The sequence below is a fragment of the Bacillus sp. NH11B genome, assembly GCF_001884205.1.
Taxonomy (GTDB): Bacteria; Bacillota; Bacilli; order Bacillales; family Bacillaceae_G; genus Bacillus_A; species Bacillus_A proteolyticus.
The window spans coordinates 56,532-112,422 of record NZ_MAOG01000142.1 but is presented as its reverse complement, the minus strand read 5'-3'; the positions used below and the strand labels follow the sequence as shown (position 1 = coordinate 112,422).

General features: G+C 34.1%; 68 protein-coding genes and 4 pseudogenes (2 of these 72 only partly in view). 51 read left to right on the top strand and 21 right to left on the bottom strand.

The features are described from left to right. Nucleotides 1–582, bottom strand: partial view of a DUF1836 domain-containing protein gene (locus BAU27_RS28480; RefSeq protein WP_071772772.1) — the 5' portion only. 183 nt of this gene lie to the left of the window's left edge; 582 of the gene's 765 nt are visible here — the first part of the coding sequence; the start codon lies at nt 580–582; its stop codon lies off the left edge, out of view. A gap of 257 nt (nt 583–839) precedes the next feature. Here BAU27_RS28480 and BAU27_RS28475 point away from each other — a divergent pair, with 257 nt between their 5' ends. The 4 genes from BAU27_RS28475 (at nt 840) to BAU27_RS33105 (ending at nt 2,991) form a co-directional block, all read left to right on the top strand. Beyond that, entirely contained in the window at nt 840–1,289 is a 450-nt protein-coding gene (locus BAU27_RS28475; RefSeq protein WP_071772771.1) for a hypothetical protein, read from the top strand. Next, on the top strand, nt 1,277–1,585 hold the full coding sequence (locus BAU27_RS28470) for a YxcD family protein (RefSeq protein ID WP_071772770.1): 309 nt from the start codon (nt 1,277–1,279) through the stop codon (nt 1,583–1,585). The genes BAU27_RS28475 and BAU27_RS28470 overlap by 13 nt, the downstream gene beginning before the upstream one ends. A 380-nt stretch (nt 1,586–1,965) precedes the next feature. Beyond that, entirely contained in the window at nt 1,966–2,478 is a 513-nt protein-coding gene (locus BAU27_RS28465) for a DUF6609 family protein (protein ID WP_071772837.1), read from the top strand. Between the two features lie 39 nt (nt 2,479–2,517). Next, on the top strand, nt 2,518–2,991 hold the full coding sequence (locus tag BAU27_RS33105) for a hypothetical protein (protein ID WP_071772769.1): 474 nt from the start codon (nt 2,518–2,520) through the stop codon (nt 2,989–2,991). An 87-nt stretch (nt 2,992–3,078) separates the two neighbouring features. Here BAU27_RS33105 and BAU27_RS28455 read toward each other — a convergent pair whose 3' ends face one another. The 4 genes from BAU27_RS28455 to BAU27_RS28440 all read right to left on the bottom strand — a co-directional run bounded on the left by BAU27_RS28455 (nt 3,079) and on the right by BAU27_RS28440 (nt 6,816). Continuing rightward, nucleotides 3,079–4,329, bottom strand: a complete 1,251-nt coding sequence (locus tag BAU27_RS28455; protein WP_071772768.1) for an NAD(P)/FAD-dependent oxidoreductase — start codon at nt 4,327–4,329, stop codon at nt 3,079–3,081. After that, nucleotides 4,326–4,658 (bottom strand): (2Fe-2S)-binding protein, encoded by a 333-nt coding sequence (locus tag BAU27_RS28450; RefSeq protein ID WP_071772767.1) that lies wholly within the window; start codon nt 4,656–4,658, stop codon nt 4,326–4,328. The genes BAU27_RS28455 and BAU27_RS28450 overlap by 4 nt, the downstream gene beginning before the upstream one ends. Next, nucleotides 4,655–4,927, bottom strand: a complete 273-nt coding sequence (locus BAU27_RS28445; protein ID WP_071746196.1) for a (2Fe-2S)-binding protein — start codon at nt 4,925–4,927, stop codon at nt 4,655–4,657. Before BAU27_RS28445 ends, BAU27_RS28450 begins: the two co-directional genes overlap by 4 nt. Before the next feature lie 227 nt (nt 4,928–5,154). Continuing rightward, nucleotides 5,155–6,816, bottom strand: a complete 1,662-nt coding sequence (locus BAU27_RS28440) for a sigma-54 interaction domain-containing protein (RefSeq protein ID WP_071772766.1) — start codon at nt 6,814–6,816, stop codon at nt 5,155–5,157. Between the two features lie 181 nt (nt 6,817–6,997). On the opposite strand from BAU27_RS28440, the gene BAU27_RS28435 reads away from it, so the two are divergent. From BAU27_RS28435 to BAU27_RS28410, 6 genes are all read left to right on the top strand, one after another. Continuing rightward, the gene (locus BAU27_RS28435; protein WP_071772765.1) at nt 6,998–8,173 is read left to right on the top strand and encodes an NAD(P)/FAD-dependent oxidoreductase; all 1,176 of its coding nucleotides are present in this window, start codon (nt 6,998–7,000) and stop codon (nt 8,171–8,173) included. Next, nucleotides 8,170–9,207, top strand: coding sequence for a proline racemase family protein (locus tag BAU27_RS28430; RefSeq protein ID WP_071772764.1), 1,038 nt, complete (start codon nt 8,170–8,172; stop codon nt 9,205–9,207). The genes BAU27_RS28435 and BAU27_RS28430 overlap by 4 nt, the downstream gene beginning before the upstream one ends. Then, nucleotides 9,204–10,145 carry a proline racemase family protein gene (locus BAU27_RS28425; RefSeq protein WP_071772763.1) on the top strand — a complete coding sequence of 314 codons (942 nt, stop codon included), beginning with the start codon at nt 9,204–9,206 and terminating at the stop codon, nt 10,143–10,145. The genes BAU27_RS28430 and BAU27_RS28425 overlap by 4 nt, the downstream gene beginning before the upstream one ends. 22 nt (nt 10,146–10,167) lie before the next feature. Next, nucleotides 10,168–11,064, top strand: coding sequence for a 4-hydroxy-tetrahydrodipicolinate synthase (dapA, locus tag BAU27_RS28420; protein WP_071772762.1), 897 nt, complete (start codon nt 10,168–10,170; stop codon nt 11,062–11,064). 18 nt (nt 11,065–11,082) lie between these two features. Continuing rightward, a complete protein-coding gene (locus BAU27_RS28415) occupies nt 11,083–12,567 on the top strand; it encodes an aldehyde dehydrogenase family protein (protein WP_071772761.1) in 1,485 nt (494 codons plus the stop codon). 157 nt (nt 12,568–12,724) lie between these two features. Then, the gene (locus BAU27_RS28410) at nt 12,725–14,215 is read left to right on the top strand and encodes an alanine/glycine:cation symporter family protein (protein WP_071772760.1); all 1,491 of its coding nucleotides are present in this window, start codon (nt 12,725–12,727) and stop codon (nt 14,213–14,215) included. Between the two features lie 273 nt (nt 14,216–14,488). On the opposite strand, the gene BAU27_RS28405 is transcribed toward BAU27_RS28410, so the two are convergent. Both BAU27_RS28405 and BAU27_RS28400 read right to left on the bottom strand, forming a co-directional pair. Next, nucleotides 14,489–14,785, bottom strand: coding sequence for a ribosome small subunit-dependent GTPase A (locus BAU27_RS28405; RefSeq protein WP_175546576.1), 297 nt, complete (start codon nt 14,783–14,785; stop codon nt 14,489–14,491). Between the two features lie 45 nt (nt 14,786–14,830). Then, entirely contained in the window at nt 14,831–15,472 is a 642-nt protein-coding gene (locus tag BAU27_RS28400; protein WP_071772759.1) for an HD domain-containing protein, read from the bottom strand. A 105-nt stretch (nt 15,473–15,577) separates the two neighbouring features. Between BAU27_RS28400 and BAU27_RS28395 the strand changes: the two genes are divergently transcribed. The 4 genes from BAU27_RS28395 (at nt 15,578) to BAU27_RS28380 (ending at nt 19,701) form a co-directional block, all read left to right on the top strand. Then, a complete protein-coding gene (locus BAU27_RS28395) occupies nt 15,578–16,081 on the top strand; it encodes a GNAT family N-acetyltransferase (RefSeq protein WP_071772758.1) in 504 nt (167 codons plus the stop codon). A 207-nt stretch (nt 16,082–16,288) separates the two neighbouring features. Continuing rightward, entirely contained in the window at nt 16,289–16,804 is a 516-nt protein-coding gene (locus BAU27_RS28390; protein WP_071772757.1) for a DinB family protein, read from the top strand. A 218-nt stretch (nt 16,805–17,022) separates the two neighbouring features. Continuing rightward, nucleotides 17,023–17,952 (top strand): manganese-dependent inorganic pyrophosphatase, encoded by a 930-nt coding sequence (gene ppaC, locus BAU27_RS28385; RefSeq protein ID WP_071772756.1) that lies wholly within the window; start codon nt 17,023–17,025, stop codon nt 17,950–17,952. A gap of 102 nt (nt 17,953–18,054) precedes the next feature. Further along, nucleotides 18,055–19,701: a M3 family oligoendopeptidase gene (locus tag BAU27_RS28380; protein ID WP_071772755.1), complete on the top strand. Its 1,647-nt coding sequence runs from the start codon at nt 18,055–18,057 to the stop codon at nt 19,699–19,701. Nucleotides 19,702–19,736: 35 nt separating this feature from the next. Here the strand turns inward: BAU27_RS28380 and BAU27_RS28375 are convergent, their stop codons facing one another. After that, nucleotides 19,737–19,919: a DUF4017 family protein gene (locus BAU27_RS28375; protein WP_071746185.1), complete on the bottom strand. Its 183-nt coding sequence runs from the start codon at nt 19,917–19,919 to the stop codon at nt 19,737–19,739. Nucleotides 19,920–20,239: 320 nt separating this feature from the next. Here BAU27_RS28375 and BAU27_RS28370 point away from each other — a divergent pair, with 320 nt between their 5' ends. Both BAU27_RS28370 and BAU27_RS33100 read left to right on the top strand, forming a co-directional pair. Continuing rightward, nucleotides 20,240–20,689 carry a DUF6884 domain-containing protein gene (locus BAU27_RS28370; protein WP_071746184.1) on the top strand — a complete coding sequence of 150 codons (450 nt, stop codon included), beginning with the start codon at nt 20,240–20,242 and terminating at the stop codon, nt 20,687–20,689. A 128-nt stretch (nt 20,690–20,817) separates the two neighbouring features. Continuing rightward, on the top strand, nt 20,818–21,003 hold the full coding sequence (locus BAU27_RS33100) for a hypothetical protein (RefSeq protein WP_071746183.1): 186 nt from the start codon (nt 20,818–20,820) through the stop codon (nt 21,001–21,003). 53 nt (nt 21,004–21,056) lie between these two features. Here the strand turns inward: BAU27_RS33100 and BAU27_RS28360 are convergent, their stop codons facing one another. The 4 genes from BAU27_RS28360 to BAU27_RS32570 form a co-directional block, all read right to left on the bottom strand. Further along, a complete protein-coding gene (locus BAU27_RS28360; protein ID WP_071746182.1) occupies nt 21,057–21,509 on the bottom strand; it encodes a hypothetical protein in 453 nt (150 codons plus the stop codon). Nucleotides 21,510–21,646: 137 nt separating this feature from the next. Beyond that, on the bottom strand, nt 21,647–22,003 hold the full coding sequence (locus tag BAU27_RS28355; RefSeq protein ID WP_071772754.1) for a cytoplasmic protein: 357 nt from the start codon (nt 22,001–22,003) through the stop codon (nt 21,647–21,649). 129 nt (nt 22,004–22,132) lie between these two features. Next, a complete protein-coding gene (locus BAU27_RS28350; protein WP_071772753.1) occupies nt 22,133–22,756 on the bottom strand; it encodes an acetylglutamate kinase in 624 nt (207 codons plus the stop codon). 687 nt (nt 22,757–23,443) lie between these two features. Beyond that, nucleotides 23,444–23,605, bottom strand: a complete 162-nt coding sequence (locus BAU27_RS32570) for a hypothetical protein (protein ID WP_083596212.1) — start codon at nt 23,603–23,605, stop codon at nt 23,444–23,446. A 233-nt stretch (nt 23,606–23,838) separates the two neighbouring features. Between BAU27_RS32570 and recQ the strand changes: the two genes are divergently transcribed. From recQ to BAU27_RS28335, 3 genes are all read left to right on the top strand, one after another. Then, nucleotides 23,839–25,956 carry a DNA helicase RecQ gene (gene recQ, locus BAU27_RS28345; RefSeq protein ID WP_071772752.1) on the top strand — a complete coding sequence of 706 codons (2,118 nt, stop codon included), beginning with the start codon at nt 23,839–23,841 and terminating at the stop codon, nt 25,954–25,956. Between the two features lie 25 nt (nt 25,957–25,981). Continuing rightward, nucleotides 25,982–26,374, top strand: coding sequence for a gamma-glutamylcyclotransferase family protein (locus BAU27_RS28340; protein WP_071772751.1), 393 nt, complete (start codon nt 25,982–25,984; stop codon nt 26,372–26,374). 219 nt (nt 26,375–26,593) lie between these two features. Next, nucleotides 26,594–27,331, top strand: a complete 738-nt coding sequence (locus BAU27_RS28335) for a class I SAM-dependent methyltransferase (RefSeq protein ID WP_071772750.1) — start codon at nt 26,594–26,596, stop codon at nt 27,329–27,331. A 73-nt stretch (nt 27,332–27,404) separates the two neighbouring features. Here the strand turns inward: BAU27_RS28335 and BAU27_RS33095 are convergent. Then, nucleotides 27,405–27,648 (bottom strand): annotated as a pseudogene (locus BAU27_RS33095) (IS4 family transposase); the annotation flags it as partial. A gap of 280 nt (nt 27,649–27,928) precedes the next feature. Between BAU27_RS33095 and BAU27_RS28330 the strand changes: the two are divergent. The 18 genes and pseudogenes from BAU27_RS28330 to BAU27_RS28245 all read left to right on the top strand — a co-directional run bounded on the left by BAU27_RS28330 (nt 27,929) and on the right by BAU27_RS28245 (nt 41,003). After that, complete coding sequence (locus tag BAU27_RS28330; RefSeq protein WP_071746176.1) at nt 27,929–28,216, top strand: hypothetical protein; 288 nt, start codon at nt 27,929–27,931, stop codon at nt 28,214–28,216. An 82-nt stretch (nt 28,217–28,298) separates the two neighbouring features. Next, a complete protein-coding gene (locus BAU27_RS28325; RefSeq protein ID WP_071772749.1) occupies nt 28,299–29,285 on the top strand; it encodes an LLM class flavin-dependent oxidoreductase in 987 nt (328 codons plus the stop codon). A 228-nt stretch (nt 29,286–29,513) separates the two neighbouring features. Beyond that, the gene (locus tag BAU27_RS28320) at nt 29,514–31,583 is read left to right on the top strand and encodes a HelD family protein (protein ID WP_071772748.1); all 2,070 of its coding nucleotides are present in this window, start codon (nt 29,514–29,516) and stop codon (nt 31,581–31,583) included. Nucleotides 31,584–31,658: 75 nt separating this feature from the next. Continuing rightward, on the top strand, nt 31,659–31,991 hold the full coding sequence (locus BAU27_RS28315) for a DUF952 domain-containing protein (protein ID WP_071772747.1): 333 nt from the start codon (nt 31,659–31,661) through the stop codon (nt 31,989–31,991). Between the two features lie 169 nt (nt 31,992–32,160). Then, nucleotides 32,161–32,508, top strand: a complete 348-nt coding sequence (locus BAU27_RS28310; RefSeq protein WP_048560821.1) for a PadR family transcriptional regulator — start codon at nt 32,161–32,163, stop codon at nt 32,506–32,508. Then, complete coding sequence (locus tag BAU27_RS28305; RefSeq protein ID WP_071772746.1) at nt 32,495–33,502, top strand: HAAS signaling domain-containing protein; 1,008 nt, start codon at nt 32,495–32,497, stop codon at nt 33,500–33,502. Before BAU27_RS28310 ends, BAU27_RS28305 begins: the two co-directional genes overlap by 14 nt. Nucleotides 33,503–33,576: 74 nt before the next feature. After that, nucleotides 33,577–34,089: a GNAT family N-acetyltransferase gene (locus BAU27_RS28300; protein WP_071772745.1), complete on the top strand. Its 513-nt coding sequence runs from the start codon at nt 33,577–33,579 to the stop codon at nt 34,087–34,089. Between the two features lie 158 nt (nt 34,090–34,247). After that, a complete protein-coding gene (locus BAU27_RS28295) occupies nt 34,248–35,018 on the top strand; it encodes a serine hydrolase (protein WP_071772744.1) in 771 nt (256 codons plus the stop codon). Then, nucleotides 35,019–35,390, top strand: coding sequence for a hypothetical protein (locus tag BAU27_RS28290; protein ID WP_071772743.1), 372 nt, complete (start codon nt 35,019–35,021; stop codon nt 35,388–35,390). Between the two features lie 32 nt (nt 35,391–35,422). Next, complete coding sequence (locus BAU27_RS28285) at nt 35,423–35,839, top strand: GNAT family N-acetyltransferase (RefSeq protein WP_071772742.1); 417 nt, start codon at nt 35,423–35,425, stop codon at nt 35,837–35,839. 35 nt (nt 35,840–35,874) lie between these two features. Continuing rightward, on the top strand, nt 35,875–36,279 hold the full coding sequence (locus BAU27_RS28280) for a GNAT family N-acetyltransferase (RefSeq protein WP_000288960.1): 405 nt from the start codon (nt 35,875–35,877) through the stop codon (nt 36,277–36,279). A 15-nt stretch (nt 36,280–36,294) separates the two neighbouring features. Continuing rightward, nucleotides 36,295–36,648, top strand: a complete 354-nt coding sequence (locus BAU27_RS28275) for an MmcQ/YjbR family DNA-binding protein (protein WP_071746165.1) — start codon at nt 36,295–36,297, stop codon at nt 36,646–36,648. A 92-nt stretch (nt 36,649–36,740) separates the two neighbouring features. Continuing rightward, a complete protein-coding gene (locus BAU27_RS28270; RefSeq protein ID WP_071772741.1) occupies nt 36,741–37,127 on the top strand; it encodes a ribosomal maturation YjgA family protein in 387 nt (128 codons plus the stop codon). Nucleotides 37,128–37,153: 26 nt separating this feature from the next. Next, nucleotides 37,154–37,801 (top strand): annotated as a pseudogene (locus BAU27_RS28265) (phosphotransferase enzyme family protein); the annotation flags it as partial. 49 nt (nt 37,802–37,850) lie between these two features. Then, on the top strand, nt 37,851–38,357 hold the full coding sequence (locus BAU27_RS28260; protein ID WP_071772740.1) for a DNA topology modulation protein: 507 nt from the start codon (nt 37,851–37,853) through the stop codon (nt 38,355–38,357). A 93-nt stretch (nt 38,358–38,450) separates the two neighbouring features. Then, nucleotides 38,451–39,095 carry an SUMF1/EgtB/PvdO family nonheme iron enzyme gene (locus tag BAU27_RS28255; protein WP_175546579.1) on the top strand — a complete coding sequence of 215 codons (645 nt, stop codon included), beginning with the start codon at nt 38,451–38,453 and terminating at the stop codon, nt 39,093–39,095. Between the two features lie 84 nt (nt 39,096–39,179). Next, entirely contained in the window at nt 39,180–40,382 is a 1,203-nt protein-coding gene (locus BAU27_RS28250; protein ID WP_071772738.1) for a macrolide family glycosyltransferase, read from the top strand. A gap of 84 nt (nt 40,383–40,466) precedes the next feature. After that, a complete protein-coding gene (locus tag BAU27_RS28245; protein WP_071746160.1) occupies nt 40,467–41,003 on the top strand; it encodes a phosphatase in 537 nt (178 codons plus the stop codon). A 56-nt stretch (nt 41,004–41,059) separates the two neighbouring features. Here the strand turns inward: BAU27_RS28245 and BAU27_RS28240 are convergent, their stop codons facing one another. From BAU27_RS28240 to BAU27_RS28230, 3 genes are all read right to left on the bottom strand, one after another. After that, nucleotides 41,060–41,494: a GNAT family N-acetyltransferase gene (locus BAU27_RS28240; RefSeq protein ID WP_071772737.1), complete on the bottom strand. Its 435-nt coding sequence runs from the start codon at nt 41,492–41,494 to the stop codon at nt 41,060–41,062. A 105-nt stretch (nt 41,495–41,599) separates the two neighbouring features. Next, nucleotides 41,600–42,262, bottom strand: coding sequence for a ribose 5-phosphate isomerase A (gene rpiA, locus BAU27_RS28235; protein WP_071746159.1), 663 nt, complete (start codon nt 42,260–42,262; stop codon nt 41,600–41,602). Between the two features lie 4 nt (nt 42,263–42,266). Beyond that, nucleotides 42,267–42,587 (bottom strand): 2Fe-2S iron-sulfur cluster-binding protein, encoded by a 321-nt coding sequence (locus BAU27_RS28230; RefSeq protein ID WP_071746158.1) that lies wholly within the window; start codon nt 42,585–42,587, stop codon nt 42,267–42,269. Nucleotides 42,588–42,730: 143 nt separating this feature from the next. On the opposite strand from BAU27_RS28230, the gene BAU27_RS28225 reads away from it, so the two are divergent. Next, the gene (locus BAU27_RS28225) at nt 42,731–43,417 is read left to right on the top strand and encodes an RNA polymerase subunit sigma-70 (protein ID WP_071772736.1); all 687 of its coding nucleotides are present in this window, start codon (nt 42,731–42,733) and stop codon (nt 43,415–43,417) included. Between the two features lie 21 nt (nt 43,418–43,438). Next, on the top strand, nt 43,439–44,020 hold the full coding sequence (clpP, locus tag BAU27_RS28220) for an ATP-dependent Clp endopeptidase proteolytic subunit ClpP (protein WP_071746156.1): 582 nt from the start codon (nt 43,439–43,441) through the stop codon (nt 44,018–44,020). A gap of 46 nt (nt 44,021–44,066) precedes the next feature. On the opposite strand, the gene BAU27_RS28215 is transcribed toward clpP, so the two are convergent. Then, nucleotides 44,067–44,924: a glycine betaine ABC transporter substrate-binding protein gene (locus BAU27_RS28215; RefSeq protein WP_071772735.1), complete on the bottom strand. Its 858-nt coding sequence runs from the start codon at nt 44,922–44,924 to the stop codon at nt 44,067–44,069. A gap of 94 nt (nt 44,925–45,018) precedes the next feature. Between BAU27_RS28215 and BAU27_RS28210 the strand changes: the two are divergent. The 3 genes and pseudogenes from BAU27_RS28210 to BAU27_RS28200 form a co-directional block, all read left to right on the top strand. After that, nucleotides 45,019–45,915, top strand: a pseudogene (locus tag BAU27_RS28210) (RNA-guided endonuclease TnpB family protein); the annotation flags it as partial. A gap of 230 nt (nt 45,916–46,145) precedes the next feature. Next, nucleotides 46,146–47,351 (top strand): quaternary amine ABC transporter ATP-binding protein, encoded by a 1,206-nt coding sequence (locus tag BAU27_RS28205; protein ID WP_071746154.1) that lies wholly within the window; start codon nt 46,146–46,148, stop codon nt 47,349–47,351. Then, nucleotides 47,344–48,180 carry an ABC transporter permease gene (locus tag BAU27_RS28200; RefSeq protein WP_071772734.1) on the top strand — a complete coding sequence of 279 codons (837 nt, stop codon included), beginning with the start codon at nt 47,344–47,346 and terminating at the stop codon, nt 48,178–48,180. The genes BAU27_RS28205 and BAU27_RS28200 overlap by 8 nt, the downstream gene beginning before the upstream one ends. Before the next feature lie 49 nt (nt 48,181–48,229). On the opposite strand, the gene BAU27_RS32105 is transcribed toward BAU27_RS28200, so the two are convergent. Beyond that, entirely contained in the window at nt 48,230–48,466 is a 237-nt protein-coding gene (locus BAU27_RS32105; RefSeq protein WP_071746152.1) for a hypothetical protein, read from the bottom strand. 215 nt (nt 48,467–48,681) lie between these two features. Between BAU27_RS32105 and BAU27_RS28190 the strand changes: the two genes are divergently transcribed. The 6 genes and pseudogenes from BAU27_RS28190 (at nt 48,682) to BAU27_RS28165 (ending at nt 51,566) form a co-directional block, all read left to right on the top strand. Continuing rightward, nucleotides 48,682–48,855, top strand: a complete 174-nt coding sequence (locus BAU27_RS28190; RefSeq protein ID WP_071746151.1) for a glycine zipper domain-containing protein — start codon at nt 48,682–48,684, stop codon at nt 48,853–48,855. Nucleotides 48,856–48,960: 105 nt separating this feature from the next. Beyond that, nucleotides 48,961–49,461, top strand: a complete 501-nt coding sequence (locus tag BAU27_RS28185) for an HIT family protein (protein WP_139254704.1) — start codon at nt 48,961–48,963, stop codon at nt 49,459–49,461. Further along, nucleotides 49,445–50,275 (top strand): PP2C family serine/threonine-protein phosphatase, encoded by an 831-nt coding sequence (locus BAU27_RS28180; RefSeq protein ID WP_139254703.1) that lies wholly within the window; start codon nt 49,445–49,447, stop codon nt 50,273–50,275. Before BAU27_RS28185 ends, BAU27_RS28180 begins: the two co-directional genes overlap by 17 nt. 22 nt (nt 50,276–50,297) lie before the next feature. Next, the gene (locus BAU27_RS28175) at nt 50,298–50,660 is read left to right on the top strand and encodes a DUF4181 domain-containing protein (protein ID WP_071772732.1); all 363 of its coding nucleotides are present in this window, start codon (nt 50,298–50,300) and stop codon (nt 50,658–50,660) included. A gap of 61 nt (nt 50,661–50,721) precedes the next feature. Further along, a pseudogene (locus BAU27_RS28170) lies at nt 50,722–51,163 on the top strand (NUDIX domain-containing protein). A 19-nt stretch (nt 51,164–51,182) separates the two neighbouring features. Continuing rightward, entirely contained in the window at nt 51,183–51,566 is a 384-nt protein-coding gene (locus BAU27_RS28165; protein ID WP_071772731.1) for a DUF4181 domain-containing protein, read from the top strand. A gap of 73 nt (nt 51,567–51,639) precedes the next feature. On the opposite strand, the gene BAU27_RS28160 is transcribed toward BAU27_RS28165, so the two are convergent. Continuing rightward, complete coding sequence (locus BAU27_RS28160; RefSeq protein ID WP_217653937.1) at nt 51,640–52,485, bottom strand: oxidoreductase; 846 nt, start codon at nt 52,483–52,485, stop codon at nt 51,640–51,642. A gap of 261 nt (nt 52,486–52,746) precedes the next feature. Between BAU27_RS28160 and BAU27_RS28155 the strand changes: the two genes are divergently transcribed. Then, on the top strand, nt 52,747–53,226 hold the full coding sequence (locus BAU27_RS28155) for a DinB family protein (protein ID WP_071772729.1): 480 nt from the start codon (nt 52,747–52,749) through the stop codon (nt 53,224–53,226). Nucleotides 53,227–53,396: 170 nt separating this feature from the next. Here BAU27_RS28155 and BAU27_RS28150 read toward each other — a convergent pair whose 3' ends face one another. Next, nucleotides 53,397–53,990: a hypothetical protein gene (locus tag BAU27_RS28150; RefSeq protein ID WP_071772728.1), complete on the bottom strand. Its 594-nt coding sequence runs from the start codon at nt 53,988–53,990 to the stop codon at nt 53,397–53,399. A 220-nt stretch (nt 53,991–54,210) separates the two neighbouring features. Between BAU27_RS28150 and BAU27_RS28145 the strand changes: the two genes are divergently transcribed. Further along, a complete protein-coding gene (locus BAU27_RS28145) occupies nt 54,211–54,867 on the top strand; it encodes a DUF4085 family protein (protein ID WP_071772727.1) in 657 nt (218 codons plus the stop codon). Between the two features lie 50 nt (nt 54,868–54,917). Here BAU27_RS28145 and BAU27_RS28140 read toward each other — a convergent pair whose 3' ends face one another. Next, complete coding sequence (locus BAU27_RS28140) at nt 54,918–55,409, bottom strand: hypothetical protein (protein WP_071746142.1); 492 nt, start codon at nt 55,407–55,409, stop codon at nt 54,918–54,920. 251 nt (nt 55,410–55,660) lie between these two features. Here BAU27_RS28140 and BAU27_RS28130 point away from each other — a divergent pair, with 251 nt between their 5' ends. Next, on the top strand, nt 55,661–55,891 hold the 5' portion of the coding sequence (locus tag BAU27_RS28130; protein WP_071746141.1) for a DeoR/GlpR family DNA-binding transcription regulator. 540 nt of this gene lie beyond the right edge of the window; the window shows 231 of its 771 coding nt (coding positions 1–231); its start codon is at nt 55,661–55,663; its stop codon lies beyond the right edge, outside the window.

The window sequence follows — 55,891 nt, the reverse complement described above, 5'->3', positions numbered from 1 at the left end:
AATGTTTTCAATTGTATGAATGGTATCTGTAGCATTTAGTTGTATGCAATTCCCTTGATTTAGTTCTTCAAATAAAGAGGAATAAGCTACATATAAATGAACAGGGTTAATTAAATCATCACTTCGATCGGCCGGGTCATTTACGATGAGTCGTAATAGTTTACGAATAGATTCAAAATCAAGCGCTGTTTTTAAATCTTCAACAATAAATAATAAGGCTGCCTGTTCGATTGAGTATTTCTTCCCTTTTTGAGGGGAGCCAATCATTTCTTTTATATCTCGTTTCACCCAGTTTTGCATAGCAGTTACAGAGAAACTTGTGTTTTCAATCTGATTACCAAGCGCAACTATTTCATTTAAAGAAAAACCGACATCCGTATCATCGATTTTAATTAATTTTTCAAAAATAGGTGAAAGTGCGGTTGTAATAAAAGCTGTAACGCTTTGTCCGCTTTCAATATCTTTTTTATGTGACTTTGCCCAAGCTTCTTGTAAAATGCTAAGAGGCTTTTTCGTATTCCATCCTCTAAGTGATAGAAGGAGCGTTGCCATTTCGTTTCGTGTGAGATGAAATGTTTCCATCTTTTCACCTCCAAAATTATAAAAAGTTCTTATGAACTTATAATATGTTTTGTTTCATTTAAAGTCAATTCCGTTTTGCTTAATTTTTCCTTTGTTATGAAATTGTCGTAAGTAAATAATACTTGCATATTTCGACAAAAGTTCATATAATAAGTTCATAAGAACCTTTAAAATGGTTTTAAAACAAATCTATCATTCTAAATTTACAAGAAAGGTAGATTTCACATATATCTATATAAAAGGAGAATGGATATAATATGTTGAAAAAACTTGTAGCAGTAATGACAGCATTCATGGTTATCTTTGGGGCTAGTAGCTTTATGTTCGTAAATCATGCGGAAGCGAAAAGTTACAAATCTGGTAAAAAATCATATACACCAAGTTCTGGTCAAAAGTCAAAAGTTGATTTAAACAAAAAAGATTCTAATGTGAATTCACAAAAAACGACAACAGATTCAAAAACAAAAGCAACAAACACAGCACCAAAAAGTAATAAAGGAAGCTTTATGAAAGGCTTATTACTAGGTGGTCTTGGTGGTTTACTAATGGGTAGCTTATTTGCAAATATGGGAGCTCTTGGTTCTGTATTAGCGTTTATGGTAAATATGTTAGTAATGGCTGGTATCGTAATGTTAGCAGTTCGTGCATTTAAATACTTCAAAGATCAACGTAAGAAGAAGGCAGATGAAGTAGCATGGAAACAATAAAAATTTCTGAACAAGAGCTTATAAATGCACTTTGTGTATATATCGCTGAAAAAAGACAAGTTGGTCCAGAAGAAGTTCCAGTTGAACTAATGTATGATGATGACTACGGTTTCTCTGCAGAAGTAGAGGTAAATGGTCGCCAGCAAATTTTAATTCAAGCAAACTTAATCGAAGCGCTACGCTTACTACTTGATCGAGAATACAACGTCAATTCATTTGCTGCAAGATTGCAACTTGAATTAGATGATGAAGAAGGCATTTACGCATTAGCGAAATTTAATAATAATGAACAATAAAACTGTTAGAGCTGTATGCTCTAACAGTTTTTTATTTGGATTAATATTGCTGGTATGTTTCTTCTTTTAGAATAAAATCCAGTATTTCATGTGCCTTCAATTTAGTATTTGCATCATTTTAACTATCTACACCAAAGTTGGCTATCCAAATAAATAATAATTTTGACATAAAACGACTTTTATTTATTCATTCGACTAATTACGACAAATGGATCGCAACTATATTTGATATGATAGTTCAGAAATCTTATATTTTATTATTCAAAGCGAGGTAGAAGAATGATGGTGTGAATTTAGCTGAATTTGCTCATAAGGCTTCTGGTAAAAAAGAAGTGTGTATATCGAGAAGATTAGAAAAGTTTGAAAAAGGAGAACGGAACATGGAAACACAAACTTACAAGTATCCTAGACAAAAGATTAATGGGATTTGGCTAATAATTGCTGGAGCAGCAATGTTCTTACTTTTAATAAAACATAACGGATATCCAAATGTGTGGCCTTTTATTATTGTTTATATATCAGGAATGATATGGCAATTGAGCCCTAAAACTAGGAGGAGATTAGCGGTTGGTTCTGGAACACCGGAACAAAAAAAGTGGGCTGATTTTTCAATAATTATATTGGCTATTTTAGTTTTTCTCGCTTTTCATTTTGGTGGTGATGATTATAGAAGTTGTTGGCTACTAATTCTTTTAGCAGTAGGTATTCATTTTATACCGTTTATTCCAGTACATGGGAAGATGATGTTTTTGCTGTCCATTATTTTAATAATCAATGCATCCATAGGATTAATCATTACTAACGTAAATCTAGATGTCTTTTTTGTAGTGGATGGTTTAATAAAAATTTTATTTGGTGAAATTTTTATTAGGTTAAGTCCTATTGATTTTTAAAATATAGTTGATAAAAATTTTAGAAAAGAAGGCATAGTAATGAAATTCTTTATGTTAGCTATTAGTGTAGGATTAATATTTTTTGTTCATTATATAACGAAACAGATGTTTAAATACGAAATAAATCACTCAAGTTCAAAAAAACGCTTTTTAATAAACCTTTTGCAATTTGTTAGATTTGCACCATTAATTGTATTACTTGTAATATACATACTGGTTTTAACAACTTTGCATACGAAAACAGGTATTCGACTATCTCATGCATGGTATGCTGCGCAATTTTGGGCTTATTATACGTTTTTGTATTGTATTTATATGATAACTAGGAAAAAACTGCTTCTGTTTTCCATGGTTATAGCCTTAATAATGGCCATTTATTACACTCCGTTGTTCCACTTTGAAAAACAATTTATAGGATTGTATGTAATTGTCGCTGATGTTTGCGGAATTATAATGTTTATAAATTTATGGATGTCGATATCGAAAGTTTTAGTCGGAATGAAAAATAGGTAATTTGGGTTTCTGTAATTGACGTAACAGAAATACTAGATGTAGTACAAAAATTATAAAAAAGGCGGTGGAAATGAATCCACCGCTTTTTTATATGCTAATTTTTCCCGCTTTCATTTGTTGATTTTCTTCAAATGATTGAAAATCACGCCAAATTTCATTCATCTTCCGTCTACCAACATCAACCATTGGATTAAACTGAATCGCAGCTTTCTGACGTACAGTGTGAACATTCTGAATCGCTTGTTGTAAATGTTTTTCAACCGGATTAGATGTTTTATTAGCTTGTTTTACGATTGAATAGCCAGCGACAGTCCCTTGTGCCATCGCGATTTTCCCGCTTTCAATTCCGGTAATATTTCCAGCTACAAATAAACCTGGAAGAGGGGTTTCCATTTCTTCTGAATGAAGTGGAACATGTCCGCCTAATTCCGGAATGTAATGGAATGGGCATCCCGCTACAGCGGCAAGCTCAGCAAGAGGATACAAACCTCCGGCAATACAAACGAAGTCAGCCTCATATATCTTTTCTGAGCCATTAATAACATTTCCGTTAGAATCGGTATTAGCTACACGCACACCCTCAACTTGATCTGTACCGATAATTTCAAGTGCAGCTTTCCGGAGATGAAGTGGTGTCCCGTTTATTTTCATTCCGTTATTTGGATAGAAGGTTAATCCAGCTTTTCGAATCCAATCATATTTCATAAAACGACTACCTATACGCAGCAAAGCAGAAGGAGCGAGGTGAGCCGCATTTAAAAGAGAGTTCAAAACCTCTTCTGGTTCACCAGCCTTTTGGCTTAAATCACTTTTTTGGGGAAGTACAATATGATCCACATTAATTCCAGCTAACTGTAGTTCATTTAAAATAGCGAATGACAAAATATTAGCGCCAATAATGATTCCTTTTTTTCCAACTTGCACGCGATGAACATTCGTCATAACTTGAGCTGCTCCAATTGACATAACCCCTGGAAGTGTCCAGCCAGGAAGGGGAATAGAATACTCAGCGGCACCAGTAGCAATGAGTACGAACGATGCTTCTAATGTACCGATATTTGTATGTATGAGCCAAGAGTTCTCATCTTTATCTAAATTAAAGACAGAAACACCGCACTGAATATCGACTGAAAGTGATTTTGCTTCTTCGTGAAGGCGTTTGGATTCTTCTATGCCGTTCCACCATTCTCCAGTAGGCTCTTGATGCAATTGTCCTAACAATCTCCCGCCAGGCTTCATAAATTCATCAATAACAAGTACGTTAAGTCCAAAATGGGCACAAGAGATAGACGCTGATAATCCTGCTGGTCCTGCGCCAATAATAATTACATCTATCATTGCTTTTTCACCATCTCTCTCACGATATTTGGATGCTGTTTTCCACTTTCAACAACCATATTGTCTTCTGCAACAGTTAAGCACGCTCTTACGTTCGTTTGATTATTTACTGTCACGCGGCATTCTGAACAATGTCCGATATTACAATAAATACCTCGTGGTGTCCCGCTATCTTCATGGACCCTTAAAGTTCGTATTCCGTTTGCTAGCAGGGCAGCAGCTATAGTTTCGTGTTCATAAGCTTCGTATTGTTGACCGTTAAATTGAAAAGTGATGCGTTCACTATTATTTAAACTACCTAAAATAGGGTGATTTGTAATTCTACTCATTTACTTTCACCTACCGCTCCAAAAGTAACCGCACGCACGGGTGGTTGATATTTTAAAGGTATTTCATTAGGAGTTATGTCAGGGTTTGCATTTTCAATCATTCGATCTATCATCATTCTACATGTGCGGCCACCGCAAAATCCCATGCCAGCACGTGTTCTTAGTTTTAATTCTCTTGCCGAGCATTTATATTCAGCAATTGTCGATTGAAGTTGTCCGTATGTAACTTCTTCACAACGACAAACAATTAAGTTCTCTTTATTCGTCATATGTATTCCTCCTCTAGTTCGGTTTGCACAAATTATTATGCAAAAACTATGCCAATATAGAGGAGGAGAGGGGTTATCCCGCTATTTGCTGGGCAGTAAGACCCCACCTCAAAATTCAGTGAAAGCAAAGAAGTTAGGTGGGGGTCGGGCTGCCCGTAAAAACCCGATTGGTGAGGGCTAATAATCAAGTGGGGATGAACAAAACCCCCACTGATTGAAGTTTCACTTTATTGTAATCCCAGTCTTTTTAAACGGTTATATAAAGTGGCCCTTGTTACGCCAAGTTGTTTCGCACATTCTAATTTATTACCATCTAAAATGCGTAAAGCTCGCTCAATGACCTTTTTCTCGTGCTCATCCATTTCTTCTTGTAAAGAAAGAATCGTATTATTGTTGCTCAGTAATAGGGATTGAGCTGCATGATTGTCTAAAGTTTCATTTGTATGAAATGGTAAATATTCTTGTTTAATAATACCATCTGTCGCAAATACGACGAGTCTTTCAACTACGTTGCGGAGCTCGCGAATATTACCAGGCCAATTGTAATGAAGTAGTTCATGCATAATATTTGAAGGTAAGTCTCGAATTGGTCTGTTATAGTTTATTGAAAAATCGTTTAAGAATGAGTATGTTAATTCGATAATATCCTCTCGTCTTTCGCGTAGTGGCGGAATATGCAAGCTAACTACATTTAAGCGATAGTATAAATCTTCTCGGAAAGTTCCTTTTCTCATTTCTTCTTGTAAATCACGATTTGTAGCAGCGATAATACGGAAATCAATATTTATTTCTTTTTCTCCACCAACTCGGTAATACTTTCGTTCTTGCAGTACACGCAAAAGTTTCACTTGCATATCGAGAGGCATTTCGCCTATTTCATCAAGGAATAAAGTACCGCCTTGTGCGAGCTCAATTTTCCCTTTCTTCCCTTTACTATTTGCACCAGAAAACGCCCCGCGCTCGTAACCGAATAATTCACTTTCAAATAACGCTTCTGGGATTGCACCGCAGTTGATCGAAATGAAAGGGGCATTTGCTGTCTCACTTGCTTCATGAATTGCTTTCGCAAATACTTCTTTTCCAACACCGCTTTCGCCAAGTATTAAAACCGTTGATTTTACCGAACAAACCTTTCTTGCTAATTGAATGGTTCTTTGTATAACAGGACTTTTTCCATTCATCGCAAGGAAAGGATCGGATGTATCTTTATATTTTGCTACTTCTTGTTCCAATCGGTGCATTTCATGCGACATATTAAATAATTTTTCATTCAAAGCGACTTGATTTGTAACATCAGTTTCGGAAACGACTGCTCCTATAATTTCCTCGTTGTAATAAACTGGATTTGAGTTAATTAATACGAACAAATCTGGTCGAGGTTGATGGAACTGAGCGATTATACTTTTTCCGTCATGTAATGATTGTAAAATTTCTAAATCTTTATAATCAAAAAAGCGAGTGATTGGTTGTCCGATAATTTCATTATGGTTGACTGAAAAAATCTTTTCGGCGCCATCCGTCCAAGTACGGACGCATTCTTTATCATCGATGACTGTAACAGAAGAATCAGTTGTTTGAATAACAGTATTATAAAAAGCTTGTAGTTCATTGTAATACTTATAAAGAAAAGGAATCGTTCGCTGAGCAGTTATACAGCATATAGGTTCTTGAGTTTCGTTTATAATAACGACCGCTGAATAGCTAGAAAAGGCTTCGATTAAAGCATTGAAAGAGTCATTTTCATATATAACTGCACAACTCCATTTTTCAGTAGATGAATGGATGTAATAAAATTTGCCACCTACTTGTTTCATGTACTTAAACATACTTGTACGATCGATTGATAAAATTTTTATAAACTCTTTTATTGTTGGAAATGAAAATGTCATAATGCCCTCCTGTTATGTATAAAAATTTAGACAGTGATAAAAAAATAATACACCTATTTACGATAAATTTAAAATATTTTTACAAATAAAAATTATTTTATATAAATAGTTCAGCATGTAGAATTGGCACACCAATTGCATAAATAGAAAGTGAGAGATTTAGGAGAAAGGGGGGTGCTATGTGAGACACTGTGACGTTTTAATAATAGGCGGTGGTATTATAGGCTGCTCTATCGCGTATTACACATCAAAATACGGAAGAGACGTAACAATCATTGAAAAAGGAGAATTTGTCAGTGGGACGTCTTCACGGTGTGATGGGAACATTTTGGCTATTGATAAAGACCCAGGTTTTGATAGTCAAATGTCGTTAGTAAGTCAAAATTTAGTAACTGAATTAAGTGTAGAGTTGGAGCACTCATTTGAATATAGGGCGCCAGGAAGTATTCTCGTTTGTGAATCAGACGAAGAGATGGAGGCAGCACAGCAATGGGTGAATCGTCAAAAAGCAGCTGGTTTACCGTTTCGAATGCTTGATCGGAAAGATATAAGAGAAGAATCGCCATTTTTTGCGGATGATTTATTAGGTGGTTTAGAATGCGCAACGGATTCGACTGTAAATCCATATCTTCTTGCTTTTTCACTTCTTGCAGAATCGAAGAAATTTGGTACGAAAGCTTTTAATCATACAGAAGTAAAAGAAATGAAAAGAGATATAGACGGTTCCTTTATTGTAGAAACGACAAATGGGACGTTTACTGCGAAGCAAGTGGTGAACGCAGCCGGTGTGTGGGCTCCTAAAATTGGACAGATGTTAGATGTCAATATCCCAATTGAACCGAGAAAGGGGCATATTATTGTAGCTTCCAGGCAACAACACGTTGGCTGCCGTAAAGTAATGGAATTTGGTTATTTAATTTCTAAATTTGGCGGGAAACGAAAAGTGGATGCTTTAACTGAGAAATACGGGGTAGCTCTTGTATTTGAACCGACAGAAAGCCAAAATTTTTTAATTGGTAGTAGTCGAGAGTTTGTAGGGTTTCATACGAGGATAAATAACGAGGTTATTAAATGTATTGCAAATAGAGCAATTCGTTTTTATCCGAAAATGGCAGATATGATGGTGATTCGTTCATATGCTGGATTACGCCCGTGGACAGAAGATCATTTGCCAATCATTTCAGGAGTGGAACATATTCCGAACTACTTTATAGCAGCAGGACATGAAGGCGATGGAATTAGTCTTGCGGCAGTTACTGGGAAAGTGATTGAGGAGTTATTAAATGAAAAAGAAACAATCATTCCTATTGAACCACTTCGTTTGAGTCGTTTTACAGAAAGGGTGTTAAATGGATGAGGTCACAGAAAGTCTTTACGACGATTGATACACATACGGGCGGGAATCCAACGAGGACATTAATTAGCGGACTTCCTAAGTTAATTGGAGAGACGATGGCAGAGAAGATGTTACATATGAAAAAGGAGTATGACTGGATTCGCAAATTGTTAATGAATGAGCCACGTGGTCATGATGTAATGTCAGGAGCACTATTAACAGATCCGTGTCATCCTGAAGCTGATATAGGTGTTATATACATAGAGACAGGTGGATATTTACCGATGTGTGGTCACGATACAATCGGTGTATGTACAGCTTTAGTTGAATCAGGTTTAATTCCAGTAATTGAACCGGTTACTTCTTTAAAGCTAGATACACCAGCTGGCTTAGTTGAAGTAGATATTTCTGTTCAAGATGGAAAAGCGAAAGAAGTCTCCTTCTGTAACATACCAGCTTTTTTACTGAAAAATATTTCTGTACACGTCGAAGAAATTGGAACTGTAGAGGCGGATATTGCGTATGGAGGGAATTTTTATGCCATTATCGATGCGAAGTCAGTAGGTTTAGAGTTAATACCAGAAAACGCATCTACAATCATTGATAAGGCGATTCATATTAGAAATACAATTAATGAGAAGTTTGAAATCATTCATCCAGAGTATTCGTTTATAAGAGGATTAACACATGTTGAATTTTATACAGATCCTACTCATGAAAGTGCGCATGTGAAAAATACGGTTGTTGTTCCGCCAGGAGGAATTGATCGATCTCCATGTGGCACAGGAACATCAGCGAAGTTAGCTGTATTATACGCTCATAAAAAAATTGATATTGATGAAGAATTTGTTCATGAGAGTATTGTAGGTTCTTTATTTAAAGGGTGTGTTATGAATACAACATATGTAGAAAATATTGAAGCTGTAGTAACGAAAATTACAGGATCAGCTTGGCTTATGGGTATGCATAGATTTTTTTACAATGAAAAGGATCCACTTAAAGAAGGCTTCTTGCTAATTCCGCCGATGGAACATGAAACGGAGGATGTAAAATGAACATTCAAAAAATGTATACAGCAGTAGATGTGCACGTAGCTGGCGAAGCATTTCGTGTAATAAAGGACGTACCATGCAAATACTACTACAGTTTAGAACATTTAAATGAACAATTTTCAGGCGAATTAGCAGAAGAAATGCAGCTTTTATTAAATGAACCACGTGGTTTTATTGGGTTAAATGGATGCATTGTCGTTCCTTCTATTCATAAGGAAGTTGATGCAGCTGTATTATTTTTTAATCATGAAGGATCTATTCCTCTTCATTATGGAGGTATTGTTGCGGTAATAACGATGTTACTAGAAAGTGGATATTTAAAAAAGAGAGAGTCTAATCAATACAAAATTGAAACACTATCTGGAATATTTTCAGTCTATGCCTATGTAGAGAATGATGAAGTTATTTCGGTGTCGTTTGAAAGTAAACTATGTTATATGATTGAGAAAAATTTAAAGGTTGGTAATATAAGTTACTCTCTCATACAGGCAGATAAAGTATATGCAGTTGTAGAAAAGGATACGTATTCGCCAGAAATCAGTATTGAAAACATCTCTAAATTAAAAAAATGGGGTGAAGCTACACTTCAAGCTATACAAAAACAGTCATTAATAAAAAGACTTATTTTAGTAGATTCTATGCAAAAAGAAAAGAACCATATAAAGTCGATTACGTTTCATGAAGACAACTTTATAGTGCGTTCACCAGGTTTTGTTTCTACTATTGTGTCTTATGTTCATGCTTTATTTAAAAATGAATATATAGCGGATAAAGCTTTTAAAAATGAAAGTGTTTTTAATAGCTTTATAACAGTGGAACAAGTGAAGAAAGAAGAGCTAGGATACATTTTTCGTTTTGAAAGTAGAGGGTTTATTACAGGCATGCAGACGTTTCTATTAGACCCTACAGATCCGTTTCCAACAGGATTTCTATTAAAATAAAATGTTAAAGGGAGAGATAAATATGCAAAATATTAAAGGGGCATTTCCAGTATTAATAACACCAATGGATGAGTTTCAAGAGATTGATTGGAAAGGTGTAAAGCAAAACGTAAACTACTTTATTGAGAAAAAAGTAGCTGGAATTATTATTAATGGAAGTACGGGAGAATTTGTTAGTTTATCAAAAGAAGAACGATTTAACATGGTAGAAACAGTATTAAAAGAAGTTGATGGCCGTATTCCAGTCATTGTTGGAACTGCTGCGGAGACGACGAAAGAAACGATTGAATATACGAAACATGCAGAAGCGCACGGAGCGGATTGTGCATTAATTATAAACTCTTACTATTGTAAACCGAAGGAAGAGGAAATATATTTTCATTTTAAAGAAATCTCAAACGCTGTAAATATACCAATAATGTTATACAATAACCCATTTACTTCTGGTGTTGATATGAGTACAGAGCTAATGCTCCGTATTGGAAAAGAGTGTGAAAATGTTACACATATTAAAGAATCTAGCGGAGATATTCGAAAAGCGAGAGATTTAGTAAGACAAGGCGAAGGTGCTTTTCAAGTTTTCTGTGGGTCTGAAGATTTAGTTATGGAATCTTATTTAGTTGGTGCAACGGGATGGGTTTCAGTGGCTGGAAATATCGTTCCAGGTCTCGTTACGAAAATGTATGAGCATTTTCAAAATGGTGAATTAGAAAAAGCATGGGAAATAAACGATGCTATTTTACCTCTTTGTGAGTTTCTTGAAGGGTCTGGGAAATATGTACAAATCGTTAAACGTTCAATGGAATTACACGGGCAAGTCGGAGGGCCTTCACGTTATCCGAGATTAGGATTAACTGAAGAAGAAGATCAAAAACTTCAAACTATATTATCCGAAATCGCAGCTCATGTAGCTGTTTAAATAAGGAGGAGAGCATATATGTTAACGACAAACATTGAGCTGAAACCAAAAGTGAAAGCGTTTTTAAATGAAGAAGTCAAAATGTTTATTAATGGAGAATTTGTTCCTTCTATTAGCGGGAAGACGTTTGAAACATACAATCCAGCAACAGAAGATGTTCTAGCTGTCGTATGTGAAGCACAAGAAGAAGATATTGATGTCGCAGTAAAGGCGGCAAGATTGGCTTTTGAATCAGGCCCTTGGGCAGAAATGACTACTGCTGAAAGAGCGCATCTTATCTATAAATTAGCAGACTTAATTGAAGAACATAGAGAAGAATTAGCACAGCTTGAGGCTTTAGATAATGGGAAGCCATATCAAGTAGCACTTGATGATGATATTTCAGCGACTGTAGAAAATTATCGTTATTACGCGGGATGGGCTACAAAAATTATCGGGCAAACCATTCCAATTTCAAAAGATTATTTAAATTACACACGCCATGAACCAGTTGGTGTTGTTGGTCAAATTATTCCGTGGAATTTTCCACTCGTTATGTCTTCTTGGAAAATGGGTGCCGCTCTTGCGACAGGTTGTACGATTGTACTAAAACCTGCAGAGCAAACGCCTTTATCTTTATTATATACAGCGAAGCTATTTAAAGAAGCTGGTTTTCCAAGTGGTGTCGTAAACTTTGTACCAGGTTTCGGCCAAGAAGCAGGGGCTGCAATTGTAAACCATCATGATATTGATAAAGTAGCTTTCACAGGTTCTACAGTTACAGGGAAATATATTATGCGTCAATCTGCAGAGACAATTAAACATGTAACTTTAGAACTTGGTGGTAAGTCACCAAATATCATTTTAGAAGACGCTGATTTAGAAGAAGCGATTAACGGTGCATTCCAAGGCATTATGTATAATCATGGTCAAAATTGTAGTGCAGGATCCCGTGTATTTGTTCATCGGAAGCATTATGAAACTGTAGTAGAAGAGCTTGTAAAAAGGGCAAATAATATTAAACTTGGAGCCGGGATGGAAACAGATACAGAAATGGGTCCACTCGTATCTAAAAAACAACAAGAGCGTGTGCTAAATTACATTGCACAAGGAAGAGCTGAAGGTGCTACTGTTGCAGCTGGTGGTGAGCGTGCATTTGAAAAAGGTTATTTTGTTCAGCCGACAGTATTCACAAATGTTACTGATGATATGACAATTGTTAAGGAAGAAATCTTTGGACCAGTTGTCGTTGTACTTCCATTTGATTCGACAGAAGAAGTAATTGAAAGAGCAAATCGCTCTTCATATGGGCTTGCTGCTGGGGTATGGACACAAAATATTAAAACTGGACATCAAGTTGCTAATAGATTAAAGGCAGGAACAGTGTGGATTAATGATTATAACTTAGAAAATGCAGCGGCACCATTTGGTGGATATAAACAATCAGGTATTGGACGTGAGTTAGGTTCATATGCACTTGATAATTATACAGAAGTGAAAAGTGTTTGGGTAAATATAAAGTGAAACTCTATTCAGTGAGTAGCTTTACTGCTCGCAAATAGCGGGATAATAAAATGATGAAATATAGTAAGAGATGCGGACAACTGGAAGGCATGAAAAAGGTTGTCCGTTTTCTTATATATAAAAATGCTTTTTCAAAAGAATTATAAGGGGGATTTGGATGGAGCAGTTAGTAGAATGGTTAGTAGGGCAAGTATGGAGTATTGGTTTAGTTGTTTTCGCATTAGGAGCAGGAGTGTATTTTACAATTGCCACTCGTTTTTTACAAATTCGTTATTTTAAAGAGATGATTAAACTATTATTTGAAGGGAAGAGCTCGGAGACGGGAATATCATCCTTCCAAGCGTTTTGTTTAGCCTTATCAGGTAGGGTTGGAATAGGTAATATCGCAGGGGTAGCGACAGCTATCGCTTTTGGCGGGCCTGGAGCTGTATTTTGGATGTGGATAATGGCTTTGTTAGGGGCCGCTAGTGCGTTCGTTGAATCAACATTATCTCAAGTGTATAAGAGTAAAGTAGGGAATGAATATCGCGGCGGTACACCATATTTTATTGAAAAAGGTTTAAAAATGAAATGGTTTGCAGTCATTGTAGCGGTCGTTGTAACACTTTCATATGGCGTTTTATTACCAGGTATTCAATCTAGTAGTATCGCAGTTGGGTTTGAAAATTCTAATGGTATTAGCAAATATATAACTGGTATATTATTAGTCGTATTATTAGCAGCTATCATTTTTGGTGGCGTAAAGAGAATTGCGGGCGTTTCACAAATGCTTGTTCCTTTTATGGCAATTGGTTATGTAATTGTTACATGTATCATTTTAATTGCGAATATAACGGAAATTCCAAGTATGTTTGCTTTAATTTTCTCAAGTGCTTTTGGTGTAAATGAAATGTTTGGCGGCATCGTCGGCGCAGCTATTGCATGGGGAGTAAAGCGTGCTGTATTTTCAAACGTCGCTGGTGTTGGGGAAGCGACGTATAGCTCAGCTGCTGCTGAAGTATCGCACCCTGCAAAACAAGGGTTAGTTCAAGCGTTTTCTGTATATATCGATACAATTGTAGTATGTACTGCGACAGCGCTTATGATTTTAATAACAGGTATGTACAATGTTATACCTGAAGGGAAAAGCGCTATTGTACAGAATATAGGAAATGTGGAAGCAGGTCCAATTTATACACAACAAGCAGTTGAAACTGTTATGACAGGATTTGGTCCAATATTTATTTCAATCGCAATATTCTTCTTCGCATTTACAACTTTACTCGCGTACTACTATATCGCTGAAACGACGCTTACTTATTTAGATCGTGACCTCAAATATAGCTGGTTAAAACCAGTATTAAAAATTGGATTTTTAATTATGGTATACATCGGTAGTGTAGAATCAGCTTCGTTTTTATGGAATCTCGGAGATTTAGGAATTGGTAGTATGGCATGGTTAAACCTTATAGCAATCCTATTATTAAGTAAAACGGCATTAAAAGTGTTAAAAGATTATGAAACGCAGAAAAAAGAAGGGAAAGATCCAGTATTTGATCCTAAAAAAGTAGGGATTGAAGGTTTAACGATTTGGGAAGAGCGGGGTAAAGAGATTGAAAGAAAAAGTTCTAAAGAAAAAGTATCGGCGGATGATAGTGTTAAATTTTAAATATGTAAACTTCTAATATTAAAAAACTGAAAATTCAATCTTTTTATCTAGGTTATATATGGTCTTTTTTTAACCTTAAATAAAAGAATGTATCGATCTTAGTAAAGGGGTATTAGAAGTTTAATGTGTCTCAGTTGTAATTACTGGTGAACTAAAATGTGCTGAGCGCTGATTTTAATGCACGAGTGTATGGTGGAATTGAAAAATCAAAGTTATTAAAAGTGAAAAAGCTCTCCTTAAATTATGCTTGTAAGGAGAGCTTTTTATTTTAGCCTAATTTTTTTGAAAGAGTTTCAATTGTTTCATATAATCAATAGCTTTCGTTTTATTTCTTTGTGCAGAAACATATTGTGCCTCGTTTATATCTCTATAATAATTATTAAATATTTCTTCAGAAAGAATACCGTTAGATACAGCATCTTGAACTGCACAGTGTGGTTCATTAGTATGCGAACAGTTAGAGAATTTGCATTTCTTGGATATATTCGTTATATCTTCATATCCAAAATCAAAGTTACCTTCATGATTTATTAAGTCAAATCCTATTTTACTAATAATAAATCCCTCCACTTTTGAAAAAGTTTTGTAGAATCATACAGTCAAATTATTTTGTTTTTAATATTCTATATTTCCGTAAATCGATTTCTCTACATCAGGGAGAAGTGTGTATATACTCTTACCGATTAAAGATTCTAATTCATTCTTAATTGTGTAGAATCCTTTCCAATGAAAGGAGGTATGAGAGGTTGTTCCGTGTCGCAAACCAACTGAAATCAATCTTTTTTCAAGAGTAGTAAAGCCTTCCGCATCAGCGAGAGCGTCGCAAAGGGTAATTACTTTATTGTATAAGTCGTAGTCACTATGTTCATTAAGTATGTCAACCAACCGGCTTTCCATATAATCGGGAACAAGGCTCCACTCTGCCGCGATATCTAACTGCTCATTTTTGCAAGGAAATGAATGCGTCACACATATAACGGCGTTTCCTGTATACCCTAAATCATTCATATACATGTAACCATCATAGGAATGAATAACAGATTTAGTAAAACCTTTATATCTTCCTATATCATGCAGGAGGGCAGCATTGTATGCTATATCAGCATCTAGGTCGTACTCATTATTAATAAGTTCAACAACTATCTTTTCAGTTGCAAGGGCAACATTACATGAATGTTCGAACCACGGACCTGGGTTTTGTTCATATGCCCACTGGAGTAATTCTCTTGCATATGTCCTATCTAATATATATTTCATATAGGTATCCTTTCTCTAAAAAATCATATATTTAATAATTTCATCTTAGAATTTCATTATTCCTTCTTTAAAAGTTGTTACAATGAAACAAAAGGGGGATTAGTAATGCAAAATTTAGTAATTGAAGAAATTAAGCAATTAGAAAATGATATGGAAGAGCTTTCTAAACTTTTGAAAACAGTAGTAGATGATGAGGCGTCAATTGGTTTTTTACCTCCACTGGAACAACAAGAAGCCATAAATTATTGGCAAACCGTATTAGCACCAGAAGTGATATTATATGTTGCTAAAATAAATAATGAAGTGGCAGGAAGTGTACAATTACATCTTGTTACAAAGCCTAATGGGATCCATAGGGCCGAAATTTGTAAGTTAATGACTCACCCAAACTTTAGACGGAATGGCATCGGACGTTCATTATTGAAAAAAGCAGAGGAACGAGCAAAGCAAGAAAATAGGTCTCTTTTAGTGTTAGATACTAGAGAAGGGGATCCATCGAATAGATTATACAAATCATTAGACTATCAAGAAGTTGGAAAAATACCGGAATATGCAATTTCTCCAAATGGTGAGCTGGATGCAACGATAATTTATTATAAAATGCTTTAGTTTTTTTATTTGAAAAGAGGGATAATTTCAAATAATGTTTGATACAACCCTGTATAATAGTGTTTTTCTTTTGACCCTTTATCTTCATCTGGAATGTTTAATTTAAAGGACCAGTCTGTAGAGAGCTTTGACAGTTTTTTTAGATTTTGATTTTGAAGTCATTTGGTGAATATTAAAATGTTAATCTAAAAAATGGAGGTTGTTGTGATGTTGAAACTGTTTCAATATAACTGGCAAGTTCGTGATGATTGGTTTACATTGTGCGAAGATATGTCGGCTGAAGAACTATTAAAGAAACGGGTTGGTGGATTTGGTAGCATCCTACATACCCTATTTCACATTGTAGATGTGGAATATATGTGGATCTTAGGTTTGCGAGGTGAACCAGTGCCTGAGGAGCCATTGTTTGAAGATTATACTAGCTTGCAAAAAGTGAAAAATCTTTCGGATCAATACCACGAGAAAGTGAAGCCATTTGTGACATCTTGGACAAATGAAATGGATTCTCGGAAACTTTCAGAAACTGATTTCAATGAAGAACCGATTAGCTCTAGAGACGCCCCAATCAGGCGCCGGGTCATTGAATGTACACACGGAGAGATAATACGTCATGTCATTGTCCATGAAATTCACCATATCGGCCAGTTATCTATATGGGCACGTGAAATAGGAAAGGAGCCTGTTTCCGCAAATCTGAGAGGAAGAGGGCTATTCGATAATTAGACTGCCTTTGCCAATTTCACATTTAATAACTTAGTGCAAGTACCACCTTTATTTTAACGAAAAGATAACTTTTGGCCATCTAAATTATTTTAGAGGGTCTTTTTTTGTGAAAACGATGAAAAATATAGAAGAAACTGCAATTATTTATAAAAAAATGTGTCTAAAATATTGTCATATTTGCTTCTTTAAGATATTCTTTTCATGAAGAGGTGGAAAACATGGAAAAAGTACTAGTTTTCGGGCATAAAAACCCAGATACAGATGCAATTTGTTCTGCGATTGCTTATGCAGAATTGAAAAAAGAATTAGGAATGAATGCTGAGCCTGTACGTTTAGGCGAAATCAGCGGTGAAACTCAATTTGCGTTAGACTATTTTAAAGTAGAAGGACCGCGTTTTGTTGAGACAGTTGCAAGCGAAGTGGACAATGTTATTTTAGTTGACCATAACGAGCGTCAACAAAGTGCTAACGATATCGAATCTGTTCGTGTGTTAGAAGTTATTGACCATCACCGTATTGCTAACTTTGAAACAAGCGATCCTATATACTACCGTTGTGAGCCAGTTGGTTGTACAGCTACAATCTTAAACAAAATGTACAAAGAAAATGGTGTTGCAATTCGTAAAGAAGTTGCAGGTTTAATGTTATCTGCAATCATTTCAGATTCTTTACTATTCAAATCTCCAACTTGCACAGAACAAGACGTAGCAGCAGCTCGCGAATTAGCGGAAATCGCTGATGTAGATGCAGATAACTACGGCTTAGAAATGTTAAAAGCTGGTGCTGACTTAAGCGGAAAAACAATGGAGCAATTAATCTCCCTTGACGCTAAAGAATTCCAAATGGGTAACGCGAAAGTTGAAATCGCACAAGTAAACGCTGTTGATACAAACGATGTTCTTGTACACCAAGCTGAACTTGAAAAAGTTATCTCTACAGTAGTAGAAGAAAAAGGTTTAGACTTATTCTTATTTGTTGTAACTGATATCTTAACTAACGATTCTGTCGGTCTTGCGATCGGTAAAGCAGCAAACGTTGTTGAGAAAGCATACAACGTATCTCTAGAAAACAACACTGCTACATTAAAAGGTGTTGTATCTCGTAAAAAACAAATCGTACCAGTATTAACAGAAGCATTCCAAGCTTAATATAATTGTGTATGGTTTAACAAAAAAAGGACAAGTAGTCAGATTGGCTACTTGTCCTTTTTATCTTTAAAAAACAGAAAATTAAAAACGGGAGGATTGTGTATGTTTAATGATTTGGAAAATAAATTACAGTCACTTTTAGAGCGGAAAATTACTTCTGTTTCAGAATTAGAGCGTTGGCTTTTAGAGGAACTGCGTGTAAACGCTGAAGTAGAAGAGGAGATAACAAGTAGTTTAATCGCCACGTATAGAGATACAAATGACAGAGATAAACGTAATTTACATATGTATAATCAAAATACAATTCAACCACTTTTAAAAAGCTACACTGCAAAATTTGACCAGAAATTTAGAGAGTGCCCGTTTTCCGACTTATTAGAGGAGCAGAAATACGGATTTATGAAAAAAACACGATTGGTGAAGAGTAAAATGTTTAATGAAAAGAACATTTCTCTTTCCATTAAAGAGCAAGAGCTTATTACGAAATATAGAGAAATAATGTCTAACATATTTATTAATTGGGAAGGCGAGCAAAAGACGTATGCATACATAAAAGCAAAGCTAGACAACAGAAATAGAGCTATTCGCAAAAAAGCTTGGTATGCTTTATGTGAAGCAAGAAGTGTAGTGAAAATAGAAATAGATTGTATTATGAATAATCTCGTACAATTGCGGAATGAGATAGCTTTAAATGCAGGGTTTAATAATTATAGTGAATATGCTTTCAAACAAAAAAACAGAGATTATAGAATTGAAGAGTGTTATAAGCTTCATGAATCTATAGAGAAGTATGTTGTACCAATTTGGAAACAGTTAGGGAATCTTTCTAAAAGTAATCTCGGTGTAAAAACGTGTCGCCCTTGGGATCTTGCTGCTTGTAATTTACAAAAAACGCCATTTGAAAATCCCATTGATTTATTGGATGGGGTGGAAGAAATGTTTCAGAAGACAGACTTATATTTTTATGAGGAATTTATCCATATAAGGAAAGCAGGATTCATTGACGTAGAAGAACGTGAAAATAAAGCACAAGGAGCTGCTTGTTTTACCTTACCTCATAGTAAAGAGGTTTTTGTGTATTCTAACTTTAGTCCTTCATTTTATGCAATTAATGCACTAGTACACGAAATGGGGCATGCATTTCATTTTTATAAACAATTTAACAATGATAGTAGCATGCAGGAAAGATATCTTCGTGAAGAGGTAGCTGAGCTTTATTCCCTCAGTCTTGAGTTGCTAGTAATGGATAAGCTTACTGTTTTTTATAAGCAAAAGGATGAATATAAAGAAGTGCAGCGCGTACAATTATATCGTGCTTTGTCTTTATTAATGTCATCAATTGCAGGAGATGTATTCCAGCACTGGATCTATGCAAATCCAAACCATACACCAGAAGAACGTGATAAGAAATATGTTGAACTATGTAAAAGGTATCCACACTCATCAGTTAATATTGCAGGATTAGAGAATGAAATCGGTGCAAGCTGGTTAGAGTCATTTCACTTTGTCCAGTTTCCTTTTTATAAAATTGAATATGCAATTTCACAAATAGGAGCAATGCAATTGTTTCAAATTTACCGGGAAGATTCAGAAAAAGCGATTGCTCTCTTTAAAGAGGGAGCTAGTTCAGATTGGAATTTACCTATACAAGTAATATATGAAAATACAGGTGTTACGTTTGACTTTTCGGAAGAAAGGATAGAAAGTACTGCCAGGGCTATTTGGGAACTGATTAATGAATTAAAATAAGGATAGCGTTTAGCTATCCTTATAACCGTTTATTCTTAAGACTTTTTCTTGTTTATATAAAATGTAATAATAGCAGTAATAATGAAAATAGGTATTGCGTACGCTTGCCCAACAAAGAATTTCCAACCTATAGTATTATAGCCGTCAGATGCTGGAAGGATAATCGCGATGATACAAACGATAATATAAGCTAATAATGCTGGGAGTATATTTTTCATACGTATTCACCTCCTTGTTATACTACATTTATATATTGTACTATTGAATAGTGGTTAGAAGATTTATTGTACTCAATTTTACGAAATCTTCACAAACACACTAAAGGATGGGGTGTATGCATGCTTCATGAAAGTAACTTTAGTACGGTGTTTTTATGTAATAATATAAATGCTTAATCAACTGCTCTAAAGTAAACTCAACCAAATATAGGAAATAATGTAATTTTATCTTTCGAGATTATTATATAGTATTCTTTAAAAAAATGTACTGAAAAATTTTATATTTCATAAGAAAGTTAGAAGCGAGGTAAGAAATAACGATGAAAAGGTTATGCATAATTCCATGTGGAAAGAAGAAAATTTGGGATAAGTACCCAGATCACAGAGAGGCAGAGGCAAAAGACGTATATATTAGTCCATTCGGAAAAGCATGTCAGGCGTATGCAACTGAGTTTTTCGAGAATTGGGTTATATTATCTGCAAAGCATGGTTTTTTAAGACCAAATGATATTGTAAAGGAAAACTATGATCTTGCATTTGACTCAAAGAGTAATGAGATTATTAACATAGAACAATTAAAACAACAGATGATTGATAAAGGCTTACTTCAGTTTGATGAAATAGTATTACTTGCAGGGAAGAAGCATAAAAAAGTTGTGACGAAGCTATATCCAGAAGAAATCATTACATATCCGTTAGAAGGATGTAGAGGGATTGGGTATATGTTGCAGAGGTTGAAGGGTGCTGTGGAAGGGCAGCAGGAAATATAGTCATATTAGTACTTGATTCAAATTACATCACATTTATACACTTTAAATAGACTATTAAATAAGCCTTTTTACCCTTTTAAACATAGAATATGATGAATTCTATTTTATATTAGGGGGGAATCATATTCATGTGTAATAATTGTCGGTGTAGACGCAGAGATTGTAATAGATTTTGGGATGATTTAATGTTTGGAAGATGTAGACGCAGAGAATGTGATGATTGTCGTTGCAATCGTAAACGTCATTGTGATTGTGATGATTGCCGTTGCAATCGTAAACGTGACGATGATGATGATAAATGCCGTAAGTGGTAATTTTCTTTGAAAGAGTACTTTGAAGTAAAGTACTCTTTTTTTGTATGAACCTTTTAAATTCCATTTTGAACAGATTTCTTTTCAATTTCCCATGAATCTTGCTTTTTAATTTTTAGAGCTACATTCGTACCATTAGATTTTGTATAAAAGATATACCCGTGGTTGGACTTAACGTAAGTTGAAGGTTCACCTGTGCAATCTTTAGAACAAGATGTGTTGATAAGTTCAATTAAGGATAGTTCGCTAGGATCGGTTTTACTAGCATCTATAAGTGTATCAAGGTTCGTTTTGCGAAAGCCTTGTAAGTTTACATGGAAATTCTTTTCTATTTCTCCAGTAACGCTAGTATTCATTACTTCAACTGAAGTTTTCTTTTCGAAAAGAAAACCATTTCCATAAAGGAATTTTGTATATCCAAGCCATGCGATTAAAAATAGTATAAAAAACATACCAGTTGTTTTAAGTTTTCGGAGCCGTTTACTTACGATTGATTCTGAATATTTCATTCAGCCTAATCCTCCAATGTTTTTATTTTAAAGTATGCTTGGGTATATATATTTAGAAGGAGATGAAAGTTAGAGAGTTACTGATTCAAAAAAAGAAAGCATCTGAAGTTAGGTGCTTTCTTTTTGAATACTGTCCGCTATCTGTTAGTTACTTGTTTCATAAGAGGTCTTATTTCTTTAACAGGTGGTTTTTTATCATAGGCATCAACGTAAGAAAAGTAATAATTTAAGTTTCTGAGAAGTCCTTTTCCTATTTTAGCGTTTAAGAAGGGGAATACTTGTCCAGTATAATCATCGAGAGATTTACAGTAGTATTTTTCGTCTAAATATATACTGTATTTACATGTTAGTTCTACTAATGAGTTTCCTTCATCATCAAATACTTCTTTAGAATCAATAATGTCTATTAATGCGAATTTTTCATTCAGATAAACTTTTTTCTTTTTCTCGTGCTTATTTGTGAGAATAAATACGAGACCAATTGCGTTAATCAAACTATTTCCTCCTATAAAAAACGGATATTAATAAAATATATCGATATACGTTAAATGTAAAGAGGAGTGGTGAAATATCATTGATAGAAAACTAAATAAGCCGATTTGTTTTTTCAAATCGGCTTATTTTTATTGAAATACTTGCGGAAATTGTTTTACGATTGCGTTTGTTATCATGTCGGCCATTTCTAATGCTTCTTTTTCAATTTTATCGTAAAGTTTTACTCCTGCTTCATAATCTTTATTTAGGAAGGCAAGTGCTTCCGCTTTCGTTAGTGCTAAATGTTCATAAAACATTTTTCTGAATTCTTCTTTATCTATATATGGGTTGATACTGTTAAGAAATTCAGTAATTTCATCACCATTAGCGTACCATTTCTTCTCTATAGCGGCTGCTGCGTTTTGATCACCAGCTTTTGCTGCTTTCACAAGATCGGCTGCAATTACTAAATGATCTTTAATTAATGCACTATATTTCTTTACTGCATTCTCGCCATAGAAGGGCTCAAGTGATAGTCCCATATGTGTTGCGTTTTGTAAAAGCCGTCCAACAGTAACATTAACATCTGGTAAATTAAATACAATACTTATAATAGCTAATCTCGTCCAAGCGACGTGTTGTTCCCATAAAGAACGCATATACCCTTTTAAAAAATTCTCGTTTTTACTAATTCGGTAGTTACGTACGGATGAATCATAGTTTACATAAGGGTTATGATAGGGGGAGTAATACGATTGCCAATAAGAATACATAAATAGTAACACTCCTTTGAACATGTATAACTCAAAGTATGATAAAGATTTATTTTTAGTTACGTGTCCTAGATTATTTTCAGGGAATTTGAAATGGGGAAATTCAATGAATAATGTTGTGGTATATATGAATAAATTGAATATAAAGTAAAAGAGGCTCTGCAAGGGAAGTTGCAGAGCCTCAAAAGGGTATTGCCGAGATGTCGGACTCGACTACGTAATATTAACATAAAATTCTTTTAAAATAACCTGGTAAATGCGTCCAAATGAGAAGGGTACTTTTTAATAAAGTTAAAGGGATCTGCTTCCCGCGGCAGATCCCTTTAACTAGATAATGTTGATGAGCAAAAACTCATCTGGAGTATTTTCATAGTAACAAATGAAATTCACTTTGTGTATTGAGAAAAAAATGAATTACTTGTATGAATGTAAAGGATTTATATTTTGCTTTTGGGAATTATAATCATTTGTGGAGAATGGAATAGGGTTCTAAAATGGAGAAAAGACTTTTCAACCAGGCTACGATATATCGCGATATGTAAGTATAAAAAGACCTGCTAATTTAAGCAGGTCAACATAAGGGGTTTATCTAACAGATTATTATATATGGTAACAATTGTATTGTAGTAAGTCTATAAGTTTAATGTTGAGAAAATTTGTTTGAATGATATATATTTGGCACATGTATTAACGCATAAAAAGTTGAGAAAGGAAATTAAATAGTTTTTTATAAGAAAATAAAGGCTGATACTTATAAAATGATTCATATTTCCACGCATCATTATTAGAGAATTGGAGTTGTTTATTTGACGCTTTAGGTTTGTTGGAATTATTGTAACGACTCTTCATAATTTAACCTCCTCAAATTCATATGTATACGATTAGTAGTATTCTAGGAAGGTAAATTAAATGAATATTTATTTTGAAATTCTTTCTTCTTGTGTACTAGATTTGTTTTTTTTATGTTGGAAAACCTAGGAAGCAAATAGAACTCAAATACTTATAAAATTCAAAGTGGCGAGAATCAGTTTGATGATATAATGGGAATAGATGAAAGATAAAGAAAAGCAGGTGACTCTTTTTTGTTTACAAAAGCTCAAGAACTTTTAGCGTCTTATTTCGGTTATTCGTCATTCCGAAGAGGACAAGATGAAACAATTAAAAATGTATTAGATGGGAAGGATACGGTTTGTATTATGCCTACGGGCGGTGGTAAGTCAATTTGTTATCAAATTCCCGCACTAGTATTCGAAGGAACGACATTAGTTATATCACCTTTGATTTCACTTATGAAAGATCAAGTAGATACATTAATTCAAAACGGTATTTCCGCTACATATATTAATAGTTCTATTTCTATTACAGAAGCGAATCAACGAATTCAATTGGCGAAACAAGGACATTACAAATTGCTTTACGTGGCGCCTGAGCGTCTTGATTCTATGGAGTTTGTTGACCAACTTATCGATATGAAAATTCCAATGATTGCGATTGATGAGGCGCACTGTATTTCCCAGTGGGGTCATGATTTCCGTCCAAGTTATTTACATATACATCGCATATTAGATTATCTTCCAGAAAAACCGCTCGTTTTAGCTTTAACGGCAACGGCAACACCACAAGTACGTGATGATATATGTAGCACGCTTGAAATTAATCAAGAAAATACAATTATGACAACGTTCGAGCGCGAGAACTTATCATTTTCAGTAATTAAAGGACAGGATCGTAATGCGTATTTAGCAGATTATATTCGTCAAAATCAGAAGGAATCTGGGATTATATATGCAGCTACAAGAAAAGTAGTCGATCAGTTATATGAAGATCTAGGGAAAGCAGGAGTTTCGGTATCGAAATATCATGCAGGTATGAGCGATCACGATCGAAATGAACAACAAGAACTCTTTTTACGAGATGAAATCAGTGTGATGGTAGCGACATCTGCGTTCGGGATGGGGATTGATAAATCGAATATTCGTTACGTTATTCATTATCAACTTCCGAAAAATATGGAAAGTTACTATCAAGAGGCGGGACGTGCTGGTCGTGACGGGTTAGATAGTGAATGTATTTTGTTATATTCTTCTCAAGATGTACAAGTGCAACGCTTTTTAATTGATCAATCGACTGGAGAATCACGTTTTTCAAATGAACTAGAAAAATTGCAAAATATGACCGATTACTGTCATACAGAACAATGTTTACAATCATTTATTTTGCAATACTTTGGAGAAGAACCGAAGGAAGATTGCGGTCGTTGTGGTAATTGTACGGACGACCGTGAAAGTATTGATGTAACGAGAGAATCACAAATGGTTCTATCTTGTATGATCAGGACGAACCAACGATTCGGAAAACAAATGATTGCACAAGTATTAACTGGATCGAAAAATAAGAAAGTCATTGAATTTAATTTTCATACTTTGCCAACGTATGGTCTTTTATCAAACCGTAGTGTAAAAGAAGTCAGTGAGTTTATTGAGTTTTTAATTTCAGACGAGTTGATTGCAGTTGAACATGGTACATATCCGACATTAAAAGTAACGGAAAAAGGGAAAGAAGCACTACTTGGTAAAGTGAATGTTTTACGCAAAGAACGAGTAGAAACGAGACAAATTGTTCAAGACCATCCTTTATTTGAAGTGCTTCGTGAAGTGCGTAAAGAAATTGCGCAAGGAGAAGGTGTACCACCGTTTGTTATTTTCTCTGACCAAACGTTAAAAGATATGTGTGCAAAAATGCCACAAAGTGACTCCGAACTCCTAACTGTAAAAGGAATCGGAGAACACAAACTTGTGAAGTACGGGTCTCACTTCTTACAAGCAGTTCAGCACTTCATTGAGGATAATCCAAACTATGCTGAAACAATTAAGACAGAAGTTGTTTCAGAGCGTAAAAAATCAGGAAAAGCTTCAGCGAATTCTCATATAGAAACGTATGAAATGTATAAACAAGGCATTGATCTAAATGAGATTGCGAAAGATAGAGGTCTATCAAGACAAACGATTGAAAACCACTTAATCCGTTGCCATGAAGATGGTATGGAAGTAGAGTGGCAAAGCTTTGTTCCAACAGAATATGAAGCGCTTATTGAAACTGCCGTACAAAATGCAGAAGGGGGTTTGAAATCTATTAAAGAACAGCTTCCAAATGAAGTGAGTTACTTTATGATTCGAGCATATTTACAAATAAGAAAGTAGAGACATATAAAGGGGATAGGGATATATGTATCATGTTTTCGTGTATGGCACGTTAAGAAAAGAGCAAACGAATGCTCATTATATGCGAGGTGCAACATGCATCGCAGACGGAGCATGGACGTATGGCAAATTATTTGATACAAACGAAGGGTATCCTGCAATGGTTTGTTCAAACGAGGAAAAAGTATATGGGGAAGTTTATGAAGTAAATAGTGATGTTCTACAAAAATTAGATGAACTTGAAGAATATACAGGTAATGCAGAGACTGATTTATATGATCGAATTACACAAACGGTATATTTTGCTGATAAAGAAATACATGCATATTTGTATGTTGCTCAGGATAAAGAGATATTAAAGAAAATCATTGATTCTGGGGATTGGATCGTGTATCAAAAATATAATAAAAGCAGCTAAGGATAAATTGGTAAGCAGATAATGGAATAATTCATTATCTGCTTTTTATTTTGTTTTCAGTTGAAATTCTCAAACCAATAAAGAATAAAATACATTTGAATATTCTGTTTAATTTGATAATATAGAAATGTAGGTGATAAATAAGGGGGGGGTTAATGGGTATCAGAAATTTAGCTTCTAACCTGTAGTAGAAAAAACTATTACAGGAGGAGAATAATAATGAACGAATTAAATGTGAAGGAATTTTACAAAAAACAATTTGAACTGTCGAATTATGATGTAAATACAGAAAGCTGGATAGAACAGGTTGCTAAAGAGGTGCAAGAACAAGTTGGATATCCGTTTCAAACGATGTTGGAACTTGGTGCAGGGAATGGTGGATTTGCACGAGCAATGTCTAAGTTACATGTGAGAATGACAACTGTTGAACTTGTATCAGAGCTGGTTTCCTTTGCAAAAGAACATTCTAGTAGTGATATTGCCATTCATTGTGGAGATTTTTATCAAATTAACTTTGAGGAAAAATTTGAGGTGGTTAGTTATTTAGATGGATTTGGTGTAGGAACAAATAATGAGCAATTGTTTCTACTAAAACGGATTAAAGATTGGATGAAGGATGATGGATGTGCACTTATTGATATTTATCAACCTTTGTATTGGAAAAAGGTTAGTGGACACGAAATGTCATTAAGTTCGGCTATGCGAAAATATGAATATGATAGTATAAATGAAAGAATGTTAGATCATTGGTGGAATCCTAATCAACCTAATGAGATTGTGACACAGTCTTTACGTTGTTATACAGTAGAAGAGATTAGTGATTTATGTGCTAAAGCAGGTTTAAGTATTGTAGGATTCTTCCCAGGCGGAGCATTTGATTTTGAAAAATTGCGATATAAAGAGCAAGCTTCACTACATGAGTGCTTATCTTATCGTATAAAAGTAAAAAAGAAATAAAGAAATAAAGAAATAAAGAAATAGAGAAAAGGTGGGGATTATCCCTCATACACATCAAGCTAAGTTTATGTGAGGGGGATTTCAAATTTGTAGAATCTAATAAGTAAATGCGACGAAAATAGTTGGTATACATCGTTGGTTGAGTGCGTCTGGATTCATAGAAGTATCAGTGTTTGCTTCTAATTGACTACAAGGTTGAGTTAATGAAGTATGTGCTATGTGTTTGCGTAATCAAACACATAGGGCTACGAGTTCTTGTGTACCTTATTCACTTGATTGTTAAATGAATCAAATCATTCCAAAGTATTAGGTGATATATATCATCGCGATTCTTTAGAAACTAATTTTAGTTCATCAGAAATCGATAAATTCATATTAAAAACGCTATTCTTTTTATATATTCCTATAAAAAGAATAGCGTTTTTTCGTTATATGGATACAAATTTACATTATCTTGATAATAGTAATAGGGCGAGAACCTATTATGTTTAACCAATAATAAAATGACACAATTGACAAAATATACATTGGTGTTATAATGATACATTGTTATCAAGGTAACAAAATATTGTTTTTTCACGGTAAGGATGTGGAATTATGAAACAAAATAATGAACAAGTAAATGGAAAGAATCAAAAAATTAAAGTTGAACGTGTACAAACTGGAATTAGAATGGAAAAAAGAATGGTGAAGGTTCTGAAAGCGATGGCAGAGTATCATGATATTTCACTAGGCGTTCTTCTTGAAAGAATCGTTCTACATTCTTTTGAAAATAAACCTGTGTTTAGCGATGAAAGTCTTGAAAAAGTTAAAGCTATAAAAGAAGTTTACGATATGGATTATGGGCTAGAAATAAGCCGTCAGTGGAATGATTCGGATAACTAGAATATTAATAATACCATTTAGATTATATGTAAAAGATCTATGAAATATAGAAATGAATATAAAGTATCAGGAGCGATATTAAATGAAATTTAGTACATTAACTATATTTGATAATTACCCCAATCGATTATCCCGAACACCTAGACAATTCTATAATGAGGTATTAGAGCAAGCCGTTCGGGCTGAAGAAGTGAATTTTGATGGGGTATGGTTTGCAGAACATCACTTCTCAGATTTTGGTATTAATCCTTCGCCAGCAGTTCTGCTCGCTGCGGTATCTCAAAGAACGAATAGAATTCGCCTCGGTGTGGGTGTTTCAGTACTGCCATTACACAACCCTATACGAGTTGCTGAAGATTATGCGATGGTTGATCTTTTATCAAACGGAAGATTAGATTTAGGGCTAGGTAGTGGATATGCACAGAAGGAATTTGATGGCTATAATATTTCATTGGAGGACAAAACCGAGCGTTTTAACGAGTCTCTAGAAGTGCTACGTAAGGCATGGTCAGGCAAAATTCTTTCTCATCAAGGGAACTTTTATCAATACAAAGACCTTAAACTTAATGTTCAGCCCATACAAGCTCCGTTTCCGCCTCATTGGATTGCAACCTCTAGTGAAACAGGTGTTAGTCATGTTGCTAGTATGGGAAACAATTTCATGGGGCTTGGGTTTAGTAAATCACGAGATGAATTAGCAAAGCTGATTGATACTTACAAGAATACGTATCTAAAGTCAGGACACGGTAATCCAGAAGAGCTGGAAATTCCTGTTGCATTTCATGTCCATGTCGGTGAAGCATATGCAGAGGCTGAATCCAATGCAAAAGGTCCTTATCAATTATTTATGAATACTCCGCGTGGGACGAATATTTCATATGAAGACCTTAAATGTAAATTCAACCCAGTAATAGGAAGTCCTGATGAAGTTATTAAACAAATTCAGTCCTACAGTGAAATAGGTGTTACGAATTTTATAGCAGTAATGAATTTTGGTGGATTAGAACATCATAAAGTACTTTCATCTTTAGATTTATTTGGTAAGTATGTAATTCCTGCATGTAAGTGAAAAATTGATTGTTCCCCAAAAGAAAAAAATGAATGTAATTCTCATAAATAAATATAGAGAAAAAATTTCCTTTGAGGATACTTCAAAATCTTAGAGAAATGGGCAGGGTTTTTTATGCCTTTCTTTATTTCGGAAAATTCTCACTTAAACTATTGACTTTATGATTGTGTTTTTTATAGAATTATATCTCGACTGAAAAAATTGGAACGGACAGGAGGGAATCATCAAATGAGTAACATATTTGAAGAAGAATTACAGAAAATGAAAGATATTTTATGTACGATGGATGAGCAATTAGAGCAGCTTGAAAAAATCCCGGTTTATTATGGAGAAGATTTTAAAGAGCAAATTCTTGAAAGTATGAGGGAGTCTAATAGACAAAACCTACGTATTGGTGTGCAAGAGCCGTATTTTGGAAGATTAGACTTCCAGGAGGATGGCAAAGAAGATGTTATGCCGATTTACATCGGTAAAGTAGGTGTTTCAGATAAAGATACGATGAAACCGATGGTTATTGATTGGCGAGCACCTGTCGCAAGTATGTTTTATTCATTTACCGGTGGAGAAGAATTAGCGTTTTATCATTCACCAGACGGGTTAGTAGAAGGCGATGTTTATTTAAAAAGAAATATTTCCATTCGAAAAAGAGAGCTTGAACGTGTTGTCGATACATATGTGAAAGGAAATGAAGATGTATCGCATGCTGATGATTTTCTTCTATATCGATTAGGTGAGAATAAAGATAATAAATTGAAAGATATCGTTTCGACTATACAATCGGAGCAAAATGATATTATTCGTGCGGAAAGAAACTTACCATTATTAATTCAGGGGGTTGCAGGAAGCGGAAAAACAACGATTGCTTTACATCGTCTTGCTTTTTTAATTTATGAATACCGTGAACAACTAGAGGCGGAGAGAATGATTGTATTCGCTCCAAACAGTTTGTTTTTAGACTATATTTCGAGTGTACTTCCTGAATTAGGTGTAGGCAATATTAGTCAAACAACGTTTCCAGATTGGGCATTGCGCCTGTTAGATGGTTCGGTGAAACTAAAGCAGGCAGAAGAAAAATTGAAAGAAGCTTTTTCAATTAATCGTGATGAAAAAAAGGTTATGCTCGGTAAATTGAAAGGCACACTGGAATTTAAGTCGTTTATTGAAGAGAGAATGGTTCAATTTGAAAAAGATTTATTACCGACAAAAGATTTTGAGGCGTGGGATAAAGCAGTTATTCCAGTGGAAGACGTTAAAAAATGGATGCAAGTTGAATATAAACATTATCCATTAAAGAAAAGAAGAGAACGTTTAGTCGGCCGTATGAAGCGCTGGATTGAAATTGAACTTAAAAAGTTTGGAGAAACAAATGAGAAAAAGTTACTAAAAAAAGAAGCGACAAAGAGATTGAACACATATATGAATTTTTGGCCGAAAATGAGCCCACTTTCACTGTATACTTCAATGTTGAAGAGTAAAGAAATACTCGAAGTATTACCTGAAGAGCTTGTTCAAGAAACAGAAAAGAATTCTCGTAAAAAAGAAGTGTATGTAGAAGACTTACCAGCTTTAATTTACATACATCATCGCATAACAGGAATTGAAATCGGACAGAAGTTTCATCACGTCGTTATTGATGAAGCGCAAGATTTTTCTCCTTTCCAAGTTTATGTATTAAAAGAAATTACACTAGGTAATTCTTTCACTATATTAGGTGATTTATCTCAAGCGATTTATGATTATCAAGGAATTGAAGAATGGGGTGCTTTTAAGGAAGTATTCCAAGAAACAGGTTATTATGAACTGACGAGAAGTTATCGTTCTACAAAAGAAATTATTGAATTCGCGAATGAAATAATTAAAAATGCAGAGATTCCAGTGGGACTGGCAACACCCGTTTTCCGTAGCGGTGAAGATGTTAAGGTAATCCATACAGAAGATCAATTCACTGAAATTATGAAGACTTTACAGCACTTGCAAAATGAAGATGTGAAAACAATCGCGGTAATTGGAAGAACAGACGATGAATGCCGTGTTATATATGAGAAGTTAACAAATGCAGGACTAACTGTTAACGTGATTGAAGCAGATCAAAGTAAATACGAAGGTGGTATTTCGGTAGTACCTGTATATTTAGCAAAAGGCTTAGAATTTGATGCAGTACTTCTAATCGACGTTGATGAGGAACATTACAAAAATACAAAACATGATGCGAAATTATTGTATGTCGGATGTACGAGATCGCTTCATGATTTATGGATTTTCCATAGCGGGGAAGTATCTCGGTTAATTAAGAGATAAAAATTCAAGAGGCTTTTCTAGTAATGAATAGAAAAGCCTTTTATTTTTTTATAAAAATATATAGGAGAAATGATAATGATTACAAAAGTAATAACAAAAAGAAATTGGGAAATCGCAAAAACAACTGGAGAAATTAATGAAGAATCACTTATAGAAGAGGGATTTATTCATTGTTCATTATTTGAACAAGCTTTAAAGGTTGCTCAAAAACATTTCAATCATGAAAAAGATGTTTTATTACTTACAATAGATCCATCTCTTGTAAAAGCAGAAATAAAATATGAACTTGCTTCAAACGGTCAAGAATACCCGCATGTATATGGAGTAATCAATGTTGAGGCGATTGTAGAGGTTGTCCCATTTTCTAAAGAAAAAGGAGAGTTTATATTACCAGAGATACAAAGTTAAGCGTGTTATAGTTATTTAAGTTGGCTAGAAAAGCACAAATAATATAGTTTGTGCTTTTAATTATGTATTTTTTAGTAAATAATCATTGTTTTTGTCACACTAATACTGTACGATACATAGTATAAAACATATACTGTATAACATATAGTAATAGAAATGAGGTGAATAAATGGATGCTTTATTAAATTCGTTAATTACTGAGCTAAGAAGAGGGACATTAACATTAGCGGTTTTAAGCCAATTAAGAACGCCGCAGTATGGATATTCACTTGTCCAATTATTGGAGCAATCGGGGATTATAATTGATCAAAGTACTTTATATCCACTACTTCGCCGATTAGAAAAGCAAGAACTAGTGACGAGTAGTTGGGATAAAACGGAGAGTAGACCTCGAAAGTATTATGTTTTAAGTGAATATGGATTAGAGATATTTCTGCAGTTGAAAAAGGAATGGATAAAGGATTCGAAAGAACTTTATAACCTATTGAAGGAGGAGGACAAGAATGAGTTTGATTGATATGTACGTCCATGAAGTTGCGAAGAGATTACCTGAAAAAAATCGTGAAGATATTACACTTGAACTACGGTCAACGATAGAGGATATGTTACCTGACGATTATAATGAGGAAGATGTAAAGAGCGTACTCGAAAAGTTGGGAAGTCCAGTTTCTTTGGCTAATGGGTATTTGGATAGACCGATGCATTTAATTGGACCACGTTATTTTGATGTATATACGACGTTATTAAAAATGATTATACCAATTGCAGCTGTTATTGCACTCATTTCGATGGTTGCAGAAAATTTTATAGGCTATAGTGGTGATCAAGCGGTATTAAATGTTATTTTACAATTGATAGGTAAAGGTATTGGGGAAATTGTCGAAGTAGGACTCCATGTATTTTTCTGGTTGACACTTGTATTTGCTGTTATAGAAAGAACTGATAAAGAAAAGGATCCACACCCATTAACAACAAGTTTAAAAAAATGGACGCCAGATGATTTGAAAAAGATTTCGTATATCCCGAAGAAAAAGGCAATCTCAAAGTTTGAAGTTTTTGGAGGTTTAATGTGGACGGCAATATGGGCTACACTTTACTTTTATGCGAATCATCTTGTAGGTGTATATAATGGTACGGCAAATGGACTGAAGTTTGTCGCGCCAACTTTTAATCAAGATGTTTTACTTCAGTACTGGCCGATCGTTGTAATAATGATCGTTTTCGAAATCGGTATATCTCTTTATAAGTTAGTCCAAGGACAATGGACGCAAAGATTGGCAATTGGGAATGCGATTCTTCAAGTAGTCGGAACAATCATATTCATTGTAATTGTAGTAAATCCGCATTTATTTAACGAAGGATTCATTACGTATGTGGCAAATGCATTTACTATTTCTCCAGAGGAATTTAAAACATGGTTAATCGGCGGTGGAATTTTCATTTATATACTGTCTGCTGTAATAAATATATTTGATGGTTTCCGAAAAGCTAGAATTCGTATATGGAAATGAGTCTGAAATTTCTGTAAGATAAAAGTGATAAAAGGATAGTTAAAGAAGATAATCACTATGAAAGGAAGAAAACAATGATAAGGGAAGCAATGAAAAAAGATGTAACATTTATTTTCGAAATTTATAATGATGCAATCCTTAATTCAACAGCTGTATATGCGTATAAACCTGTAACCCTTGAAAATAGAATAGAATGGTTTGAACAAAAAAAGGCTGATGACTATCCAATTTTAGTCTACGAGCTAGATAATAAAGTAGTAGGATTTGCGACATTCGGTCCATTTAGGGCGTGGCCTGCTTATAAATATTCAGTTGAACATTCTGTGTATGTTCATAAAGATTATAGAAAAAATGGGATTGGGACTTCTTTAATGAAAGCATTAATCGCAATTGCTAAAGAAAGAGAATATATGACCTTAATCGCTGGAATTGACGCAGAAAATGAAAAGAGTATTGCCTTACATGAAGACTATGGATTTGTTCATGCAGGGACAATAAAAAAAGCTGGTTACAAATTTAATAAATGGCTAGACTTAGCCTTTTATCAATTGGAGTTTGATGGTCCTGAAAATCCTATAGAAGAATAGAAGTTTTTCGGGAAAAATATATGGTTTTAGGTAGCGTAGAGTAATTCTTGCTACCTTTTTCTAATTGTCATAACAAATATAACCTGTCAAAAAAGGTTTTTTATATTCCATATTGAATTATTAGAAGGTGATATAACGATGTGAAAAGAGGAATGGAAATGGAAACTGTCATTCAAAAAATGAAAGAGATACAAGCGGGTCATGTAGGAGTAACTATTTATTCTACAAAAAACGAACGTATAGTTGCTTCATTTAATAGTGAAATATATATTCCTTTAGCATCGGCAGCAAAAGTAGTAATTGGATTTGTAGCAGCACAAATGGTAAAGGGAAATAAACGTAATTGGAATGATATACTTCATCATATTAAATTTCATCCACGTGAAGATAGTGCACAGTTATATCCGCATCTACAAGGAAGAAGTACTTTAACACTTAGTAAAGCAGTAGAAGTGATGATAGCTTGTCACGACAGCTATATCGCTCAGTCAATTGTTATGCACTGCGGAGGATGGGATACTATCAGAGAATATGTTTCAACGAACTTTTCCAAGATTCATATACAGGAAAACCCTAAATATGAGAAAAATATTGGAGAATTAAAACAAGTTCTTTCGCTTTTATTACATATTTTCCAAGGATATAAATCCGCACCAGAATTATGGGAACCAATTATAAGTGGAATGGTAAGACAACAAGGAGAGTATGAAGGTATACCTTATTATCATCTAGCACATATGACCGGTGGATTACCCACGGCTACAATAAATATTGGTATAATAGGAATGTTTCATGAATTTCCGTTTCTTTATGTAATTGGAGGTAAAGATTTACCTAATCGATTTAATAATAAAATGGTAGATGAAACAATTACAGAAGCTTTGAAGTGTTTGTACAAAGAATATAAAAAAGTATCGCGGGGTGAATGATTGAAAAGAAACTTAAAAACTTCAACGATTATCATTTTCATTGTAACAATTATTGCTTTGGAAGTTGGCATCGCGTTATATGATCGTACATTGTCATTAGATACTATTTACTTTGCAGCGTTTCTCATTTGTATTGTATTGCTTTTTGGTACACGTATTTCGGAAGTGAAAGAAAGTACATCGAAACAGAGACGAAGAAAAACAGCTCTTATATTTTGGCCATCTATTTTATTATTAATCGCTAGTTTTGCCGTTATAAGTTATGTGAGAACTGGTTATGTCTCTGTACCAGGGATAATTGGGTTTTCTTGCTTTATTATATATGGTGGATTTGTATTCATTAGTATATTAAAGAGAAGAAATAGAAATTAATTATAGCTTACTAAGTTGAAAGGAAGAAATATATGAAACGCATAGAGAATGGTACTCGCACTGAAGGAGAATACATAAAAAATAAAGTAATTCAATATAACATGTCTATTTTAACAGATGAAGTAAAGCAACCGATGGAACAAGTAAGCTTCGTAGTGAATGATGAAGATGGAAAAATCTTTGGCGGGGTAACAGGAACGATGTATTTTTATCATCTTCATATCGATTTTTTATGGGTTGATGAATCTGTTCGTCATGATGGTTATGGTAGTCAATTGTTACATAAAATAGAAGAAATTGCGATGGAAAAAGGATGTAGACTCATTTTACTAGATTCATTTAGTTTCCAAGCACCGGAATTTTATAAAAAACACGGCTACCGAGAATATGGTGTCGTTGAAGATCACCCGAAAGGGCATAGTCAACACTTTTTAGAAAAGAGATTATAATAACATTATGTATACTAGATAGTGGGAGAAAGAATATGTACACTTATAAATTACAACATGAACGACCAATCTGTGCAGAGAAAATAAAGAAGCTTTACGATTCTGTCGGTTGGTGGCCAGAAAGAAAAGAAATCGATATTGAAAAAATGTTAAAGAATAGCATAGCAATTGGGGTATGGAAAGAAAATGAGTTAATTGGGTTTGCTAGAGTCGTTTCAGATGGTGTTTTTCGAGCGTACATAGAAGATGTTGTCGTACATGAAAGTGTAAGAAATAAAGGCATTGGAGAGAATATGCTTACAATGTTACTGGAAGAGATATCTCATATTGATATTGTTAGTCTATTTTGCGGAGAGAAGCTCATAAAGTTTTATGGTGAACAGCAATTTAAAGCGACGAAGCAAATTGTGATGCATCGTAATCAAATAGTGAAAGAATAAGAGGTGTCATTTAGAATGAATGCAACGAGAGCATATTGTTTATCAAAAAGAAAAGCGACAGAGGATTCTCCAGATGGCTGGAGTGCAACATGTATGAGACTTAATAATAAAATATTTGCAATTGTAAACCATGAAGAAGGTGAAAAATCTACGATTACATTAAAATGTGATCCAGAACTCGCTTTACGAATAAGAGAAGATTATCCAGACACAATAATTCCAGGGTATCATATGAATAAAAAACATTGGAATACAGTGTATATACATAAGGGAGTGGAACAGGAGCAAATTAATAAAATGATCGATTGGTCGTATGATTTAGTGCTACAATCATTTTCAAAGAAAAAGCAGCAAGAGTTATTGGATTAAATACAAAGTGAAGTCGGACATAAATAGCTAGTAAAATGATTATATTTTACTAGCTATTTATAGTTTTACATTATATATTAGGAGATTTTGAAATGAATACGAAACGAAATAGATTGCTATATGCGGTGTTTACTATCATTGTTATTATTTTAGGTCTTAGTTCAAGAAAGTTTGCTTTTGCATTACCTGATCTATTAAATGATTACTTAGGTGATGCATTATGGGCATTAATGATTTTCGCTGGATTCGGATTTTTGTTTCCTAAAATAGCAACGAAGAAATTAGCTTTTATTAGTTTGATATTTTGCTACGGGATTGAAATTAGCCAACTGTACCATGTACCTTGGATTGATAATATTCGTGCAACGACTTTAGGTGGACTCGTATTGGGATACGGATTTTTGTGGAGTGATTTAGTTGCTTATACAATTGGTGTGGGAGTAGGAGTGCTTTGCGAGTTTATGTTACGGAAAAAATAAGAGATTTAAAAAAGGGTGATTTGTATATGGAGCATGCACTGGAAATTGCAAAGTTTTGGTTTCAAGATAAAGATGTCACAGCTACTGAAATTCAACCTAACGTAACGAAGATTCATTGTAATAAAAAAGCGTATATTTTAAAGGAAAAGGGATCGATAAAACAGTTTTTAGTTGAACTAAATGTATTAGAACAGCTTCATGAAAAAGGAGTTAAAGTACAAAAATTAGTAAAAACGAGAAATGATGAAAGGTACGTATTTTATAAAGAGAAGAATTATTGTTTGTACGAATATATTACCGGAAGTGTACTAGAAATAAAAGATACAGAAAAGCTAAAAGTGCTAGGAGGCAAAATTGGAGAGGAAATAGCTAATTTACATCACGAACTAAATTCAGTGAATAGTGCTAACGAGTTAATAAAAAGAGAGTTATATAAAGTGGTATACGAATGTGCTTTACCGAATTTAGTAAAGAATAAGCATGTTCATCGGAATGTAATTCAAAAAATGGGTCAAATACATACAGCTTTCAAGGAAACGGTTCACTCATTACCGAAACAAATTATTCATCGCGATATGCACTTATCAAATGTAATCTTTAAAGAAAGTGATTTTCAAGGGTTTATCGACTTTGAGCTTCTAGAAGAAAACGTTAGAGTATTCGATTATGGATTTTTGCTAATAAGGAAGATATTGAGGAATCTATAGAAAGAATCGTACTCATATGAAAAAAATCATATTAATTGGTTCTGGTGGTTCAGGAAAATCTACATTAGCAAGGCAGTTAGGTAATAAACTAAATATTAAGGTGCATCATCTTGATGCTTTATTTTGGAAACCGAATTGGGAAGGTGTTCCGAGGGAAGAACAAAGAACAGTTCAAAATAACTTAATTAAAGAAGAAAAGTGGATTATTGATGGGAATTATGGGGGGACGATGGATATAAGAATTAATGCAGCGGATACAATCGTTTTTCTGGATATTCATAGGACGATATGTGTTTATCGTGCTTTTAAAAGAATTGTGCAATATCGGAATAAAACAAGGCCAGATATGGGCGCTGGATGTGAAGAGAGGTTTGACTTGCAATTTTTTAAATGGATATGGGAATATCCTAAGTCAAAAAGACCTGCAATTGTAAAAAGACTAGATCAATTAAAAAAGGATAAAAGAGTTATTATTTTAAAAACCCCAAATGAGGTTCAACGATTCTTAAAGGAAGTGCAGTAAGTATAAATTAGTGCATTAAAAGAATTAAATTATATTCTATTTTGAATTGGAGGGATAATATTGAATGAAATCATTCGCTCGATTGATTCTTATATGGTAAAAATCCCGGCAGGAGAGATAGTATTAAGAGATGATCGAATAAAAAAAGAATGGCAAGTTCAAATGAAACCATTTCTTCTTGCAAAGTATGCTGTAACGATGGAAACATATTATGCTATTGCGAATAGTGCAGCAAATGATTATAAAGATAATCATAAACCCGTTGTTAATATTTCTTGGAATACTGCGATTGCGTTTTGTAATTTACTTTCAAAAAAAGCGGGATTAAAAGAGTATTATTCTATTAGTGATGGCGGTCAAACGGTTAGTTGTAATTTAGATTCAAACGGCTACCGATTACCTTCTGAAGCAGAGTGGCAATATGCGTGTAAGGCAGGAACTACTGGATACATATATGGAGAGCTTAAAGAGATTGCTTGGTATAATGAAAACTCAGATGAACATATTCATGAGGTCGGTAAAAAAGAACCGAATGCATGGGGATTATATGATATGTTAGGGAACGTTTGGGAGTGGTGTTATGATTTGTATGATGAAAAGGTGTATGGATCGTACCGAATTTTCCGAGGCGGTAGCTGGGCTGAGGAAGCGAGAGGGTGCGGTGCTACTTGTCGCCGCCGTAGCCATCCTACATTTCGTATAGATGATCTTGGGTTTAGGCTCGCTAGGTCCATTTAGAAGGAGAATAAGAGATAGGAGTATAGGAAGTGCCCGTACTCCTAATGACTACATGGAAATCATTTAACTTAAGGAGTGTTTAAAGTGGCACGTATTTTATTCATTAATGCTGGATCAGAAGGTCATATTAATCCAACAATTAAAGTTGTAAAAGAACTTATTTCACGCGGGGAAGAGGTAGTTTATTTTTCAATAGAAGCTTTCAGGGAGCGTATTGAAAAAGCAGGTGCGATTGTACGAACAATTGACGACCAAAAGTTTATAAAAGCTTTTCTTTCCGGTGGCCGAAATTATTTACCAGAAAGAATAAATGGTCTTTTACATACAGCAAATGTTATTATACCGAGTGTTCTTGAACAAATTGAAGGAGAACATTTTGATTACATCATTCACGATTCTATGTTTGGCTCGGGCCATTTAATTGCTCAAATTCTTAAGCTCCCAGCAATTAATTCGTGTACATCTTTTGCACAGGATGAAAAATCGTTTACAAGAATGTTAGAACATCTTTCGAAAAATATCCCAGAGGAATCTATTGAAAAAATAAAAAATGATTATCAAAACTTAACAATAGGAATTAAAGAAAAATATGGTGTTGAAATTAAATCACCTTATGAAATTTTTTGTAATCCTGCACCACTTACAATTGTTTATACAACTAGGGAGTTCCAACCTTTTGGAGAAACTTTTGATGAAACGTATAAATTTGTAGGACCATCTATCTCTACACAATTAATAAAAGAAAACTTCGATTTTACTGCAATCGAAGGAAAGAGCCCAATTTATATTTCACTAGGTACTGTTTTTAACGAGGCCATTACTTTCTATAAGCTTTGTTTTAAAGCATTTGAGAACACTGATCATACTATTGTTATGTCTATTGGTAGTAAAACGCAAATAAGTGATTTAGGAGATATTCCGAAAAACTTTATTGTGAAAAATTATGTTCCACAAACGGAAGTACTTAAATACACAAAATTATTTATCACACACGGCGGTATGAATAGTACCCATGAAGGCCTCTATTACGATGTTCCATTAATTGTCATTCCACAAAGTGCGGATCAGCCAGTAATTGCAAAGCAAGTTGAGAATCTCGGAGCGGGAGTTACATTGCAAATGCAAGGGTTAACTGAGAGTCAACTACGTGAAAGTGTGGATCTTGTATTAAGAAAATCATCATTTAAAGAAGCTGCGTTGAATATGAAGGAATCTTTCCGGAAAACAGGTGGTTATAAGCAAGCAGTTGATGAAATTTTAAAATTTACAGGTCGGTATGAAATGTAATATTAAACTTAAAGTTATATTTGAGAACAGTTTCTATATTGCCTAATATAGGGGTTTTTCTGTTATATGAATTGAGGTAATTATGTGGAAAGAATGAAGGCACTAAAAGTGAATTTTGAGGATATGAGAGAAACACCATTTTTCCAAGTACAAACAAATTACAGAATTAGGTTTGGTACAGAATTGATTGAAAATAATCTGAAACTATTACGAGAAATATTGAGTGGAATATTTATAGAAAATGATAGAATCGATGTTTCATTTATTTCAGGTTATATAGCGTACGATAAAAGTAAGAGAACTTATGAAAAAACAAGAATAGGGAAGTTTGTTGAAATTAAAAATTGGGAAGAAACAAAAATAACAGAAGATGGTCTTGAAAGTACAGTAATTTTTACTACGATAAAAGGTTTACATAAAGATGAAGTATATAAGTATTGCAAGTATATAGTAAATGGTGGCCAGCAGGCATATATTTGTTTTTATAATGGTACTTATTTGTTATATATAAATTCAGATGTAATTGATATTATTTCAGTAGATACAAGTTTAATAAAAAAATTAAAATTTCAATACAGAGAAGAATATGATAAGTTTTATGAAATAGAAGAATTAGAATAGGCCCCAGAAGGGTATTATATGAATCCATAATGCAGATTCATATAATACCCTTTTTATTACGACAATTCTTTAATCATAAGTATATGCGGAATGCCATCTTCCATAAATATATCTGAAGAAGTATGATAGCCTAATTTTTCATAAAACCCTTCAGCTTGTGTTTGACCGTGTAGTTTAACTTTGTTTGCTTCTTTATTACGCGCAATCTCTTCTAGTGCTTTGATTATTACTTTGCCTAATCCGTATTTGCGGAAGTCTTTTAAAATACAAATTCGTTCTAGTTTACCCATTCCGTCAACGAATCGTATACGACCAGTTCCTACAGGAAGCTCGTTATAATAAACTAAAATATGTTTACATTTCTCACCGATTTCATCAAATTTATCGAATTCATCTTCAAGTGGGACACCTTGTTCTTTTACAAAAACTTCTTTTCGAATGTGAAAGGCGGTTTCTAAATCTGTAAGTTCTGTTATGAGTTTGGATTGCAAATTGTTCAGCCCTTTCTAGTGTGATATGAATGTGTTTTCATAGTATATCATACTGTAATGCTATAAAAGAAAAAACTGACTTGAAAAAGTCAGCCTTTAAAATGATTAATATTCTTTTATACCGTTTTCTGTTCCGATGATCGCTGTGCTCGTCATATTGATAAATAATCCTGTTTCAACTACACCGGTAATCATCTTTAACTCTTTATTTGTATCATTTGGATTCAATATTTTGTTTGTAAAAATACAATCAATAATGAAATTACCGTTATCGGTTATAAATGGTCCACCATCTTTCATACGTAAACGTGTTTCGCATCCTATAGATTGAACTTTCTTTTCAGTTTGTTTCCAAGAGAAGGGGATGATTTCAATAGGAAGTGGAAAAGTGCCTAAATGTGAAACGATTTTGGATTCATCTGCAATAATTATAAGCTTTTCAGAGGAGGTAGCGACAATTTTTTCACGAAGTAATGCACCACCGCCACCTTTTATTAATTGTAAATCATTATTGATTTCATCTGCACCATCGATTGTAAGATCGAGTATGTCGGTTTCATTTAAAGAGATTAAAGGAATAGCTAGTTGTTTTGCTAATACTTCAGTTTCTTTTGATGTAGGTACAGCTTGAATGGATAAACCTTCTTGTACACGTTTTCCTAATTTTTGTATCGTCCAATATACAGTTGAGCCTGTACCAAGCCCAACTTTCATTCCATTTTTTACAAAGTCAGCGGCGTATTCGCCTGCGAGCTGTTTTAAATTCATCGCTTTACTCCGCTGGACGTGGTCCAGCATCAAGACCTGAATTTTCGACTGTAAGTACCGGACGAACGACTATATCTTTATGTACGCGCATTTGACACGATAAGCGTAAATGATCTTCAATTCCTTTTTCAGTCATCGCATTTTTTTCATTAGTGTTTGCTTCACAAAAATCACCTGCTATAATTTCTACTCTACAAGTTGTGCAACGTGCTTTTCCACCACAACGATGGAGTATGTGTACACCGTTATCTTCAATTGCTAATACTAACTTTGTACCTTCTTTTACAGCAAACGTTCCCGCACCTTCAATTGTTAATTTTGGCAAATTTATTCCTCCTCACGTAAAATTGTACATAACATATTTATGACCGCGAATTATTGAACATAAACATTATTTTTTTATAAGCCCCGTAACTTTTTCGTTTAATCGATCGTTTATTAAGTAAGCGCTGAAAAGGAGTGGTTATTTTGTGCACAAAAGTAACTCAGATTTTAAAGAATCATATCGATATGAATCATTCAAATATAAATTTTTTAACTGAGAACTATGCAGAGTTAATAAGGTATTGTACCTTTTTAACGAAAAACAAATGGGACGGTGAAGATCTCGCCCAAGAAACAGTTTGTAAAGTTCTTCATAAATACGGTAATAAAGATATTTGTATGACGCTGCTATATAAAATAGCTAGAAATCGTTGGTTAGACCAGATGAAGTCGAAATCAGTTCATGAAAAAATAAAGGAACAAATTATTGTTGAAGAACCACATGAGAAAATTGCTGATTTGCATGAAATGGTAATGAAAGTACTATCTTCATTAAATGTACAGCAATCTGCAATTTTATTATTAAAAGATGTGTTTCAATATAGTATCGCTGATATTGCTAAAGTATGTTCTGTATCGGAAGGTGCAGTGAAAGCTTCTTTATTTCGGAGTAGAAATAGGCTGAAAACTGTAAGCGAAGAAGGGTTTGAGATAGTCGAATTCACAGATGATATTGAAATTGTTGTATCGTCTATTCGTGAAGAAAGGCCGGAATTATTAACAAAGCTTCTTCCAACAATAGATTTTACTAAGTTACCATCTAAACAGCCAGTCTTATTATTTAGTGCGAAAAACCCTTCTTCCTACAGTTGTATGCTTTGCGTAGCATAACAATTATTGGAGGGATTTAAAATGAATACAATTCCATATGTAGTAGAACAAACGAAATTAGGAGAACGCTCCTATGATATATATTCAAGATTATTAAAAGACCGAATTATTATGATTGGTTCAGAAATTAACGATCAAGTAGCAAGTAGTGTCGTAGCTCAATTATTATTTTTAGAAGCGGAAGATGCAGAGAAAGACATATTCCTTTATATTAATAGTCCGGGCGGTTCAACGACAGCAGGTTTTGCAATATTAGATACGATGAACCTTATTAAACCAGATGTGCAAACACTTTGTATGGGATTTGCGGCATCATTTGGTGCGCTTTTACTATTAGCTGGCGCAAAGGGAAAAAGATTTGCGCTCCCTAACAGTGAAATTATGATTCATCAGCCACTTGGCGGTGTAAAAGGGCAAGCGACGGAGATTGAAATTACAGCAAAAAGAATATTAAAGTTAAAACATGATATTAACAAAATCATATCTGATCGAACAGGGCAGCCAGTAGAAAAAGTAGCTCATGATACAGAAAGAGATTATTTTATGACGGCAGTAGAAGCGAAGGAATATGGAATTGTTGATGCAGTTATTGAGAAAAAATAACATGAAACGGGCTAGAGAATATGATAAATTCCCTAGCCTGTTTTTGTCACTCTTTTACCCATTCATCAACTAAAGCTTGATTTTTTTTAATCCATTTTCGCGCGGCTTCTTCCGGATCTTTCGTTTTATTTAGCATGACCATTAAAGTACCTAGTTGTTCATCGTTCATTTTCCATTGATCAAAGTATTTCACAATATCCGGATGATCTTTTTCGAAACCTTTACGAACTGAGTAATAAATGTCATCTTTTTCACCATATACTTTCTTAGGGTCTTTTAAATATTTCAAGTCAAATTCTGAAAAGCCCCAATGAGGATTCCAAAGCGTAACAGCGATTGGTTTCTTTTTCGTATATGCCTTCTTTAGTTCGCTCATCATCGCAGCTTCTGAAGATTGGACAAGTTTTAATTTGATTTCATATGCCTTCATTGCTTTATCCGTTAAATTCATAAGGCTACTACCTGGTTCAATCCCAACAATTTTATTATCTAGCTCATCTTTATGTGCGTTTAAATCTTCTATGCTGTTTATATTTTTCATATAAGAAGGGACGACTAAACCTAGTCCAGTGCCTTCATACCATTTTGATTTTAAGACAATATCATCTTTATAACGAGCATTTAGCGGTTTATCCGTAACAGGCAGCCATACTTCTAAATTTGCATCGACATCACCACGAGCAACACCAGTCCAAATCGCAGCTTTTTCTAAATACATGAGCTCAACTTTATAGCCTTTTTCTTCTAATAAAACTTTCCACATGTTTGCAGTTGCAATATTTTCTTTCCAACTTGTTACACCAAGTTTAATTTTTCCTTTCGAATTTGCATTTGTTGCATTACATGAAGTGAAAATCATAGTAATAAATAATGCAAGGCATATAAGCCATATTTTCTTTTTCATCGAAACCCTCCTAAGAAACGTTTGCCTTTTTAAATAAATGTATATGTAAGCATTCTTATTATGAACGGAAACAAGAATTTTAACGTATTATCCGAAAGAAGTCGATTCATTGGCATTGGCCAACGCGCAATTAAACTTGCAAACTGCGTATAAGAATTTTTTTAGTGGTCAAAGTGATTTCCCTACATTCAAAAGTGGAAAAAGTAGGAAACCCTATACAACGAATCGAGTAAACGGAAATATTATGTTATTTCATGGTTATATCAAATTACCGAAATTGAAAATGGTGAAACTGAAGCAACATAGAGAGATAAAAACTATATCATCAAATCGTGTACAATTTCGATGACGGAAACTGGCAAGTATTACGTGTCTATTTTGACAGAATATGAAAAAGAAATCGCTCAGAAAGAAATAGAACGTGTAGTTGGATTAGACTTCGCGATGGCTGAATTGTACGTGAGTAGCGAAGATGAGAAAGCCACTTATCCTCGCTTTTATCGTCAGATTTTAGACAGATTAGCAAAAGCGCAACGAGTATTGGCAAGACGTGTAAAAGATTCAGAGTGCTGGAATAAGCAACGCATTCGTGTAGCGAAGTTGCATGAAAAGGTCGCCAATCAACGTAAGAATTTCCTTCATCACAAGTCTAAAGAATTAGCTGCGAATTTTGACGTTGTAGCAATCGAAGACTTACATATGAAAGGAATGTCACGAGCACTTCGCTTTGGTAAGAGTGTAGCGGACAACGGTTGGAGGATGTTCACGACATTTTTAGCATATAAGCTACAAGAACAAGGAAAACAGCTTGTAAAAATAGATAAATGGTTTCCTTCTACAAAGATGTGTAGTCGTTGTGGAAACAAAAAAGAAATGTCATTATGTGAACGCATGTATGTATGTGTGTTCGTGTGGACTCACAATCAGTCGTGACTATAACGCAGCTATTAATATCAAAAAGGAAGCCATGTGGTTATTGGCATTGATATAAATCGTAAGAAATAACCTTTGGAACAAGGGAGTTAGCTCGGCTGTCCTAAGACAAATTCGTTAGCTATCAAAAGTAGCGATGAACCGAGAAGCCCCCACTTCGGGGTAAGCTCGTAAGAGATACTAAGTGATGGGTAGTTCACAGAAAGCTTATGAATGTCATTTTTATGTAATATTTCTTTGTAAAATCGAAACACTATGTGAATAGATGGGTAGAAAAGGAGTAGTGACATGGATAATACAAAGGTACGTGTTGAAAATGTAACAAAAGTATTTGGGAAACATCCGCAAAAAGCGCTTACCTTATTAAAAGAAGGAAAAAGCAAATCCGAAATTTTAAAAGAGACAGGAATGAACGTTGGTGTGAAAAAGGCAACGTTTGAAGTATACACCGGAGAAATTTTCGTTATTATGGGTTTATCCGGTAGCGGGAAATCAACGCTAGTTCGAATGCTAAATCAATTAATCAAACCGACAGCGGGGCATATATACATAGATGGTGAAGACATCGCGACGATGGGAAAAGAAGAGTTACGAAGAGTGAGAAGAACAAAGATGAGCATGGTATTTCAGAAGTTCGCTCTATTCCCGCATCGTACTGTTTTACAAAACGTTGCATATGGATTGGAAATACAAGGAGTTCCGGTAGAAGAGCGAGAGAAAAAAGCGTTAGAATCTTTGAAATTAGTCGGACTTGACCATCATAAAGATAATTATCCAAGTCAACTTAGTGGTGGTATGCAGCAACGTGTTGGAATCGCAAGGGCGTTAACAAATGACCCAGATGTTTTATTGATGGATGAGTCATTTAGTGCATTAGATCCACTTATTCGAAAAGAAATGCAAGATGAGTTATTAGAACTTCAAGATAAAATGGAGAAAACAATCATTTTTATTACACATGATTTAGATGAAGCTCTTCGAATTGGTGATCGAATCGCGTTAATGAAAGATGGAGAGGTTGTCCAAATTGGAACGCCGGAAGAAATTATGATGAGCCCTGCAAATGAGTTTGTAGAGAAATTCGTTGCAGACGTGAATTTAGGAAAAGTAATTACGGCGGAGTCTATATTAAAACGACCGGAGACTTTATTAATTGATCGTGGACCGCGTGTAGCACTTCAAATTATGAGGAATGCAGGTGTTTCTACCGTATATGTTGTAAACAAAAAGTATGAGTTTTTAGGTATATTAACTGCGGATGATGCGAGTAAAGCGATGCAAAAACAGTGGCCGATTGCTGATTTATTACTTAACGATATTCCGCATGTGTATGTAGATACTTTACTGGAAGAAACGTATGCAAAAATGGCGGAGATGAAATATCCGCTACCAGTAATTGATGAGAAGAAAAGGCTACGAGGAATTATTAAACGTGAAAGTGTCATTCAAGCTCTTGCAGGTAACATTGAGGAAGAGGTGAAAGACGATGAATAGTATACCGCGTATTCCATTAGGAGAATGGGTCGATTCATTTGTTGCAAGTTTATATGAGAACTTTGAAGGGTTGTTCCGAGGATTCTCCTATATTATCGGCGGATTCGTTGATTTACTCACTAATTTTTTAACAATAATACCAGCTATATTGATGATTATTATCTTATGTTTCCTCATTTGGTACACAACGAGAAAAGTATCTTTAGTCATTTTTACACTCATCGGATTATTATTTATTTTAAATATTAACTACTGGGCACAAACGATGCAAACATTAGCACTCGTACTTACATCTGTTATTATTTCAATCATTGTCGGAATTCCAATTGGGATATTAGCATCGCAAAATGAACGTTTCTCAAAATTTCTAAAACCGACATTAGACTTTATGCAAACAATGCCCGCATTCGTATATCTTATTCCTGCGATTACATTTTTCGGAGTAGGTGTTGTTCCTGGTATTATTGCTTCAGTTATTTTTGCAATGCCGCCGACAATTCGTTTTACTGATTTAGGAATTAGACAAGTTCCAGAAGATTTAATTGAAGCAGCGAATGCATTTGGTTCAACAGCTTCACAAAAGCTATTTAAAGTACAATTACCACTTGCAACTGGAACAATTATGGCAGGTGTAAATCAAAGTATTATGCTCTCATTATCAATGGTCGTTACAGCATCACTTGTAGGAGCACCAGGACTTGGAGTAGATGTGTACCGTTCTGTTACACAAGTAAATATCGGAATGGGATTTGAAGCTGGACTAGCTATTGTTGTCATCGCGATTATATTAGACCGCATTACACAAGGATTTCATCAAAAAAGAAGATAAAAAGAAAACACACTTTAGTATACAAAGTGTGTTTTTTTGTTCGAAAAGATTACATACGAACAATAACAGAACCGCCAGCTGGTGCGCAAACTTGATTTTGTTGTTGCTCCATTGATTTTATTAATTGATTATTTTCTTCGATTAATGAGATTAATTTCGCTAATTGGCTTTCAAGGCTAGCGATGCGCTGCATCATATATTGAGAATCATAATGCAGTGTATTTCTTACTGGATGGGGGGAATAAGCATATTGTTGATTTATATTTGGATTCCAATGAGGATGCATTCCAATCGTTCCTCCTTCAATAAATTACGGATCTTTCTTATAGTAAATGCCTATGTATATGTAATGGTGACTTGAAAATCTTTTCAAATGAAGAGGAATATATAGGGGGAATGGAAAAGTGATAAAGTACATATTTTGGGAATTTTCAAGGGAGAAAGCAAATATATTAGGAAATAGCAACGTTCATATAAATGGATATTATATGGGGAAAAATTATGAGAGGAGATGCTGTTATGGCCAATAATAAAAAAAGAAATGAAGCAATGACAATCGGTATCGCTATAGGTATTGTAATCGGTGTAGTACCTAGTTTATTTACTGATAATTTAGTAATCGGAATTGTCATTGGAATTGCAGTTGGAGCGGGAATAGCAGTTTTGAGAAAATAATGAGTTGCAAATTATTAAAATGAAATTTGATGTGATAATTCCTAGCTTAAGAGATTGAATTTTCGGAATATAAACCCTGTTTTTCCTTTTTTTATGATATTATATATGAAAAGGATGGTGATGGATATGTCAATAAACAATCAAGTAGAAAAAAACTGCTTCATTTGCGAAAAACATAAAGGAAACATTATAGTTCCAGGCGGTGCTATTTATGAAGACGCTCTCATATACGTTGGACATGTCCATTGGGATAGAGAGGAAACATATCTTGGTTATGTAATGATCGATATAAAGAGCCATGTACCTGGCCTTGCTGAATTAACAGAGGACGAAGCGAAAGCATTCGGACTTATAACTAGTAGAGTAAGTAAAGCGTTAAAAGAAAGTGAAGGTGCAGAACATATTTATACCTTCATTTCAGGAAATGGTGTACCTCATATGCATATGCACATTATCCCGCGTTATCCAAATACACCAAAAGAGTTTTGGTCACCAACTGAAGTAGCGGGATGGACAGGTGCACCGCATGGAGGTTCAGAGCAAATACAAAAACTATGTGAAAGAATACGAAAGTATATGGTAAATGAGTATGCATACAACAAATAATACAAAATATTCATGGGTTGGAAGTAGGGAAATGTGTTTGGAGGAATTTTCAGTACAGCAATACGGTGAAATTGTACTTGGTAAATACGGCGGGAATGTAAGTGCTGGAGCGAAAAAGAATGAAGATGGTGCGTTAGTTTGGTCAAATGGTGACTGGGAATTCGCTGTTATATTAGACGGACACAATAGCGCAGAAAGTGTTGATTTAGTAGTACATACAATCGAAAAAGAATATGAAAATATAAAAGTAATGATGAATGAATCAATTGATACAGTATTTCGATCTGTTGAAAATCATATACTTACAACTTTTCAATCACAGTCATTTAAAGAAGAATGTGAAAAAATTAAAGGTGAGACAGCTTGTTTAATCTGTGTAAGAAAAGAAAACTATATATGGTGGCTTTCCATAGGAGATTGTTTAATTTATGTATTCCATGAAGAATTACATAAATTAGGTCAATATACATTGAATCAACGCCATTTTTACGAGTGGATTGGTAATGTAAATACATTTGATTTACCTATTCCATGCTATTCATCAGGAATTCGTGAATTACGTACTGGAAAGAATCGAATTTTAATGGTGACAGATGGTGTATTGGAATGTGGGGAACGACGATATGAAACACCTGTAAATTTGTATAATGCTATGAATAGAAATGATAAAACACTAAAAGAAAATATTCACAATGTTTTAGAACACGTGCATCATCAGTTGGGACGTGATAGTGCGACAATTATTAGTTGGGATGTTGAAAATAAAAGGAATGCTACGTATCCGAGTGATCAGCCGGAGAAATCCAGACGATAAGGTAAAGGAGGCGATCTCTCTATTGCATGTGAAAGTAATTGTATTAGTTTTATGGATCATATTCTTATTTGTCTTAGAAAATATAGTGAGAAAATGGCTAAATATACCGAAACAAAAAGGATGGAATAATAAATATGTAAATAAGCTGCATAAATGGGGAAACAGAATTATTATTTTTTCTTATATAGTGGTTATGATTATATGTTCTTCTCTTTCAAATCCCCTATACATGGGCTTTCTACCTTTTCTGTTTTTAATTTCGTTATATAGTTTCGAATCATATATGGAATGGAAATATGATAGAGAATCGAGGGAGTTTTTGATGTCCTTAGGCGGGGCTGTATCGTTAATGATAACAGGGATGATTCTATATTTTCTTATTTAATACGTATTAATTACAGCCCTATAGCAATGTCATATAATGAGCAATTAAAGGGAGAGAAGAAATGAAAAGCCCTCGATTACGTGCAGAAGCAATGATTTTAAATGAAGATCATTCTAAAGTACTTGTACAATGTGATGAGAACGAATCATTTTTCTCGTTTTCCAGGCGGATCTATTGAATTTGGTGAAACAGCAAAAGAAGCAATAATGCGAGAGTTATTGGAAGAATATAATTTAGAAGTTTTTGTTCAAGAATTCGCTGTTGTAAATGAACATATTTTTGAGTGGAATAAAGAAAAAGGACATCAGTGTACATTGATGCATTGGGGAACTGCTCGAGAGAAAGTTAGAAATGGAATAAGACATAAAGAACATAAGGATATTATATTAATATGGAAAAGTATAGAGGAATTAAAGACAAGACCAACATATCCTGAAGGAATCGTAAGTTATTTAGAAGGGAATAACCGTAATATAGTCCACTTTATTTCTAAAAATAAATAAAGTAATAGGAGGGAAAGTAATGGGTAACTCTACTATTTGGATTATAGCTATCGGACTAATTATTGCTGGATACTTTATAGAAAAATTTTTAAGAAAAAAGTTGAATATGTCAAAGAGTGGTTTTTTGGGATATAAGCATGTGAATAGTCTACATGTAAAATTGGAAATAGGTCTTTTTATCGTATATCTTATAGTAAGTTTTATTTATCTGTTCAAAGCAGAAAATGCTAATATAGGAATTGCTATGCTTACTTATTTTGGAACAACATGCCTATTACGCATATGGATGGAGTGGAAATATAATAGAGCGACAAAAGAATATATTCTCTCTATTATCGGATTTTTCATATTTATTTTTATGGTTTCGATTTTGTTTTATTTTGATCCTATATCGACAAAATGATATTGGAAAATACAATGATAAAAATTCAAAAAGAGTAGCTACCATTACTTATCTTGATAGCTACTCTTTTTATTTACATCTTCTTAAAACTCCTCAAAACAAGAAATTCCCACAATCTCCACGGAAGAATTTTCTTCGCAAAAATCATAAACTTTATACCTTTTCCAATTGGATATCGTAGATTAGTACGCTTAGATTCTGCAATTTCAACTATTTTTTTGGCAACATCTATCGGATTACCAAATGTATCGCTGCCACTATTAATATGTTTTTGTATTTTATCCATATATTCCTTATAAGGAGAGGTCGTATCAGATTGGTTTTCAGCTAGTTGTTTACCAACTTCCCATATGTTCGTGTTATAAGAACCTGGTTCGATTAAAGCAACATCTATTCCGAAAGGTTTTACTTCTAAGCGAAGCGATTCACTCCAGCCTTCTAATGCATATTTTGAAGATACATAAGGGGATAAACCAGGGAATCCGACTTGGCCGCTAATACTGCTTATATTAATGATTTTTCCGCTTTTCTGTTCTCTCATATATGGTAATACAAGCTGAGTGATTGATATAGCTCCAAAAAGGTTCGTTTCAAATTGTTTACGGTATTCCTCTACTGGAATTTCTTCTACAAAGCCTCCATTTGCATATCCTGCATTATTAATGAGAAGGTCTACTCTGTTTATTTCTTTTAAAAATAATTGGAAGCTATGTATAGAACTTGGGTCTGTTACATCTAATTGTTGAACTTTTATATTTTGTTGTAAGTTGAGTTTAGCAGCTTGAGATAGTAAGTTTACTTGCTTTTCAAGGTTTCTCATTGTAGCGATAACTAAATAACCTTTCTTTGCAAGTTCAAGTGTGGTTAATAGTCCGAATCCACTTGATGCCCCTGTAATAACCGCGATTTTTTTATTCATTTGTCGCTCGCTTTCTTTTTCTTTCATCATAACGAGTAATAAGGAGAAAATCTATTAATCTTACATATTGTTTTTATACAAGTAATATCAATTAGTAGTATTTCTGTATTTTAGGAGGCGCTTATGGATTATGTGCTTTAAGTTTCTTTTAGCACATAAGTGTGGCTAAAAAGAGGGAATCGTACAGACTCAGCGTATATAGAGAAGTGAGTGTTGCATTCATGATGATGAAATTAAGTTTTTTAAATGGGGGGAAGCAAAGTGTTCCATGTTAAAGACATTTTAGCAGATCAGTTATTAGCAAATGCGAATGATCCTAGTTGGTATATTCCATTTTCAGATGCAGTTAAGGATTTATCTGAGAGAGAAGCTTTCTGGAAACCGAATGAGGAGAGTAATAGTATAGCTGAAATTGTACAACATTTACTGTATTGGAACTCGACATGGCAAACTAGGTATAAAGAATCAAATGTTAATGCCGTGCCCGCTATTGGTGATAATAACAAAAGTTTTATGCTATCTGATAATCAAACATTTGAAGAGTTAAGAGAAAAACTATTAGAGAAACTGTTACAATGGCAAAGTCTCATAAATGAAGACAAGGTTGAAAGTGATGTAATTGGATTTCCTGTATCTGCGAAGTGGTGGGAAGTATTAGCTAATGTAACGACTCATAATGCGTATCATATTGGTCAAATTATTTATATTCGAAAATTACAGAAGAGTTTTGATAGTGAATAGTGTAATGATTCTCTAATTTATCTAGAGCAATCCATGACGCATTATTGCATGCTTGAAAGTAGAAAGACCAGTCTAAAATGGCTGGTCTTTCTACTTTCTATTAATATTTAAGTAACAATTAAAACTGTATAAAACTTTAGTGCCACCTATTCAATTGAAAAGATCTGTTACTATTTGATTTCAATCGCTGAAGTAATATCGTTCCAATCCGCAGCTAAATTAGCAGTTTTACCATACCAATCAGAGTGTCTAAAGGAGACACCTTTTCCATATCCTTGTGTTGAAGTATGTTCCCATAGTGTCGTTGAATAGCTTGCAGAAGGTGATGCTGTACTTACAGAAGAAATTCTGTCGTTCCAGCTAGATGGTAAGTTTTTAAAACCGCTGCTCCAGTAAATATATTGGCCACCTTTATCTTTATGTTCATAAAAATCAGTACTACCAGCACCACTACCTAAAGGGTTAATTTGATTTTTAAGTGCCTTTTTATCTTTTTCAATAAAAGCATTCAATGCTTCTCTGTTAGTAAATCCGTAGGCTAACCAATCTCCATTTTCATTTTGTTTAGGTAGTACCATAGTAATTTGGATGTCTTTTTTTGATTGATCGCTTAATTTTGCAAATGAACTAACATTCTTTTCATCAACTTTTAAATAATCAAATGTTTTAATTGTATAATCTTTTTCTGCAGCACTTACTACTCCTAATCCTCCAGTTAATGCAAAACCTGCTACTAATGTCCCTGCTACTAATTTCTTCAACATATAACCATCCCTTTTTGTTTAGATTTTTGTACAGGTAAAACTTGTACATATAAAATGTATTCCAATTTTGTATTATTGTAAATATTCTGAAGTTTTAGAAATAATAGGCGGAATATTTACAGTTTTACATTTATTCTTTAGAAAAAACGGTTATTGGAATGATATAATAAGTGGATATATTGCTTTTATTGGATGTTAAAATATTTTAGGAGAAATGTCATTGAAATATTTCACAAAAGATTGGTATAAAGAAATGCAAGTGTCTGGATTTTTAATTTTCTTAGAAACATTAGATGAATGGGGAGAGATTTTGCGAGAGAGCGAAAAGGCGGGAATGGATTATAAGCAAAGTTTGAAAGAAGATGTGGAAGAAAAGAAAGAAGATTTATTAAAGTTTCTTCCGAAGTCACTACATCCGTATATTCATGACAACACAATTAATTCAGAATATCCATCGGAAAAATTAAAGAAACTTATGCTTGAGTGGACAGAGGACTATGAGAAAAGAATGAATGATTTAGAACAAGCTTATTTAGAAAGTTTTAATTCTATAAAAGAAAAACTCCCACAGAATGTCGTTCAACTGCATGAATACTCACTACATGATAGTGTAGTCAAATCAGTAGAGAGAAGATCAAAAGATACGCTAATTATAACTTTAGATTGCAGTGGTAGTTTTAGTGATTTTGAAAAGCTTCGACTTACTTTTATAGGAGTTACGGGATGTTCTATACCGAAAAAACTTGAAGGTGCTTGTTGGATGTGTCATGAAATAGAACTTACTGAAGATGGATTTGAATTGGGTGTGTTATTTGATTGCCCATTTGAAGAAGTAATAATTTGTGCAAAAGATGTATTGCTTGAGAAATGTAACTAGTAAACTTTATTAGTTTAATAACAAAAAAAACAGTCTTAAATGACTGTTTTTTATTTAGATACTAAATTATCAAGTTTCCAATATGTATCTGTTAACGGCGCAGCTTTGCTATCTATGTATAAATACATATTACCTAAATCTTTTGGTGAAGTTTTCATATTAAATTCAATGTCGGTAGTTAAAGAGAACTCAGATGGAACCTTTTTAGCGTTCTCATTTTGTATAAATTCACCTTCGTATTTTTCACCAGTTTTTTCATCTTTTATGAAATATTTTATTTCTGAAAGATCTATCGTTTGTCCGTCAGCACGAGCGTTATTAATTGTAACACGAGTTGTAAGGCGCCACTCTTTGTCTATTTTTTCGAACTTTGCATTTTCAACAGTTGCTCTATAGTATTCGTTTTTAAATATTTCCCCATAGTGCATTGCATCTTTTTCGAGAGCGCTCTTTTCTTGTTTTGGTGTAGTACTACCATTACATCCTGCCATTAGTCCTGTAAATAATATTGCTGTACAAGTTACTTTAATTATAGATTTCATAGTAATTCCTTTCTGTATTAAAAAGTAAAACATAGGAATAATTTTACATCAATAGGAAGGTAAATAGAAGTATTTTAGTAGAATATGCAAATGTACATTTATTCGATATTAAAGTTAATGAAATAGAAAGAGAGAGAAAAACTGCATAAAGCTGAAAAAATAATAATTGAAAATATTGTAAAACGGAAGGGACATGCATATAATTAACATAAATATTTAATTTCTGAATTTTCAATAACGGCGGTGAGAATATGTTTACTGAAGAGCGTCGAGAGAACATTTTAAAATTGCTTAAGAAAGATGGAAGAGTAATCGCAAAGGATCTTGCGGAAAGCTTCGACATGTCTATCGATTCTATAAGAAGAGATTTGTCTATTATGGAGAAGGATGGTTTATTAAAAAGAACTCACGGAGGTGCAATTGAACTTACGCGAGTGAGAAACTTAGCTGCTGAACCATTTAAACGTTTTAGTGATAGTTCA

What these genes read in the sequence shown, in the direction of transcription:
- BAU27_RS28390 (WP_071772757.1), top strand. Translation starts at nt 16,289, where the DNA reads ATGTTGAAACTGTTTCAATATAACTGGCAAGTTCGTGATGATTGGTTT.
- BAU27_RS28165 (WP_071772731.1), top strand. Translation starts at nt 51,183, where the DNA reads ATGGGTAACTCTACTATTTGGATTATAGCTATCGGACTAATTATTGCT.
- BAU27_RS28315 (WP_071772747.1), top strand. Translation starts at nt 31,659, where the DNA reads ATGATTACAAAAGTAATAACAAAAAGAAATTGGGAAATCGCAAAAACA.
- BAU27_RS28415 (WP_071772761.1), top strand. Translation starts at nt 11,083, where the DNA reads ATGTTAACGACAAACATTGAGCTGAAACCAAAAGTGAAAGCGTTTTTA.
- BAU27_RS28140 (WP_071746142.1), bottom strand. Translation starts at nt 55,409, where the DNA reads ATGAAATCTATAATTAAAGTAACTTGTACAGCAATATTATTTACAGGA.
- BAU27_RS28380 (WP_071772755.1), top strand. Translation starts at nt 18,055, where the DNA reads ATGTTTAATGATTTGGAAAATAAATTACAGTCACTTTTAGAGCGGAAA.
- BAU27_RS28475 (WP_071772771.1), top strand. Translation starts at nt 840, where the DNA reads ATGTTGAAAAAACTTGTAGCAGTAATGACAGCATTCATGGTTATCTTT.
- BAU27_RS28430 (WP_071772764.1), top strand. Translation starts at nt 8,170, where the DNA reads ATGAGGTCACAGAAAGTCTTTACGACGATTGATACACATACGGGCGGG.
- BAU27_RS28330 (WP_071746176.1), top strand. Translation starts at nt 27,929, where the DNA reads ATGAAACAAAATAATGAACAAGTAAATGGAAAGAATCAAAAAATTAAA.
- BAU27_RS28375 (WP_071746185.1), bottom strand. Translation starts at nt 19,919, where the DNA reads ATGAAAAATATACTCCCAGCATTATTAGCTTATATTATCGTTTGTATC.
- BAU27_RS28410 (WP_071772760.1), top strand. Translation starts at nt 12,725, where the DNA reads ATGGAGCAGTTAGTAGAATGGTTAGTAGGGCAAGTATGGAGTATTGGT.
- BAU27_RS28185 (WP_139254704.1), top strand. Translation starts at nt 48,961, where the DNA reads ATGAAAAGGATGGTGATGGATATGTCAATAAACAATCAAGTAGAAAAA.
- BAU27_RS28275 (WP_071746165.1), top strand. Translation starts at nt 36,295, where the DNA reads ATGAATGCAACGAGAGCATATTGTTTATCAAAAAGAAAAGCGACAGAG.
- clpP (WP_071746156.1), top strand. Translation starts at nt 43,439, where the DNA reads ATGAATACAATTCCATATGTAGTAGAACAAACGAAATTAGGAGAACGC.
- BAU27_RS28395 (WP_071772758.1), top strand. Translation starts at nt 15,578, where the DNA reads ATGCAAAATTTAGTAATTGAAGAAATTAAGCAATTAGAAAATGATATG.
- BAU27_RS28280 (WP_000288960.1), top strand. Translation starts at nt 35,875, where the DNA reads ATGTACACTTATAAATTACAACATGAACGACCAATCTGTGCAGAGAAA.
- BAU27_RS28270 (WP_071772741.1), top strand. Translation starts at nt 36,741, where the DNA reads ATGAATACGAAACGAAATAGATTGCTATATGCGGTGTTTACTATCATT.
- BAU27_RS28440 (WP_071772766.1), bottom strand. Translation starts at nt 6,816, where the DNA reads ATGACATTTTCATTTCCAACAATAAAAGAGTTTATAAAAATTTTATCA.
- BAU27_RS28400 (WP_071772759.1), bottom strand. Translation starts at nt 15,472, where the DNA reads ATGAAATATATATTAGATAGGACATATGCAAGAGAATTACTCCAGTGG.
- BAU27_RS28285 (WP_071772742.1), top strand. Translation starts at nt 35,423, where the DNA reads ATGAAACGCATAGAGAATGGTACTCGCACTGAAGGAGAATACATAAAA.
- BAU27_RS28205 (WP_071746154.1), top strand. Translation starts at nt 46,146, where the DNA reads ATGGATAATACAAAGGTACGTGTTGAAAATGTAACAAAAGTATTTGGG.
- BAU27_RS28310 (WP_048560821.1), top strand. Translation starts at nt 32,161, where the DNA reads ATGGATGCTTTATTAAATTCGTTAATTACTGAGCTAAGAAGAGGGACA.
- BAU27_RS28180 (WP_139254703.1), top strand. Translation starts at nt 49,445, where the DNA reads ATGCATACAACAAATAATACAAAATATTCATGGGTTGGAAGTAGGGAA.
- BAU27_RS28335 (WP_071772750.1), top strand. Translation starts at nt 26,594, where the DNA reads ATGAACGAATTAAATGTGAAGGAATTTTACAAAAAACAATTTGAACTG.
- ppaC (WP_071772756.1), top strand. Translation starts at nt 17,023, where the DNA reads ATGGAAAAAGTACTAGTTTTCGGGCATAAAAACCCAGATACAGATGCA.
- BAU27_RS28200 (WP_071772734.1), top strand. Translation starts at nt 47,344, where the DNA reads ATGAATAGTATACCGCGTATTCCATTAGGAGAATGGGTCGATTCATTT.
- BAU27_RS28190 (WP_071746151.1), top strand. Translation starts at nt 48,682, where the DNA reads ATGAGAGGAGATGCTGTTATGGCCAATAATAAAAAAAGAAATGAAGCA.
- BAU27_RS28255 (WP_175546579.1), top strand. Translation starts at nt 38,451, where the DNA reads ATGGTAAAAATCCCGGCAGGAGAGATAGTATTAAGAGATGATCGAATA.
- BAU27_RS28470 (WP_071772770.1), top strand. Translation starts at nt 1,277, where the DNA reads ATGGAAACAATAAAAATTTCTGAACAAGAGCTTATAAATGCACTTTGT.
- BAU27_RS28425 (WP_071772763.1), top strand. Translation starts at nt 9,204, where the DNA reads ATGAACATTCAAAAAATGTATACAGCAGTAGATGTGCACGTAGCTGGC.
- BAU27_RS28320 (WP_071772748.1), top strand. Translation starts at nt 29,514, where the DNA reads ATGAGTAACATATTTGAAGAAGAATTACAGAAAATGAAAGATATTTTA.
- BAU27_RS32105 (WP_071746152.1), bottom strand. Translation starts at nt 48,466, where the DNA reads ATGCATCCTCATTGGAATCCAAATATAAATCAACAATATGCTTATTCC.
- BAU27_RS28360 (WP_071746182.1), bottom strand. Translation starts at nt 21,509, where the DNA reads ATGAAATATTCAGAATCAATCGTAAGTAAACGGCTCCGAAAACTTAAA.
- BAU27_RS28455 (WP_071772768.1), bottom strand. Translation starts at nt 4,329, where the DNA reads ATGATAGATGTAATTATTATTGGCGCAGGACCAGCAGGATTATCAGCG.
- BAU27_RS28450 (WP_071772767.1), bottom strand. Translation starts at nt 4,658, where the DNA reads ATGAGTAGAATTACAAATCACCCTATTTTAGGTAGTTTAAATAATAGT.
- BAU27_RS28325 (WP_071772749.1), top strand. Translation starts at nt 28,299, where the DNA reads ATGAAATTTAGTACATTAACTATATTTGATAATTACCCCAATCGATTA.
- BAU27_RS28370 (WP_071746184.1), top strand. Translation starts at nt 20,240, where the DNA reads ATGAAAAGGTTATGCATAATTCCATGTGGAAAGAAGAAAATTTGGGAT.
- BAU27_RS28150 (WP_071772728.1), bottom strand. Translation starts at nt 53,990, where the DNA reads ATGTTGAAGAAATTAGTAGCAGGGACATTAGTAGCAGGTTTTGCATTA.
- BAU27_RS33100 (WP_071746183.1), top strand. Translation starts at nt 20,818, where the DNA reads ATGTGTAATAATTGTCGGTGTAGACGCAGAGATTGTAATAGATTTTGG.
- BAU27_RS33105 (WP_071772769.1), top strand. Translation starts at nt 2,518, where the DNA reads ATGAAATTCTTTATGTTAGCTATTAGTGTAGGATTAATATTTTTTGTT.
- BAU27_RS28160 (WP_217653937.1), bottom strand. Translation starts at nt 52,485, where the DNA reads ATGAATAAAAAAATCGCGGTTATTACAGGGGCATCAAGTGGATTCGGA.
- BAU27_RS28465 (WP_071772837.1), top strand. Translation starts at nt 1,966, where the DNA reads ATGGAAACACAAACTTACAAGTATCCTAGACAAAAGATTAATGGGATT.
- rpiA (WP_071746159.1), bottom strand. Translation starts at nt 42,262, where the DNA reads ATGAATTTAAAACAGCTCGCAGGCGAATACGCCGCTGACTTTGTAAAA.
- dapA (WP_071772762.1), top strand. Translation starts at nt 10,168, where the DNA reads ATGCAAAATATTAAAGGGGCATTTCCAGTATTAATAACACCAATGGAT.
- BAU27_RS28340 (WP_071772751.1), top strand. Translation starts at nt 25,982, where the DNA reads ATGTATCATGTTTTCGTGTATGGCACGTTAAGAAAAGAGCAAACGAAT.
- BAU27_RS28350 (WP_071772753.1), bottom strand. Translation starts at nt 22,756, where the DNA reads ATGTATTCTTATTGGCAATCGTATTACTCCCCCTATCATAACCCTTAT.
- BAU27_RS28215 (WP_071772735.1), bottom strand. Translation starts at nt 44,924, where the DNA reads ATGAAAAAGAAAATATGGCTTATATGCCTTGCATTATTTATTACTATG.
- BAU27_RS28260 (WP_071772740.1), top strand. Translation starts at nt 37,851, where the DNA reads ATGAAAAAAATCATATTAATTGGTTCTGGTGGTTCAGGAAAATCTACA.
- BAU27_RS32570 (WP_083596212.1), bottom strand. Translation starts at nt 23,605, where the DNA reads ATGAAGAGTCGTTACAATAATTCCAACAAACCTAAAGCGTCAAATAAA.
- BAU27_RS28445 (WP_071746196.1), bottom strand. Translation starts at nt 4,927, where the DNA reads ATGACGAATAAAGAGAACTTAATTGTTTGTCGTTGTGAAGAAGTTACA.
- BAU27_RS28295 (WP_071772744.1), top strand. Translation starts at nt 34,248, where the DNA reads ATGGAAACTGTCATTCAAAAAATGAAAGAGATACAAGCGGGTCATGTA.
- BAU27_RS28300 (WP_071772745.1), top strand. Translation starts at nt 33,577, where the DNA reads ATGATAAGGGAAGCAATGAAAAAAGATGTAACATTTATTTTCGAAATT.
- BAU27_RS28305 (WP_071772746.1), top strand. Translation starts at nt 32,495, where the DNA reads ATGAGTTTGATTGATATGTACGTCCATGAAGTTGCGAAGAGATTACCT.